The sequence below is a fragment of the Desulfovibrio sp. genome (assembly GCF_014803725.1).
Classification (GTDB): Bacteria; Desulfobacterota; Desulfovibrionia; order Desulfovibrionales; family Desulfovibrionaceae; genus Desulfovibrio.
In genome coordinates, this window is record NZ_JAAVBE010000029.1 from 1 (window position 1) to 57671 (window position 57671).

Below are 57671 nucleotides of genomic sequence, written 5' to 3' on the forward strand. Positions count from 1 at the left end.
CAGGCGCATGGCATCGGAAACATCCATGCCGCCATACTTTGCCCGCCACTTATAGAAGGTAGCGTCCGAAATACCGTGCTTACGGCATAAATCCACTACGCGTATACCGGCCTCTGCCTAACGCAAAATCCCGATGATCTGCTCTTCGCTGAATCGACTCCGTTTCATGGAAGTGCTCCTATGCCAGGAACACTAACTTTTCAATGGACCTGTTTTTGGGGGAGGGGTCAGCTTTGACGGCGATATCATCGAAGCCCAGCTTGCCACAAGGAGCAGAATACCGTTCGGGATGCCTATAACCATGCCTCCTATCTGGATAAACGCCGCAAAATGCTTCAGAGGTGAGCTGACTATCTTGACCCGCTCAAGGCCAGCCACAAATATCCATCTACATCCTAAAATTTGTTATTCTCATAAGTTAGTTAAGATATTTCTAGCGATTATAAATGTCTCGTATCTTTCCTCTAGGATTATGTGCCAATTGCTTTTCAATCACATCGGCAGAATAGCCTTGTTCATTGAGTAATGTTGAAGCCATCGGGCGGAACCCATGCGCACACATTTCTTCCTTGCCATATCCCATACGCCGGAGTGCCACGATGAAGGCGGCATCACTGAGCGCTTTGTCGGGGAACGCAGCCTCGGAAACATCAAACGTGCGTCTCCACTCATATCGTGTCATGCAGCGTATGCAGAATTTTCAACGATTGCGAAGAAAGTGGCACCAGATGGTCATGACGCATCTTCATGCGTTTGGCAGGAATGCGCCAAAGATTTTCCTCGAAGTCGATTTCCGCCCACTCCCCGAGGCGCACCTCACTGGGGCGCAAGAAGGTCAGCGCCAGCAGTTGCAGCCCCGCCTTGACAGTGAAGGTACCGGGGAAGTCATCGATGGCCCGCAGGAGACCGCCAATGGCTTTCGGTTCGGTAATGGCGGGGCGCGGTGTCACGACACGCGTTTTGAGCGCGTCTCGCAAATCGGCAGCCGTGTCGCGCTCGGGGCGCCCTGTGGCGATGGCATAGCGAAAAATTAGGGAACAGATGCCCCGGACCCGATGGGCTTGGTCTACCGCGCCGCAAATTTCAATTTTGCGAAGGACGGAAAGCAATTCTGGCGGCGTGATTTCCGCAATAGGGTGATTGCCCAGATAGGGGAAGATGTCTTTGGCGATCCGCTCCATCACGTCTTTGGCGTAATTTTTGGTCCAGACAGCGTTCTGATTGGCGTGCCACTCCCGTGCCACGGCCTCAAAGGGCGTCTGGAGGCTTTTCGCCCGCAGCTTTTTCTCGGCCCCAGGGTCAACGCCGCTGCTCAATTGTTTTTTGGCGGCAGCGCAGGCTTCGCGCGCCTCTTTCAGAGAAAGTAAGAGGTATGTGCCCAGCGTGAGGAGCTTTTCGCGGCCTTGGAAATGGTATTTGACACGCCAGCTTTTGGTGCCATGCGGGGAGATGAAAAGAAAAAGGCCGTTGCCATCAAAAAGTTTGTGGCTTGTCGAGGGGCCTAGCCGCACGGAGCGCGGTGTCGGTGAGGGGCATGGGGTATTCTCCTGGCAAGAGGTTTATATACCCCTCGGACTACCCCTTAAACTGGTGGGTGTCTATGGACTAATCGCTCTTGGCGGGACAGTCCGTTTTGCCTAATCCCTTGCCAAGCAAGGTTTTTTGGGCTGTCCCGAACCAAGATGGATAACACTGTGGCGGAGAGGGGGAGATTCGAACTCCCGGTGGTGTTACCCACACACGATTTCCAATCGTGCTCCTTAGACCAGCTCGGACACCTCTCCGTAACCCGTTCCCAGCAGCAGGAACGGATATATTTACCTCAGTTCAAGCAAGAACGCAAGCCTGGCGGCGGGCGTTAAAAAATATGACGGCCGAGGGGCTCAGACCTGGGCCGCAAGACCTTACAGCTTCACCACAATTGTTCGGGCTTTTTCCCTTCCGGGGGCGTATCGCCGTTTTCGCGCCATTTCAGATGCGCCACATAGGGCGTACAGGGGCAGCGATGCGCGAAGGGCGTGCCCTTGGTGCCTTTTCTGATGAACCAAGCCAGGCCGGCTACCAGCGTAATGACAAGGATGCTCCAAAACATGGTGCCTCCGTGTGTTTCCGAACGGCGAAACCGCCAGCGGGGGGCGCTGCCCGTTTATTCCCCGTCGTCCTCGCGTCTCCCAGGCCGCTCCTCGGGGCGCCGGCGCCCGTTCTTGCGCGCTTCGGAGCCCTTCTGGAATGCCCAGAGGCCGAAGAGGGCGAAAAGGGCGATGCCGATGGCGTTAATATAGTCCACGGCGTTCACCTCATCCGGGTTACGTTCGCGGCGCCACAAGCGTTTCTACAGCCTGAAGCCGCTCCAGCTCCACTTGCCGCAAAGGCCCGGTTCGCCCCCTAGGCGGCGCCGATCTGGTTGAAGCCGCTGTCCACATAGATGGTCGCGCCGGTGACGCCGCGCGACAGCTCCGACGCGAGGAAGACGGCGGTGCCACCCACATCCATGGTGCTGACATTGCGGCGCAGGGGCGAATTGGCCTCCACATGGGTGAAAATATCTTTCAGGCTGGACACGGCCGAGGCGGCCAGCGTCTTGATGGGGCCCGCGCTGATGGCGTTCACGCGCACGCCCCTGGGGCCGAGGTCATAGGCGAGATAGCGCACCGAGGCTTCCAGCGCGGCCTTGGCCACACCCATGACATTGTAGCCCGGGATGATGCGCGTGGAACCCAGGTAGGTCATGGAGATGACCGAGGCGTTTTCGGAAAAGAGCGGTTCAAAGGCCCGGCACAGCCCGGTGAGGGAATAGGCCGAAATGTCGAGGGCCAGCTTGAAGCCGTCCCGCGAGGTATCGATGAAGCGGCCAACCAGGTCCTCGCGGTTGGCGAAGGCGAGCGAATGCACGAGGATGTCGAGGCCGCCCCAGTGCTCCTTGACGAGCTCCGCCGCATGGGCGATCTGCGCATCGTCGGTCACGTCGCACTGGAAGGTGAATTCGCCGCCCAGTTCGGCGCTCAGGGGTTCCACGCGCTTCTTGATGGCGTCGCCCACATAGTTGAAGGCCAGGCGCGCGCCGTGGGCCTTGAGGCTGGAGGCGATGCCCCAGGCAATGCTTCTGTTGTTCGCGAGGCCCATGATCAGGGCTTTCTTTCCTTCGAGCAGCATAGTTCCTCCTTTGGCGCTTGGCAGAAGGCTCCGGCGGGGCGCCGGCGTCACTTCGTCAGTATGTCGTAGGCTTCCTGATAGCGTTTTGCGGTGGCGTCGATGACATCCTGCGGCAGGGTTGGCGGCGGCGGCTCCTTGTTCCACGGCTGGGCACTGAGCCAGTTGCGCAGGTACTGCTTGTCAAAACTGGGCTGCACCTTGCCCGGTGCGTAGCTGGCAGCGGGCCAGAAGCGCGAGGAGTCCGGCGTGAGCACCTCGTCGATGAGGTGCAGGGTGGCGTTGATGAAGCCGAACTCGAACTTCGTGTCCGCCACGATGATGCCGCGCTTCGCCGCGTGGGCGCTGCCCGCGTTATAGAGCTCGAGCGACAGGGACGAAACGTTCCTTGCGGTTTCGTCGCCGAGCAGCGCCGCCGCCTGGGCCAGGGTGATGTTTTCATCGTGCTGGCCCAGTTCCGCCTTGGTGGAGGGGCAGAAGAGGGCGGGCTCCAGCTTGTCCGCCTCGCGCAGCCCGGCCGGGAGCTTGTGCCCGCAGATCATGCCCGTGGCTTCATAATTTTTGAGGCCCGAGCCGGTGATATAGCCGCGGACGATGCATTCCACGGGCAGGGGCTCGGCCTTGCGCACGATGACGGCGCGCCCCTCAAGCTCGTCCTTCCACGGTGCGAGCGCCGCGGGGAAACGATCCACATCGCTTTCAAGGATGTGATTGGGCACGATGTCCTCAAATTTGCGCATCCAGTAGAGGGTGAGCTTGTTGAGGATGACGCCCTTGTAAGGGATGGGCTCGGCCATGATGACATCAAAGGCGGACATGCGGTCCGTGGTGACGATGAGCAGGGTGTCATCGTCGATCTCATAGATGTCACGCACCTTGCCGCGCGAACGCAGGGGATAGGCGGTGATGTCCGTTTTGGTGACAACTTTCATTGTGTCTTCCTTCTTGGCTTGGGGGCCGCAGCGCCTTATTTCAGCATGCCCGCCCCGCGCTTGCGCCGCGCTTCCACGGAGCGGGCATGCGCTTCCAGCCCCTCCAGGCGGGCGAGGCCGGTGATGGCCTCGGCATTTTTGTCAAGAAATGCCGGCGAGGCCGCGATGATGCTCGTTTTTTTGCAAAATGTCTGCACGGAGAGCGCGGAGGAAAAGCGCGCCGTCCCAAGGGTGGGCAGCACATGGTTCGGGCCCGCGTAGTAGTCGCCCACGGGTTCCGGGCTGTGCTGCCCGAGGAAGGCCGCGCCCGCGTGCCGGATGTGGGGGAGCACGGCCCACGGGTCGCGCGTGCAGATCTCCAGATGCTCCGGCGCCACCTGGTTGGCGATGGCCACGGCAGTGGAGAGGTCGGGCACAACGGCGATGCAGCCCCAGTCCGTGAGGGAGCGGGAGGCGATCTCGGCGCGGGGGAGCTCGGCGCACTGCCGTTCCAGCTCCTGCGGCAGGCGCTCGGCGAGGCGCGGAGAATCGGTCACGCAGATGGCGCAGGCGAGGGCGTCGTGCTCCGCCTGGGAGAGCATGTCGGCCGCCACCCAGGCGGCATTGGCGCTGTCGTCGGCGAGGATGAGCACTTCGCTCGGGCCGGCGATCATGTCGATGCCCACCATGCCCTGCAGGAGGCGCTTGGCCGTGGTGACATAGATATTGCCCGGGCCCGCGATAACGTCCACGCGGGGCATGCTGTCCGTGCCAAAAGCGAGCGCCGCGATGCTCCAGGCGCCGCCCACGCGGTAGACCTCCTCAATGTCCAGAAGATGCGCCGCGGCCAGGAGGTGCGGGTCTATGCTGCCGTCCGCGCGCGGGGGCGTGCAGATGGCAAGGCGCGCCACGCCGGCCACCTGTGCCGGGATGGCGTTCATGAGCAGGCTCGAGATGAGCGGGGTGTTGCCGCCCTGGCCGCCGGGCACATAGAGGCCGACGGCGTCCACCGGGAGCACGCGCTGCCCGAGGATGGTGCCGTCCGGGCGCGTCACGAACCATGAACGATCCAGCTGCGCCTCATGGAAGGTGCGGATATTGGCCGCGGCGCCGTAAATGTATTCCCGGCTCTCCACGGGCACGGAGGCTGCGGCCCGCGCGATCTCCTGCGGGCTCACCCGCACGGGCAGGGTAAACTCCGGGGCGTCGAACTTTCGCGTGTAGTCAACCAGGGCCGCGTCGCCGCGCTCGCGCACATTGGCGATGATCTCGCGCACGGCGCTCTCCACGCCGGCGTCGGGCGTGGTGCGGCCGGCGAGCCAGCCGGAGGCCTGGGCCCAGTCTTTTTCATTCTGGATGTGGAGCAGGCGGCATGTCATGGATGGTCTCCTCGCATCGTGCAAGTGGTGTACAGGAATGCCGGGCGAATGTCGAGCCGCGCGCCGACTTTGGGCGCCCGCATCTTGACACTGGCGCCGCGCAAACGTACCACAATGGCAACGCGCCGCGGGGCGGGGGCGCTTCCCCGGCCCGCGCACCCATCCATGAGGAGGAACCAAGATGCGTCATAAGATGCACCCTTATTATAGCGCACACTCCCCGCATGAGGCCCGCCGCCACGAGGAGGAGAGGGAACGCCATGTGGCCGCCATGGAAGACGGCCCCTTCGGCGCGACCGGGCAGGCCCAGGGCGACGATCTTGCCGACCAGGCCGACGCCGTGCGCGACGTGACGGAGCCCGCCCCCGAAAAGGAGGGCGCCCCGGCGCCTGAAGCCGCCCCCGCGGACGACGAGGCCCTGGCCCGCTGCAAGGCGGAGATGGAAGAACTGCGCCTGCGCACCGCCGCCGAGATGGAAAATTTCAAGAAGCGACTCACGCGTGAGCACCAGGAGCAGATGCGCTTCGCGGCGGAACGCGTCCTCGGCGACCTTTTGCCGAGCCTCGACAACCTTGACCTCGCCCTGCAATACGGCAGCCAGCACGAGGCCTGCAAGGACATGCTCCAGGGCGTTTCCATGACGCGCAAGCTCCTTTTGGACGCGCTGGAAAAGAACGGCCTCAAGGCGCTCGGGGAGGTGGGCGAGGAGTTCAACCCCGAGGTCCACGAAGCCGTCGGTTTCGAGCCCAACCAGGATCTCGCCCCGGGTTCGGTCACACGGGTCATGCAGCGCGGCTACAAGCTCAATGACCGGCTCCTCCGCGCGGCCAAGGTGATGATCAACCAGTAGCCCCGGCAGCGGTTCCGGCCGGCGATGGCCGCGTTCTAGTGGACATTCGCCGCAGGTTCCAGTAGGAACAGCTTTTTACGGCGCCCGGCGCGCATGGCTGGCCCCATACAAGGGCTGGTCATGCGCTGGCGGGCGCATTGGCCTTTTTGGCCGTGGCGTTCACTCTTTCTTTCGCAGGTTCCGCGCCATGCCCATCGACATCCCCCGCTTTGAGGTCGGAAGCGTTCCTTCCACTGTTCCCACCACTGTTCCCGAAGTGCGCCTCACGGCCGACACGAAGCTCGAGATACGCCCGGCGCGCGTGTCGGACGTGCATGGCATGTCGGCCCTCATCAACCAGTATGCGTCCTCCAACGTCATGCTGGCCCGTGGGCCGCAGTATCTCTATCAGCATATTCAGGACTACATGGTGGTGACGGCGCCCTCGGCGGAAAACGGCGCCGAGACGGTCGTCGCGTGCGGCGCCCTTCATGTGCTCTGGTCCGACCTCGCAGAGATCCGCTCCATAGCGGTGCACCAGTCCTGCCAGGACAGGGGCCTCGGGCGCAAGCTCGTGGCCGCCCTGGTGGAGCGTTGCCGCGACCTGGGCATCCCGCGGGTCTTCGTGTTCACGCTGGTGGCCTCGTTTTTCCGCAATTGCGGTTTCAGGGAATTTGAGCGCGAAAACCTGCCCCCCATCGTCTGGGTGGAGTGCAGCAAGTGCCCCAAGTTCTACCGCTGTGACGAAATCGGCATGATCCGCTCCCTCACGGACTGAGACCGCGCCCGGCAGAGCAGCCCCACTCCATCCCATCATCACACGCCCCAGGCGGCCGGAGCACTCATATGAACAGGCTTGCAGGCAGGGATTTTCTCAAAGAGATCGACTTCACTCCCGAAGACCTCGTCTATCTTCTCGACCTCGCGGCGCGCCTCAAAGCGGCCAAGAAGGCCGGGCGCGAGCCGCGCTTTCTCGAGGGGCGCAATATCGCGCTGCTCTTTGAGAAAGACTCCACGCGCACCCGCTGCGCCTTTGAGGTGGGCGCCCATGACCAGGGGGCGCACGTCACCTATCTCGGCCCCACGGGCTCGCAGATGGGCAAGAAGGAATCCCTGGCAGATACCGCGCGCGTGCTCTCCGGCTTTTTCGACGGTATCGAGTACCGCGGCTTCGAACAGGCGCGGGTGGAGGCGCTCGCCGAATACGCCTCCGTGCCGGTGTGGAACGGCCTGACCAACGAGTGGCACCCCACCCAGTTGCTCGCCGACATGCTCACCATGCGCGAAACCTGCCCGAAGCCGCTTGACCAGCAGCGCCTCGCCTATCTGGGCGACGCGCGCTACAACATGGGCAATTCGCTCATGGTGGGCTCGGCCATGCTGGGCGTGGATTTTTGCTCGGTGGCCCCGAGGGAGCTCTGGACCTCGGACGAGGTCTATGAGATGGCGCGCCACATCGGCGAGCGCACCGGCGCGCGCATCACGCGCACGGAAAGCGTGGAGGAGGGCGTGCGCGGCAGCGATTTTCTCTATACGGATGTCTGGGTCTCCATGGGCGAGCCCGACGAGGTCTGGAAGGAGCGCATCCGCCTGCTCACGCCCTACCGCGTCACAGAAAGGGTCATGCAGCTCACGGGCAATCCCGACTGCCGCTTCCTCCATTGCCTGCCGGCCTTCCATGACCGCAAGACCGAGATCGGCGAGCAGATATACCGCCGTTTCGGCATCGAGTGCATGGAGGTGGACGACGCGGTGTTCGAGTCCCCGCGCAGCGTGGTCTTTCAGGAGGCGGAAAACCGCCTCCACACCATCAAGGCGGTCATGGTGGCCACGCTGGCGTCAAGGCCGCTGGAATTTCCCGAGTAGGCGGGGCGCGCGAGCCCGCCCCCATCTGATCGGAGGCCGGATGCCGACCATTCGCAAAAACCTGCTGCAACTGCTCTTTTCCGGCGCCTATCTCCTGCGCTGGAACGACAAGCTGCGCCCCGTGGAATTGCAGGAAATCGACAAGCAGGCGCACAAGATGCTGCTCGCCTGCGCGCTCTGGCAGGAAAACTCTCGCGACATGCCGGCGCCAGAGCGCACGGCCCTCGGGCAGAAAATCATCGAGGGCGGTCTTTTCGACTATTTTTACCGCTGCATCATCACGGACATCAAGCCGCCGGTTTTCTACAAAATCAAGGAAAATCCCGAACATTACCGCCAGCTCACGGAATATGTGCTCGGTCGCCTTGAGCCCGTGCTGGCGCCGCTCGGCCCCTTCTGGGAGCGCATGCGCGCCTGGCATCTGGAGGGCGCGGGCGAGGACAGCCTTGACCGGCGCATCCTCACCGCGGCCCATCTCTACGCCTCGCAGTGGGAATTCCAGATCATCAGGCCGCTCAACGGCTTTGACGATGAAATGGATTCCATCGGCCAGTCCTTCGTGGAGCGGCTCAACACCCTGCGCGGCTTGCGCGGCATGGACTCGCTGCTCATCCCGGGCACGGCGCTCGCGCGTTTCGCCAATCTTTGCGGCCAGCTGCGCTTCCAGATCCGCTGGACGCAGGCCCCGCGCATCCCGGCCACCTCCGTGCTCGGGCACATGTTCATCGTGGCTTCCCTGGGCTACTTTTTCAGCCTCGGGGTGGGCGCCTGCCCGGCGCGCTCGGTCAACAACTTTTTCTGCGGCCTGTTCCATGACCTGCCCGAGCTTCTGACACGCGACATCATCTCGCCGGTGAAGCAGTCCATCTCCAGCCTGCCGCAACTCATCAAGGAATACGAGGAGGACGAGCTCGAGCGGCGCATCCTCGGGCCCTTGCGCAAGGAGGGCTTCGGGGAGCTCGTGGCGCGCATCGCCTATTATCTCGGGCTCGAAGTGGGCTCGGAATTCCAGGAGTGCCGGCGCGAGGCCGGCGCCGTCGTGGCCGTGGACGGCTTTGACGAGCTCCAGCGCCGCTACAACCGCGACGAGGACGACCCCAAGGACGGGCAGCTCCTCAAGATCTGCGACTGGCTCGCCGCCTTTCTTGAGGCGCACAGCTCCATCCGCAACGGTGTCTCCTCGCCGCATCTGGTGGCGGCCGAGGCGCGCCTCAAGGGCAAGCTCAACGAAAGCAGGCTCGAGCCCGTGCTCCAGCTCGAGGCGCTGCTCGCGGATTTTGACTGATGCGCGGTTTAGCTGCCCTCGCCTTAGCGTTCTCGCTCGCCCTGCTGGCTTTTTCGCCGTGCCGGGCAGCCGAGATGCAGCTTTCCAAGGGCATGACACACTACGCCCGCGACATGGAATTTTATTACCAGAAGCCCCGCCCCGAGGTATTGCCCGGGCTTTTGCGCACCCTGGCGACGCAGGGCGTGCTCGGCCACGGCGAAAAGCGCCTCGTGGTGGCGGCTTTCCTTGGGGAGCTCGCGGCAAAGCGCAAGGCCTCGCTGGAGGCGCTGGCGGACGGCGCGGAGTCCCTTCCGGGCGGAGCGGCGGCCGACGCCCGGCGCACCCTGGCCTGGGCCGCGCATCTCGGGGGGTTTTCAAACGAGCGCCAACTGCTCGACAGGCTGCTCACGCCGGCCGACTCCACCCTGCGGGCGCATATGGGCCGCAGCCCGGCGCCCCTTGCCGCGTGGCAGCCGGGAGAGCCCGCGGTGCCGCGCATGTTCTGGGGCGCCTATATGGCCTCGGGCGATGCGGTATGGCTCGATCGCCTCATTGACGCGACCCTCAGCTATGCCCGGCTCAACGCGGCCGGGCGGCAAGGGGAGGCGGGTTTTGCGGGCAGCGCCGCCGCCGCGGCCCTGCTCTATGACATGGCGCCACGGCATGCGGCCGTGCAGGAACGCGTGCGGACGCGCCTTGCCGGCACGAGCGGCCCTGAGGCCGACACCCTGCGCCTTATCCTGAGGGAAAACGGCCGCTGAGGCTCAGCGCTCGAAGCGCTTGGGGCAGACAAGGCAGGCCGCGTCAGGCGCATTGCGCACGAGAGCTTCCCGAAAGTCCGCAAATTCCTGCTTGTTCCAGATATCCCACGGCGCTTCGGCGCGCACATCGCCAAAGACCCTGCGGCGCCCATCGCCGCCGAGGGCCTGTCCCACTGCTGCTTCACCTGCGTTGTCCGGCACATTGAGATACACGCAGGGCGAGATCTTGCCGTCCGCGTCCACGTAGCAGCTCCGCGCCACATTTTCGCGGCAGCCGCCGGCGTCGGCCACGGCCTCGGCCCCGGGCAGGGCGAAGTGGATGATGCGGCCCCGCGAGTCAGCCTCGGCGGCGATGTGTTCCAGTATCTCGCGGGCCCGGGCGATCTTTTCCGTCTCCTCTGGGGTGAAGGCGAGTTCCTGTTGCCCGGGGAGCGCGAGATAATCCAGGGTGCTCACCACGGCCATGTCCACGTCCAGCTCGTCCATGAGCGCGGGCAGCCCGCGGGCGGCCTCCATCCTGTCGGAGAGCATCAGATAGGCGAAATGGATCTCCAGCGGCTCGCCGTCGGCAGGGCGTCCGGCCTCCCTGATGGCGGCGCGGAGTTGGCGCACGCTTTCGCACACGCGCGCAAAGGGCACGCCCGCGCGTGCGTCGTTGCTGGCCTCGTCCGTGCCGACCAGCGAAAAGGCCAGAAGATCCATGCCGCTTTGCGCGAGCTTGCGCGCGAGCTCCGCGTCCATCCTGAGGCCGCAGGAGGTGCTGGACACGGCGCAGCCGGCCCGGCGCGCCAGGGCCACATAGTCGAGGAAGCGCGGGTGCAGGAGGGGTTCACCCCAGCCCTGGAGGTGCGCCCGCTGGGCGCCGCGCAGGAAGGGCCAGAGCGCCGCGAAGACCTCGTCGGGCATGTGGCGGCTCTTCCAGGTGGCGCCGGCCGTGGTATGCGGGCAATAGACACAGCGCCCAGCGCAGCGCGAGGTCACTTCCACCTGGAGGCAGTCGAGCGGGCGCTGCACGCCCAAAAAAGCCTCGCGCAGGCGCTCGAGGAAACCGGGCGCCCGGAAGGCCGGGTCGGCCAGCGGGTCGGGCCGCGTCGCGCCGCTTGGGCTGGGAATTTCATGTTCTGCGTCGCGCATGACCCCTCCCCTCAGTGCCCGAAGAGCCTGCCAAGCCAGCCGTGTTTTTTTTCCGGCTGCGGGCTCCAGCTCGTTTCCACACAGGGCAAAAAGGGCGTGGCGCCCCACTTTTTCTTGAAAAAGCTCACGCCGGCGCCCATGCCGAGGCCGAGGTTGAGCAGGCTGTGGCCACGCGCGGCGCCTTCGGCGGCAAGGGCGGCGAGGAGGGCGTCGGCCGTGCCCGGGGGCGCGTCCGGCGAACGGAAGGCGAACATGTAAAAGGCCGTCGAGAAGGAGGAATAATCCCCGATGGCGCAGGCGAGGAGGCGCCCCGCCGCATCCCGCGCGGAAAAGAGGCGCGCGTCCGGCGCGGCGGCGAGATAGTCCCCGAGCTTGCGGAAAATGTAGCTGCTGCCCTCATCCACCTCCGCGCCCTTCCTCACGATGAAGGCTTCGGCAAGGGCGGCGTGCTCTGCCGTCCAGTCGCCGGCGCCGCCGCTTTGCTCAATGACTGTTTCCCGCGCGGCGCGGCGCAAAAGGTTGCGGATCTTTTGGCCGGCGCGCCCGGCCGGAACGGCGAGGGGCAGGGGAAGAGACCAGTACGCGTCTTTCGTGCTTTCCGCATGGGCGGGGGCTGCGCTCGGGCGGCGCGCGGCAATCACCGTCAGGCGCTCCAGCCCCGGGAGCGCCAGGGCCTCGGTCACGGCGGCGTCAACGGCGCTCCCGTCATCCGGTTTGCCGGCGGGATAGGCCACCAATACCGCCTGGCCGCCCCCGTGGTGGAGCGCACAGCCGCCGCAAAGGCGGCTCTCCAGCCCGGAAACGGCCCGCACATAGGGGAGCAACTGGTCGGGCGTGAGCGCGGCCGTCGTGATGTGTGCGAGATGTGAAGCCCCGGCTACCATGCCACATCCTCCCCGCCGCGCCGCATGCGCCGCAGCCTGAGCTTGAGGCGCGGCAAAAGGCCGAACGGTGCCTGGCGGACGCTGAAACCGTCTTCCGCCAGCATGTGCCGCAAATTGACCATGTGCGCCGAGCCCACGAAGACCGCGGCGCGGCCTTCCTCAAGATAGGGCCGCATGCGCTCCCTGAAGCGCTGGTCCCGGCGGCTGATGACATATTCCGTGCGCGTGGGGAATTCCGCGCTCGAACCCATCATGCCTTCGAGGTCGCCGGCGAGATAGGCGCGCATGTTCTTGCGCGAGAGCGCCTTCCAGCCGTCGCACGCGCGGAAGAAGCGCACCACACGCTCGGGCGGCAGCGAACCCAGCGAATCCAGCTGTTCCTCAAGGCTCTCCATGCCCACCACGTTCTTGCCCATGGCATGCGCCACGCGCCAGGCCTCCATGTCCACGGATTCGCGCCAGCCCTGCCGCTCCAGAAAGGCTGTCCAGAGGCTGAAAAAGGCGCACCAGGGGCGCGCATGGGCGAGCAGCCACCGCACGTCGACCTTGCGCTCGTGCACCAGCCCGAAACTTTTGGCGAGCGCCCCCTGCGGGCCGTGCACCACGCGCTCGAGGCGGCGCACGTCCGCCTCTTCCAGCAAATCAAGGATGGGCGTTGCCCCGGGGAGGGGCGTGCGGCCCGCGCGGTCCACGTCGGCCATGAAGCCTTCGTCCAGCGGCCCCTCGAAGAGCACATGGTCCACCTTGCGGAAGAGGCGGCGGAACGAGGGCTCGAAGGAATGGCAGAAAAAGTGCGCGGTGCCCGCCACCCAAGAGGTGCGGCCGTTCTTCTCCACCTCCCAGAGCATGGCGAAGGGGCGGCGGCTCGGCCTGTCCTCGATGATCCTGGGGCGCTCGGCCGGCGCGCGGAGGAAGGCGAGCGCCACATCCTGCAGCATGTTTCCTTCGGCCGGCGCAGCGGCGGCGCCAGCTTTTGCCGTGGTGCGCGGTGCCTCCGTCCATTCCGCCATGACATAGGGGAAGGAGGGCCGGGCGCCCCACTTGCGCTTGAAGCGCAGGATGCCCTCATTGACGCCGAGACCCAGGTGGATGAAACGCTTGCCCGCGGCCTGCGCGCGCTCGAGCATGGCGGCGAACAGGAGGTCGGAAGCGTGGGGCACGGGATGGGCGCGGGAGTGGGCGCCGAGCACATAGCTCACGAAGTTCTCAGGGGCATAGTCGAGCAGCAGGCAGGCCGCGAGCCGACCCTCGCCGTCCCGGGCGTCGAGGAGCCGCAGGCTGCCCCGGGCCTCGGCCAGGGCTTCAGGCGTGCGCCCATAGAGCGCGGCCACATGGGGCGCCATGGGAGCGGCCTCGCCGCGCTGGATGCGCCCGAGAAATTCGGCCCACAGGCGCCGGTGCTCGGGCGTGAACACCGTGCCTTCGGTCACGGTGAGCACTTCCGCCGCCTTTTTGAGCGGCCCGCGCAGCCGCGCAGGCGGCTTGGCCTTGGCGGAAAGGACGTAGTAGCGATCCTTGTCCGTCACGTGCCCGGCGAAATGAGGGGGCAGATCGGGCCCGATGGCCCAGCAGGCCGTGGCGCCGGTTTGCTCCAGAGCTTCTTCAAGTGCCCCTTTAAAGGTCTCGTGACTGTAGCGCCCCTCGAGAGGATAGGCCACGGCCATGAGCCAGTCTTCCGCGGCAAGGAAAAAATACGGTCCGATGCAGATGGGCAGCCCTTGCGAAAGGGCTGTCATGAGCGACAGCGAATGCTCGGGCACGCGGGCGAGGGCGCCCATGCGCGCAAGCATGTCCCCCATGGCGGGCTTTTGGTGCCCCTGCGGGTTCGCGGCCGGCCCGGACATCTCAGGCGGCGTCCATGCCGCGTTGGAGGTCCGCGCGGATGTCGTCCCAGGCTTCGAGGCCCACCGAGAGGCGCACGGTGCCCGGGGTGATGCCCGCAGCTGTCAGTTGCTCGTCCGAAAGCTGGCGGTGCGTGGAAGTGGCGGGATGCAGCACGGAAGTACGGATGTCGGCCACATGCGTCTCCAGTGAGATGAGCTCAAGCGCGTCGATGAAGCGCGCCCCGGCCTCACGGCCCCCCCTGAACGAGAAGGAGACAACGCCGCTGCACCCGTTGGGCAGGTACCTGGCGGCGAGCTTGGCATACGGGTCCCACGTCAGGCGGGGATAGCGCACCCACTCCACCTTGTCCTGGCCTTCCAGCCAGCGCGCGGCGGCCTCGGCGTTTTCCGAGTGCTTCTGCATGCGCAGGGGCAGGGTCTCAAGGCCGAGATTGGTATAAAAGGCCCCCTGGGCGCTCTGGCAGCAGCCGAGGTCGCGCATGAGCTGCACGCGCGCCTTGGTGATATAGGCCGCGCGTCCGAATGCCTCGGCATAGACGAGGCCGTGGTAGGAGGCGTCCGGCTCGGTAAATTCCGGGAAGTTGCCGTTTCGCCAGTCAAAATTGCCGCTGTCCACGATGACGCCGCCGAGCTGTACGGCGTGACCGTCCATGTACTTGGTGGTGGAGTGGATGACCACATCCGCGCCGAACTCGAAGGGGCGGCAGAGGATGGGCGTCGCAAAGGTATTGTCCACGAGCAGCGGCAGCCCGCGCTCGTGCGCGAGCCTCGCGAAGCGCTCGATGTCCAGCACGCTCAGGGCCGGGTTGGCGATGGTCTCGCCATAGACGAAGCGCGTGTTGGGCCTGAAGGCGGCGGCGAGCTCCTCATCCGTGGCGCCCTGATCCACGAAGGTAGTTTCGATGCCGAAGCGCCGGAAAATGGTGTTGAACAGGTTGAAGGTGCCGCCGTAAACATTGGTCGCGCTGACGATGTGGTCGCCCGCCCGCGCGAGATTGAGCGCCGCGAGCATGACCGCCGCCTGCCCGGACGAGGTGCACAGCGCGCCAACGCCGCCTTCGAGCGCGGCGATCTTCTGCTCCACGGCGTCAACGGTGGGGTTGCCGATGCGGGAATAGAAAAAGCCCGCTTGCTCAAGGTCGAAAAGCCGGGCCACCTCGGCCGTGGAATCGTAGACATAAGTCGTGCTCTGGACGATGGGCACCACGCGCGGCTCGCCGTTTTCCGGGCTGTAGCCCGCGTGGAGGCACTTGGTGGCTTCTTTCATGACTGTTCTCCTGGGTTCGGGGGAAGAGGCGGCGTTTGGGCGGGGAAGTACCCCCGGCTCGCGCAGTATTTGTGAAAAATAGCGCGATGTCTCCTCCCTGACAAGCGGCCATGATACGCGGAAATGCCGCGGATGCAACGCTGGACGGCACGGCCCGAACGGGATATAAATCAGGGCTTCCGAAACAGCACCGCCATAAGGCGGCAACGCGCAGGATACTTTCATGAGCATCATCCACCACACGGGCGGCGACCGGGCCCTTTCGCTTCAGGATACGGCAGAGCCCCGCCTCTTCCGGGAACTTTTCCCTTATACGAGCATCTGCCGCACCACCTTTGACGAGGTGCTGCTTTCGCCGCGCCCGGCCGCGCAGATGCGTATCACCGACACCACCTTTCGCGACGGCCAGCAGGCGCGTCCCCCCTATACGGTGCGCCAGGTGGCGCGGATGTTCGACTTTCTCCACCGCCTCGGCGGCAAGACCGGCCTCATCGCGGGCTCGGAGTTTTTTCTCTATTCCCCGCGCGACCGCAAGTGCGTGGAGGTGTGCCGCGCGCGCGGTTACCGCTTCCCCAGGGTCACAGCGTGGATACGCGCCAACCGTGAAGACCTCAAGCTCGCCCGCGACATGGAGTTTGACGAGACCGGCATGCTGACCAGCGTTTCGGACTACCACATCTTCCTCAAGCTCGGGAAGACGCGGCAGCAGGCCATGGACATGTATACCGACCTCGCCGCCCAGGCACTGGACTGGGGCATCATCCCCCGCTGCCACTTCGAGGACGTGACGCGCGCGGACATTTACGGCTTCTGCCTGCCGCTCGCGCAGCGGCTCATGGAGCTTTCGCGCCAGAGCGGCATGCCGGTGAAGATCCGCCTCTGCGACACCATGGGCTATGGCGTGCCGTGGCCCGGGGCGGCGCTGCCGCGCTCGGTGCAGCGCATCGTGCGTGCCTTCACCGATGAGGCCGGCGTGCCCGGGGAGTGGCTCGAGTGGCACGGCCACAACGACTTCCACATGGCGCTCGCCAATGGCGTGACCGCGTGGCTCTACGGCTGCGGCGCGGTCAACAGCACGCTCTTCGGCTTCGGCGAGCGCACGGGCAACACCCCGCTCGAGGCGCTGCTTGTGGAGTACATCTCCCTCACCGGTGATGACGCCGCGGCGGACACCACGGTGCTCAGCGAAGTGGCGGAATTTTTCGAGCGCGAGCTGGATTACCGCATCCCGCCCAATTATCCCTTTGTGGGGCGCGATTTCAACGCCACCAGCGCCGGCGTGCATGCGGACGGCCTCGCCAAGAACGAGGAGATCTACAATATTTTCGATACGAAGCGCCTGCTCGGGCGCCCGGTGCCCATCATCGTGACCGACAAGACGGGCCGCGCGGGCGTGGCCTATTGGATCAACACGAGCCTTGGCCTCTCGAAGGAGCAGCAGGTCTCCAAGAAGCACCCGGCCGTGGGCAAGATCTACGACGCCATCATGGCGCTCTATGCCGACAGCGGGCGCACCACGAGCCTTTCGCACGAGGAGATGGAATCGCTCGTCCAGCAGCACATGCCCGAGCTTTTTGCCAGCGAATTCGACCGCATGAAAAAGCTCGCCGGCGAGCTCGCGGCCAACCTGATCCTCAGGCTCGCGGCAAGCCCGGCGCTCTGCCGGCTGGACGCCGAGGCCTGCGCCGCGCTGGACGCCTTCGTGGCCGACTATCCCTTCATCCAGTTCTGCTGCCTCACCGACGCCGAGGGCCGCATGTGCTGCTCTGCCATTGCGGATTCGGAATACGCCGCCAACTATGCCTCGCTGCATCCGGGCTATGACTTTTCCGGGCGCGAGTGGTTTAGGTTGCCCATGCAGACGGGCGATTTGCATATCATGGACGTGTACCAGTCGCACTTCACGGCGAAGCTCGTCATCACCGTTTCCTGCGCGGTGACGGACGAGAATGACCGTATCGTGGGCGTGGTGAGCGGGGACATCCAGCTTGAGCAATTGCTCAAGCGGGCGCGCGCGCTCAGGCGCGAGGCGGACGAAGGCGAGGACGGCGAAGACGCCGCCGAATAATACCCAATGGGCCGCGGGCCCCGGAGAAGGACTTTCATGCGCAAGACCATCTACTGGATCGAGGGTGACGGCATCGGGCCGGAAATCTGGCGCGCGGCGCGGCCTGTCATTGACGCGGCGCTGGCCGCGGAATCGGACATGCGGCTCGACTGGCAGGAACTGCTCGCCGGAGAAAAGGCCCGCGAAGCGGAAGGCACGCCGCTCCCCGAGGCAACGCTCAATGCCCTGCGCGGGGCGGACATCGCCATGAAGGGCCCGCTGGGCACGCCGGTGGGCACCGGCATCCGCAGCCTCAACGTGGCCCTGCGCCAGGGGCTCGACCTTTATGCCTGCATCCGCCCGGTGAGGCATATCCCGGGGCTGGAAACGCCGGTCAAGCACCCGGAGCGCGTGGACATGGTCATCTTTCGGGAGAACACCGAAGATGTGTATGCCGGGGTGGAGTTCGCCGCGGGTACGCCCGAGGCGCGCAAGCTGGCGGAATTTTTGCGCGACGAGCTCGGCGTCACGCGCGTGGCCGAAGTGGCGGCCATCGGCATCAAGCCCATGACCGAGGCCGGCTCCAAGCGCCTCGTGCGCCGCGCCCTGCGTTATGCGCTGGAGACCGGGCGCCCGAGCCTGACCCTCGTCCACAAGGGAAATATCATGAAGTTTACGGAAGGGGCCTTCCGCCAGTGGGGCTATGACGTGGCGGCGGAGGAATTCGGCGATACGACCTGCACGGAAAAAGACCCGGTCCCCGGGCGCCTGGTGGTCAAGGACCGCATCGCCGACGCCATGTTCCAGGAGGCCCTGCTTCGGCCCGAGGCGTACAGCGTGCTCGCCACGCCCAACCTGAACGGCGACTACATATCGGACGCGCTGGCCGCGCAGGTGGGCGGCCTCGGCCTCGCGCCGGGCGTCAACATGTCCGACTCGCTGGCCTTTTTCGAGGCCACGCACGGTACGGCCCCGGCCATCGCCGGCAAGGACAGGGCCAATCCCGGGAGCATCATCCTGTGCGGGGCTCTCCTCATGGAGCATCTGGGCGTGCCCGCCGCGGCGGAGCGCATCCGCTCGGCCGTGGCCAAGGCCATCGCCGGCAAGGCCGTCACCGAGGATCTCGCGGCCCAGGTGCCGGGGAGCCGCGTGGTGGGCTGCAAGGAATTCGGCGAGATCATCGGCGAAAATCTTTAAGCGTCACTTGAAGTTTGTCACAAAGGAGAGGCTATGCTGCCGCTGGAAAACCTGCTCCTCTTTGTTCCGGCCATGGCGCTGCTTGTCATGCTGCCCGGGCCGGACTTCGCGCTCGTGAGCCGCGTGGCCCTGCTGGAGGGCGCGGGCCCGGCCAGGGCGGCGGCCTGCGGCGTGGCGCTCGGCATCACCGTACACACAGGCTTTGCCATTGCCGGCATTTCGGCCATCATCGCGGCGTCGGCCCCGCTGTTCCAGTTGCTCAAGTATGCCGGCGCGGCCTACCTCTTCTGGCTGGGCGTCCAGTCCTTCCGGCAAAAGGCGCAGCCCATTGAAGCCAGAGGGGAGCAAGAGGCAGAGGTGGCGCGAGGGCAGCAGGCCCCGTTGCGGCGCGCGTTCCGACAGGGTTTTTTGACCAATGCGCTCAATCCCAAGGCCATCCTCTACTTTCTCACTCTGTTGCCGCAATTCATTTCCCCGGTTGCGCCGGCAGAGCCGCAGCTGCTGGAGATGGGCGCCATTACCGCCCTTGAGTGCCTTGTCTGGTATCTCTTTCTCGCGCAGATCCTCGTCCGCGTGCGCCGGGTGTTCGCTGTTCCGCGCTTCCAGCGCTGGCTCCATCGCGTGACCGGCGCCATCTTTCTCGGTTTCGGCCTCAGGCTGGCCCTTGCAGGAAACGACTAGCCAACGATCTCCACCCCAAGAAAAGGAGTGCCCACCATGATCACCCTTTCCGCAGAAAAAACCGTCATCAACGAGGGGCAGCTCCAAAGCGCCGCAGAGGCCCAGGCCAAGGGCGTCGACTTGGCCAAGGCCGCCCGCAACACGCTGGCCGCGCGCATCCTCGACGCCCACCAGGCCAAGGATGCCCCCAAGGACGGTCAGGTGCACGTGCATTTTGACGCGCTGGCCTCGCACGACATCACCTATGTGGGCATCATCCAGACGGCCCGCGCCTCGGGCCTCACGGAATTTCCGCTGCCCTACGTGCTCACCAACTGTCACAACAGCCTCTGCGCGGTCGGTGGCACCATCAATGAGGACGACCACCTCTTCGGGCTGGCCGCAGCCAAGAAGTACGGCGGCATCTTCGTTCCTCCGCATCTCGCGGTTATCCATCAGTACATGCGCGAGATGATGACGAGCTGCGGCGGCATGATCCTGGGCTCGGACAGCCACACCCGCTATGGCGCGCTGGGCGTCATGGGCGTGGGCGAGGGCGGCCCCGAGCTCGTGAAGCAGCTCCTCGGCAAAACGTGGGATGTTGCCGAGCCCGAAGTGGTCGCCGTGTGGCTGGAGGGCGAACCCGCCCCGGGCGTGGGCCCGCAGGACGTGGCCTTGGCGCTCATCGGCGCCGTGTTCAAGGACGGCTTCGTCAAGAACAAGGTGCTCGAGTTCATGGGCCCGGGCGTTGGCGCCCTTTCCGTGGACTTCCGCTGCGGCGTGGACGTGATGACCACGGAAACGGCCTGTCTCTCCTCCATCTGGCCCACGGACGCCAAGGTGCGCGACTGGCTCACCCTGCACGGGCGCGCCAACGACTTCAAGGAACTGCGCCTTGAGGGGCCGGCCTGTTATGACGGCCTTGTGCGCATCGACCTTGCGGCGGTGGAGCCCATGATCGCCTTGCCCTTCCACCCGAGCAACGTGCACACCATCGCCGAAGTGACCGCCCATGCCGAGGAGCTTCTGGGCGACGTGGAAGAGGAGGCCGTGCGCCTCTTCGGGGACGCGGGCAAGGGCCTCAAGCTGCGCGACAAGATCCGCAACGGCGCCATCGTGGCCGACCAGGGCATCATCGCCGGCTGCGCGGGTGGCACTTTTGAAAATATCAGCCTCGCTTCGGCCATCCTCGGCACCTGGAAGGAGCCCAACCCGCACTTCACGTTCTCCGTCTACCCGGCGAGCGTGCCGCAGGCCGTGGCGCTGGTGAACAATGGCGCGACAGAAAGGCTGATGACGCTCGGCGCCAACGTCAAGACGGCCTTCTGCGGGCCCTGCTTCGGCGCGGGCGACACGCCGGCCCACGGCGGGCTCTCGCTGCGCCACACCACCCGCAACTTCCCCAACCGCGAAGGCTCCAAGCCGGGCGAAGGGCAGATCGCGGCGGTGGCCCTCATGGACGCGCGCTCCATCGCCGCCACGGCGGCCAATGCCGGGCGGCTCACGCCGGCCACCTCGCTCGACTGGAGCTCGCCAGACCTGAAGGTAGACCTCAAGTACCACTTTAACCCCGAGGTCTACCAGCGCCGCGTGTACAACGGTTTTGGCCATCCTGACCCGCAGATGGAGCTTGTCTTCGGCCCCAACATCGCCGACTGGCCGGAGCTTACGCCGCTGCCGGAACATCTTGTGCTCGAGGTGGCGAGCGTCATCACCGACCCTGTGACCACCACGGACGAGCTCATCCCCTCGGGGGAAACGTCCTCCCTGCGCTCCAATCCGCAAAAGCTCGCGGAGTTCACCCTTTCCCGCAAGGACCCGGGCTATGTGGGGCGCGCCAAGGCGGCGCAGGCGCTGGAGAAGAAGCGGCTCGCCAATCCCGACGACGCCGAAGTGCTCGCCAAGGTGCGCGGTCTCATTGACATCTGCACGGAGCAGCCCGCCGTGGCCTCCATGCTGGCGGACCCGCATCCGCTCAGGCAGGTGGGCATCGGCTCGCTCGTCTTCGCGTTCAAGCCCGGCGACGGCTCCGCGCGCGAGCAGGCGGCGTCCTCGCAGAAGGTGCTCGGCGGCTGGGCGAATCTGGCCGTGGAATACGCCACCAAGCGCTACCGCTCCAACCTCATCAACTGGGGCATCCTGCCCTTCCTGGTGGAAAAGGAGCTCGCGCGCGACCTCAAGCCCGGCGACTGGCTCATGGTGCCCGATGTGCGCGCCGCCATCGCTGCCGGCAGGTCGACCATCCTCGCGGCCCTGGTGCATACCGAGGTGGAGGCCGGCAAGAAGCCCTGGACCGAGCAGGTGGCGCTTTCCCTGCGCGGGCTGACGGAGAATGAGCGCCAGATCCTCCTCGATGGCAGCCTCATCAACCACTATGCCCGGTCAAAGGGCATCTAGGCGCCCATGAGTTGTGCGGCGCCGGGGGCAGTAGCTGCCACCCGGGGCCGTCGCCTTTCAGGAGCCGGCACATGAGTCTCATGTGGTGGGTCATCTCGGGTGCCGTCATGCTGGCGGGGCTCGTTTTCTGTTTCCGCATCATGCGGCGCGGCATGAGCACACTGGACGATGACCGGGGCAAGTTTCTCGCGCGTATCCGCGACGGGGAACACAAGCTCGAGGAAGAGCAGAAGCAGGTCGCGGCGGATGAGCACATGGCGCTCATGCGCGCCGCCGTGGAAGACCTGCTGCGCCTGGCGGACTCGCCCCCGGGCTACCGTATGGAAACGGCCGGCCGGACCATCCTTCTGCACACGCCGAAAGGGACATGGCGGCTGGAACTCGCCATGCGCGAGATAGGCCTGAAATCCCGGCAAAAAGTGCTCCATGGGCGCCCGCGCTGGCTTTTGAGCGGCCCGGGCCATGAGGAGCAGCATGCGGACGCGGCCGCCGTCATGCGCAGCCTGGACGCGCACCTGCGCAGGGAAGGGGAGCTTGCGCCGGAGCCGCCCCACCTCGCGCGCCGGCTGGAGCCGGGCACGCAAGCCCAGCGGCGCGCGCCGAGGCCCGGTCCCCTTGCGGGCGCGCCCGAGGGGCGGAAGCGCCGCACGGGTCTCGCCGCATCCGCTAAGGGCTTGCCCGCTCAGGCTTCAAAAAAGGCGCGGTAGGCCTCCACCGTGGCGTAAAGGTCCGCGGCGCTCGCAAGCTCAAAGGGGCTGTGCATGGAGAGGAGCGCGGGCCCAAGGTCGATGACGCGCATGCCGTAGGCCGCCAGGAAGAGCGCCACAGTGCCGCCGCCGCCCAGGTCCACCTTGCCGAGCTCCGCCGCCTGCCACGGGATGTTGCGGCCATTGAGGATGCCGCGCAGCTCGCCGAAAAATTCGGCGTCCGCCTCGCTCGCCCCATACTTGCCCCGTGAACCCGTGAACTTGGAAAAGCAGGGGCCGTGTCCGATGAGCGCGGCGTTCTGCTTTTCGTGCACCTCCTGAAAATCCGGGTCGAGGGCGGCCTGCACGTCGGCCGAGAGGGCGCGGCTGTTGAGCAGCACATGCGAGGCCGAAGTGCCGGGCGCCCAGGCCGCGGCGAGGTCCTCCACGCAATACTGAAAAAAGCGGGAGGCCGCGCCCGTGGCGCCGTCGGAGCCGATCTCCTCCTTGTCCCAGAACATCACCGCCATGGGCCTCGGGGCCCCGGCGTCCGCGGTGAGCAGGGCCTCGAGCGCCGCGAACACGCAGATCCTGTCATCCTGCCCATAGCCGCCGAGCAGCGCCCGGTCAAAGCCCACGAAGCGGGCCGCCCCCGCGGGCACGGCCTGAAGCTCGGCCGTGATGAGGTCTTCTTCGCTGATGACGTATTTTTTGTGCAGCAGCCTGAGGAGGGCGTCCTTGAGGCTGTCCTCCTTGTCGTCCTTTTTGGCCCGGCGGGAGGGCTTGGGGCCATCCGGCGCATGGCCCAGGATGATGTTCAACTTTTCGGCCTCAAAGGCCTCGCTGAGCTTCTGCCCAGCCTGTTTCTGCGCGAGGTGGGGCAGGAGGTCGGCGATGCAGAAGACCGGCTCGCCCGGCTTTTCGCCGATGCTCACGTCCACGCGCTCGCCGTTCTCCCGGATGACGACACCGTGGAGCGCCAGGGGCCTCGCGAGCCACTGGTATTTGCGGATGCCGCCATAATAGTGCGTCTTCGCCTGCACGACGCCGGGCTGCTCCACCAGCGGATGCTGCTTGAAATCGAGCCTCGGGCTGTCCGCATGGGCGGCGATGAGGGCGAGGCCGTCCTTGAGGGGCGCAGTTCCGCGCCGCGCCGCAAAGAGCGCCTTGCCCCGCAGGGGCCGCATGACCCGGGCCGCGCCGAAATCCTCTCCATAGCCCGCTTCGGCAAGGCGTTCCAGCACATAGGCGACGGTCTCGCGCTCGGTCTTGCAGCGGCTGATGAAGTCGAGATAGCGGCCGGCCAGCGCCTGCACGTCCTTGCGGGCGTCGGCATAGCGCTCCCAGGCATTGGGGGAGGTGTAAGCGAGTTCGTTTTTCATGGTTGAGGCTCCGGTTGAGAAGAAGGTGGATCGAGATAGCCGGGATAGCGGCCAAAAAATTCGGCCAGCAGGTAGAGCGAGCCGGTCATGAGCGTCACGCCGTCCTCAGGCGCCACGCGCCCTGCCGCAGTGAGTGCCCGCCCCAGCGCATCTGGGCCGTTGAGCGCCACGGCCGGCGCGGGCGAAAGGGCGGCAAAGAAGGCGGCGACTTCGGCAGGCTCAGCGGCGCGGGGATTCTCCAGCGCCGGGATGAAGACGCGCACTTCGGGAAAGCGGCGCCGGAGCATCCCGGCCGAGCTGCGCCAGTCCTTGTCGCCCAGGCAGGAAAAGATGATGGCCGCCGGCGGGGCTGACGTGAGGACCGGGGCGCCCCCCTCACCATCAAGGGCCCGCAACAGGGCCTGCATGCCGTGCGGGTTGTGCGCGCCATCCAGGAGGAGGGCCGGATGCTCCGCAGTGCGCGGGAGGAGCTGGAGCCGTCCGGGCAGGAAGGCGCGGGCAAGCCCTTGCGCCTGTGCTTCGGCATCGTCAGGCCGGCAGCCGAGGAGCGGGGCGAGGCGCCCCCAGGCCGTGAGCGCCAGCGCGGCATTGCCCGACTGGTGCGCGCCGGCGAGGCCGAGGCGAGGCTGCCAGTCTTCGGGGAGCGGCGTGGCGCGCATCAACGGGGCGTCCTTGGCGCTTGCGCAAGCCCGCAGGGCTTCTTCCGCCAGCGGGAACTGCTCTGCCATGCACACCGGGGCGGAGCTGCGCACGGCCGCCGCCTTGTCGCCGGCGATATGCGCAAGAGTGGGGCCGAGCACGGCCGCGTGATCCATGGCGATGGGCGTGAAGCAGAGCACATCGGCGGCAATGGCCGTGGTTGCATCGTTGCGGCCCCCGAGGCCGGCCTCCATGATGGCCACATCTACCCCCGCCTCCCGGAAAAGGAGGAGCGCAAGCACGGTGAGAAATTCAAAATAGGTAAGGTGGCCGCCTTTGCTGGCTTCGAGGACGGCACTCGCGGGCGCGGGCCACCGATTGCCGGGGACGGGGCGCCCGTCTACGCGGATGCGCTCTTCCGGGGAGACGAAATGCGGCGACGTGTAGAGCCCGGTGCGGCAGCCGTGCGCGGCACAGAGGCTGGCCAAAAAGGCGGACGTGGAGCCCTTGCCGTTGGTGCCGAGCACCTGCACGACCGCAAAGGGCGGCCGCTCCAGCCCGAGGGCCGCCAGCACGCGCCGCATGCGTTCGAGGCCGAGCTCCATATGGAACATGCCCAGGGCGTCCAGATGCTGGCGGACGCTCTGGTAACTACGAAAGGGCATCATTTGCTCCGCCAGCGGCCCCGCCCTCCAGTTCCGCCAGGTGGGCGCGGGCAAAGTCCAGCGCGGGGTCGAGTTCCAGCGCGGCCGTGAGTTCGCGCTGCGCGTCTTCCCACCTGCCCAGGAACTTGTAACAAATGCCCAGATTGGCGCGGTCCATGGCCGAGCCCTTGTCCAGCTTGAGCACGGCCTTGAAGGCGTCGGCCGCTTCGGCATAGCGCCCGGTCTTGTAGAGCGCCACGCCGAGCAGGTTGCCGTATTCCTTCATCTCCGGGCAGAGGCTCACCGCCTGCCCGAGCCGGGGCACCGCTTCGGCCCAGCGGCCGCGCAGGGTCTCCGCATGGCCGGCATAGAAGGCGGCAAGCCCGGCAGCCTCGGCATCGGGTTGCAAGGGCAGGGAGGCGAGGAAAAGGTCGCGCGCCTGTTCCGGCTCTTCCCGGCGTAGGGCGAGCATGCCCTGAAAGAAGGGAAGGTAGTGCGCCCCCGGGCAGAGCCCGGCGAGGGCCGCCAGCCCTCGTGCCGCTGTTTCCGCATCGCAGGTCTCTGCGAGCTTGCGGCCCACGAAAAGGCCGAGGCTCTGGTTCCTGTCCCGTTCGCGGAACTCGAGGCCGGGAACGATGGTATAATGCGCCGGGATTTCGAGGGCCGGATGCGTGGTTTCCACCGCATAGACCTCAAGGGGCTTCAGGCCGTCGATGGCGGCGAGCAGTTCGTCGCGGATGTCCGGCGCCTCAACGCCGGGCAGGCTCTCCAGCGGGACAGTCGGCCCCGCGAGCAGCCATCCAGTCTGCGCAAGCTGCGTGAACTTGGGGAGGCCCGAAGCTTCGTAACAGGCGCCCGTGCAAAAGTCGCCCCCCAATTGCGCCACTTCGGTCACGGCGCGAATGGCGGCCTTGGCCGGCGAGGAGGCGGTGCCCGCCGTGAAGACGATCTCCGAGCGCTCGGGAAAGGTGCCAGGATCCCAGGCGATGGCGCCTACGGTGGGCAGCGGCATGCCGAGCGACAGGTCCTTGAGCACGAGCCGGATGCCCTCGCGGGCGAAGGCGTCCAGCAGGCCGCGCAGGGTCGGGTCTTCACAGCTGGCGGGATCGATGGTCGGGAGGGTGGGGCGCTCGCGGTCGGCAATGCAGCACACATGTCGTTCCACCAGTTCGGAGAGCCCCTGAAGCAGGGATTCCTCCACGCTGTTGCCGGCGGAGGAACCGTTGAACTCCCCGAGCATGCGGAACCAGTCCAGCGGCAGCCAGACCGTGCGGCCGCTGGCAAGGTGCGTGGCAGGATGGAACTCCCACGCCGCGAGATCCATGATGCGCCTGGCGCGCTCAAGGGGTATGGCGTCACTCACGGAGCGCAAAATGGCCTCCAGCGGCAGCAGGTCGGCCCCGAAGCGTGCCTCGGCCTCGCTCCAGGTGCCGGTGAAGGTCTCGCGCGGCCGCTCCCAGAAGCTGAAAAAGGCGAAGCGCTCCATCACTTCCATGAGTGCCGAGGCCAGCGCCTGCTCTTCCGAAGAGCCTTTGCCCATCTGCTTGCGCGTGGGCATCACCGCGCGCGCGTCGCTGCCGCAAATGCCGAGGTAGACGGGGATGCCGAGCCGCCCCACGTCCACGCGGCGGGCGCCGGCCACCACGTCAAGGCCGGCGGCGTCGAGGCGGCTTTTCACGCGCGCCACCGTGACGGCCGGGCTCACGGCCTTGTCGAGGTCGCGCGTGTAGCCCTTGGGGCAGGCGGCGAGAACGATGGGGGGCGTCTTCACGGCCGCTCCAGGATGCAGACAGAGTAGATGCGGCGCTGTTCCGCGCCCTCTTCGTCGCGTGTTTTCACGCCGATCTTGCCCTCCTGCACGTTGAAAGACTTGGCCGCCAGCTTGGCGAAACGCGGCTTGGCGCGGGCGAGGTCCGTGCAGAACAGGGCCTTTCCGCCGGGCGCCAGATGGCGCTCAAGAAATTTCAGGAGCGGCCGGTGCAGGTCATCGAGATAGAGCAGCTCGGAAGCGGCGATGATGTCGAAGCCACCGGGAAAGCGCGCATCCTGCCCGGGCGTGGTGACATCCAGATGGCGCACCTCGATGCGGTCTTCAAGATGGTTTTTCAGCACATTGGCCCGGGCAAAGGTGAGGGCGTCGGCCACGTTGTCGCTGGCGACGATATGCGCAAAGCCGTAGCGCGCGGCCACCATGCTGCAAATGGCGCAGCCCGCGCCGATCTCCAGCAGGCGCTTGCCCTGTGGCTCCTGGGTGCGGAGGAAGCGGCCGAGCACGAAGGAGCCGGGCCAGACCTTGGCCCAGAGCGGCAGATCGCGCATGGGGTCATGGATGGCGCCGCGTCGCAGCAGGGCGTCCAGATGCCGGGGCATGTCGCGCACGGTGAGCACGTCCAGCGTGCCGTCGTCCACCTGAAGCGGCTCAAAGTCGGCGTCAAAGGTTTTGCGAATATTGGCGAGCAGGCCGTCGAGCTCGTTTTGCGTGGCTGGAGCGGTGGAGGGCGCCGCCTCTCGGGCACCGGCGGTATCGGGAGCGCTGGGCATGGGCTTTCCTTGGCGTTTGGGGGCCGCGTAGGGCCATCGGGGCAGGAGCCTACAGCGGACAGGGCCGTAAATCAATGCCTTGCCAATGGCGCCGCAAGGACGCATGCTTCAGTCAGCAACCAGGAGGCACACATGCCTGAGACGGATACGCCGGCCCTGTTCCGGCTCGAAATCGTGGCGGAAGATGAGGATTTCGACCGCGTGAGCGGCCTGCTCGCGCTTGACGCGGCCTTCGGCTGGGAGGAGGAAAGCCTTGCCGGCGGCGAAACGCGCTTCACCGTCCATTGTGAATCGGAAGAGTACCTCCGCCGCCTGCTGGACCAGGTGCTGCTCATGGCCCCGCAGGCCGGGACGAATCTCGCCCGTGTGGAAAAGCAGGACTGGCTCGCGGCGTGGCGGCAGTTTTTCACGCCTGTCCTATGCGGTTCGCGCTTTGTGGTGCTCCCGCCGTGGCTTGCCGGCACGGGGGATTTTCCGGGCCGCATCCCCATCCTCATCGAGCCCAAGAGCGCCTTCGGCACCGGCCACCACGCCACCACGGCCCTTTGTCTGGCCGTGCTCTCCGAATTGCTGGATGCCGGGCGCGTGGAGGCCGGCCAGACTTTTCTTGACCTGGGCACGGGCTCGGGCATCCTTGGCATCGGCTGCGCCAAGAGCGGCCTTGGCGGCGTGGGCCTCGACATCGACCCGCTGGCGGTGGACAACGCGCGCGAAAACCGGGCGTTCAACGATATCGCCCCGGCGGTCTTTGAGATAGATGCCGGCAGCGTGGACGCGGTGGCCGGCCGCCAGTTCGACCTTGTGCTCGCCAATATCCTCGCCCGGCCGCTCAGGGAAATGGCGCCGGCCATCGCCGCTGCGCGGGCTACCGGGGGCTGTCTCGTGCTCTCCGGGCTTTTGGAAAGTCAGGCCGATGCGGTGGAAGCGGCCTATCGTGAGCAGGGGCTGCCCCAGGCGCGGCGCAGCCTCGACGGTGAATGGTGCGCGCTCGTGTGGGCGTGAGTTGACATGCCCGGCCCCCTGGTGCAGCTTTTACAGAGGCGGCGGCAAGGTGCTGTCGGCAAAACTTCAAGAAGAACTTTAGGTTCCATATAGGAGATGAGCTATGGATACCGTGACTTTTCAGGGCACCCCCCTGCACCTCATGGGCGAGCTGCCCAAGGTCGGCGCGCCCGCGCCGGACTTCACCCTGACGGCCAATGACCTCACGCCGCGCACGCTCAAGGATTTTGCCGGCAAGATCCTCGTGCTCGCCTGCGTGCCCTCGCTGGATACTCCTGTCTGCGACCTTGAGATGCGGCACTTCAACAGCGAGGCCGCCAAACTCTCCGACAAGGTGCGCATCGTGGCCGTGAGCCGGGACCTGCCCTTCGCCCAGGCACGCTGGTGCGGCGCGGCCAATGCCAAGGCCGTGGAGACGCTTTCGGATTACAAGGAGGGCGGCTTCGGGCTCGCCTATGGCGTACTTATCGAGGAATTGCGCCTGCTCGCGCGCGCCGTCTTTGTGGTGGCGGCGGACGGCACGCTCACCTATAGCCAGGTGGTGCCGGAAATGACCCATGAGCCGGACTATGCCGCCGTGCTCGACGCCGTGAAGGCGCTTGCCTAGTCCTTTCCGTTCTTTATCGCAAAAAGGGCGCGCCAGAATTTTCCGGCGCGTCCTTTCTCTTTTGAAATCCCCAAAATTCCGTGGCCCTACACGTCGAAGAGCATTTCCAGGTCTTCGCGCGTGAGGGACTTCCACGTGTCCTGGCCGGGGATGATGGCCTCGGCCACGCCGCGCTTGGCCTCCTGCAGCTTGAGGATCTTTTCCTCCACCGTGTTCTGGCAGATGAGCTTGTAGGAAAAGACCTGCCTGGTCTGGCCGATGCGGTGGGTGCGGTCCGTGGCCTGGCTTTCCACCGCCGGGTTCCACCACGGGTCATAGTGGATGACGTAATCCGCCGAGGTGAGGTTGAGGCCGGTGCCGCCCGCCTTGAGCGAGATGAGGAAGATGGGGATGTCCGGGCTGTTGTTGAACCTGTCCACCTGCTCGAAGCGGTCCTTGCTGGCGCCATCGAGATAGCAGAAGGGCATCTGCGAAAATTCCAGCCATTGCCGGATGATGTGGAGCATCTGCACGAACTGGGAAAAGACAAGCACCTTGTGGCCGCCCTCCACGATTTCCGTCACCATGTCCTTGAAGGCGTCGAACTTGCCCGAGGGCAGGTTGTTGGAAAAGCCCGGCAGGTCCATCTTGAGCAGGCGCGGGTGACAGCAGATCTGCCGGAGCTTGAGCAGGGCGTCGAGAATGGACATCTGGCTCTTGGCGAGGCCCTTCTCGTCCACGTCGGCGAGCACCTGGGCACGCAGCTTGCGCGCAAGCGCGGAATAAAGCTCGGCCTGGGCCTCTTCCAGCGCGCAGCAGGTGACGCTCTCCACCTTGGGGGGGAGGTCCTTGGCGACTTCGGCCTTGGTGCGCCGGAGGATGAAGGGCCGGACGCGCGTGCGCAGGTAATCGAGGGTCTCAGCGTCGCCGTCCTTGATGGGCTTGACGATGCCCCGCTGGAAGGCGTGCTGCGAGCCGAGAAAACCGGGCATCAGGAACTCGAAGAGCGACCAGAGCTCAAAGAGGTTGTTCTCGATGGGCGTGCCCGAGAGGCAGAGGCGCATGCGGGCGTTGATGCGGCGCACGGCGCGGGCGGTGATGGTGTTGGGGTTCTTGATGTTCTGGGCCTCGTCGAGGATGACCGTGTTGAACTCGTGCTTCTCGATCTCCTCAAGGTCGCGGCGCAGGAGGGCATAGGTGGTGATGATGAGGTCGGAGCTCTCGATATGCTTGAACATGCCCTCGCGGCGCGTGCCGTAGATGATGAGCCGCCGGAGCTTGGGCACGAATTTTTCCGCCTCGCGCTCCCAGTTGGGAAGCACCGAGGTGGGCACCACGATGAGGTTGGGGCCCTTGGGGTGGCTCTCCACCATATATTGGATGAAAGCCAAGGTCTGCACGGTCTTGCCAAGGCCCATCTCGTCCGCGAGGATGCCGCCGAAGCCGTATTCCGACAGAAAGTTCAGGTAGGAGAGGCCCTGCGTCTGGTAGCCGCGCAGGGAGGCGTTGAGCCCCTTGGGCGGTGCGATGGGCCGAACCTCGCGGAAGGAGCGGATCTTTTTCCTGAGCTTGTTCCAGAACGAATCCGTGGTGGCGCCAGGCAGGTCTTCGAGCAGGCTGTCGAGCACCGGGGCCTCGAACTGCTTGAACTTCTGCTGCGGCGGCTTGCTCGGGTCGAGCCCCAGGGCCGTGAGCTTGTGCGAAAGCTTTTCAAGCCACGCTTCGGGCAGGCTCGTATACGAGCCGTCCTTCAACTGCACATAGCGCTTGCCGCGCGCCCAGGCCTTCCAGATCTTTTCCAGTGGCAGGGACTGGCCCTCGTAATCCACGGTGATGTCGAGCGAGAACCACTTTTCCTTCTCGTTGCTCGTGACCTGCGCCGTAATGGTGGACTTGGCCGTGCGCATCTTGTAGCGCGAGAGCGCCTTCTCGCCGTAAACGCGATAATTTTCCACAAGGCGCGGATAACTGTCGAGCAGGAAGGCGATGGCCTCCTCCGGTTCGAGGAACCAGAGCTTGTTGGAGCGCGCCTGAAAGTCCATGCCCGAAAGCTCGTTCATGAGCTGGGCTTCCTCGTCCTGATGCCGGCGCACGAGGTAGGTCTGGCCCTCGTAGGTGTAGCTGCCGGTCTGGAAGTCGGGGTTGGGGCCGGGCAGGGTGAACTCGCCGTGGCGCGTCTCGTAGATATTGTCGATCTCCAGCGTGAGCAGACTGCCTTCCTCATCGAGGAAGAGCTTGGGATTGTAGGTCGCCGGCTGGAAGACAGGCTCCATGAGCATGAGGAATTCCTGCGGCTCGTAGAGTTCCGACGAGGGGAGGCGCGTCCACACACGGTCGAGAAATTCCGAGATCTCCTCGTGCGGCACCACGGGCCGGTCATGGATGAGGTTATGCACGAGGGAAGGGTAAAGCCCCGTCTGCACGGGATAAAAATTGTGCTGGTAGCACACCCAGAGGGGCATTTGCCCGTGGAAGGTGATGGGGCAGTCGTCGCCGGCCTCGTTTTCGTCCTTGCCGGGGCGGATGGGGAGCGGCGCGCGGCCCTCGCGCTTGAGCAGCACCTCGAAATGGAAGCCCGCGTCGTCGAGCCGGGGCTTGAGCTTGAGCGCAAAGGGCGCGCTCTCGATGCGGCAGGGCTTGTCCGTGTCTTTCCAGAGGAGGTAGTATTCCTTGCGCACGGCCCAGAAAAACCAGGAGGTGAGCCCGTCCGGGATCTCCACCCTATGCCCGTAATAATCGAGATGCTGGCCTATCTGCCTGGCCACATGCGGGAGCTGCGGGGAAAATTCGCTCCAGTCCGGGTTCTGGATGATCTGCTGGAGCGTCACTTCCGAATGGACGCTGGACAGGCCCGACTTGTTCTGCCGCCCGCGAAAGAAGGACACGAGCAGCCGCCCGGGCTCCGGCTCGAAGCGGAAGATGAGATAATGCCGTCCGGGCTCGGGCTCCATCTCGGTGGAGAAGAAATTGCGGAAGCTCTGCTTCCAGTCGGCCAGCGGCGCGGGCAGGTCTTCGGCCTCGCCCTGCTCCTTGCAGAGCTCTTCCACAAGGCGCAGGCCGAGGGCGGCCACATGCCGGCACACGCCGGAAAAGGCGTCCGAGCAGTTGCACTGCTGGCGCGCGCTCCTGTCGGTGATGGTGAAACTCAGGGAAGGGGTATAGACCTGCAGGTCTTCGCCCTGGATGACACCCTGCACGTCCCAGGTCTCGCCCTCCTGGATATTAATTTTTTGCACCCCGCCCTCGGAGAGGATATAGTACGCCGCATCGCGGATATATTCCGGGACACTGTCATGCAGGAAGGTCTGGCACATTTCCCTGACGACATTCTGCTCTGAACGGCTCATCTTCTCCTCGCGGACGCGGCGCTCCCCCTTGCGGAACGGTGGCCGTTCCGCCGCTCGGGAATGCGCGGGCATCTGAAGTTCACGAATTGGGAGTCTTTAGCACACCTTCCGCGGCACATGCAACTATCACCTTGCGAATCATGAAAAAATTTTCCCTGCTCCTCCTCACAGTCCTTCTGGCGGCGTTTTTGCGGCCCATCGTGTGCGAATTTTCACAGGCGCAGGCCGCCTCCGGGGCCTCCGATGAGCTCCCCGTGGAGGCTGGCGACATCACCCCGCAGGACAGCGGCGAGAAGCCCGTGGACGGCGGCCGCATCTTTTTCGGCACCATCGGCGAGGCCTCCAACCTCATCTCCTACCTCACCACGGATTCCGCCTCGCACGAAGTGGCGGAACTGCTCTTCGTGGCGCCGCTGCGCTACAACAAGGATCTCGAGCCCGAGCCGTGGGCCGCGGAGCGCTGGAGCATGGAGGACGGCGGCAAGCGCATGCGCTTCACCCTGCGCAAGGGCATCCTGTGGGAGGACGGCACCGAGCTCACGGCCGAGGATGTGGCCTTCACCGTGCGCGTGGTGACGGACCCGGCCACGGCCAGCCCCTATGCCGAGGATTTTTCACGCATCAAGGAACTGCGCGTGCTCGACCGCTACACCTTTGAGGCCGTGTATGACGAGTTTTTCGCGCGCGCAGTGGCCTCGTGGATGAGCCCCATCCTGCCGAAGCACATCCTCGAGGGGCAGAACATCCGCGCGACCCCCTTTGCGCGCAAGCCCGTGGGCGCCGGCCCCTACCGGCTGAAGGAGTGGGACGCCGGCAGCAGCATCACGCTCGCCGCATCGCCCACCTATTTCGACGGGCGCCCGCATATCGACGAGGCCGTGTACCGCATCATCCCGGACGACGCCACCATGTTCATGGAGACCCGCGCCGGACGCCTCGACGTGATGAACCTGAGCCCGCTCCAGTACCTGCGCCAGACCTCGGGGCCCGCGTGGGAGCAGGAATTCCATAAATACCGTTATCTTGCCTCGGTATATGTCTTTCTCGGCTTCAACCTGGAGCATCCTTTTTTCAAGGATGTGCGCGTGCGCCGGGCGCTCTCGCTCGCCATCGACCGCCATGCCCTCGTCAAAGGCGTCCTGCTGGGGCAGGGGGTGGCCGCGTTCGGCCCGTACAAGCCGGGCTCCTGGGCGGCGCACCCTACGCTCAAGCCCGTGGCCCAAGATGTGGCCGAGGCGAAGCGCCTGCTCGCCGAGGCGGGCTTCACGCCCGACAAGGACGGCATGCTCAGGCGCGACGGAAGGGCCTTTGCCTTCAGCATCCTCACCAACCAGGGCAATGAGCAGCGCATCCTCACCGCGACCCTCATCCAGAGCCAGTTGCGCGCCATCGGGGTGGAGGCGCGCATCCGCACGGTGGAGTGGGCGGCCTTCATCCGCGAATTTGTCAACAAGGGGCGCTTCGATGCCGTCATCCTCGGCTGGACCATCCCGCAGGACCCGGATATTTTCCAGATCTGGCATTCCTCGCAGGCGCATGACGGCGGCCTGAACTTCATCCATTACATGAACCCGCAGGTTGACGCCCTGCTGGAAAAGGCGCGCACCACGCCCGACCGGGCAAAGCGCGCGGCCCTCTATGCCCGCGTGCAGGAGATCCTTGCGGACGAGCAGCCCTATTGCTTCCTGTTCGTGCCTTATGCGCTGCCGGTGGTGCAGCGGCGCTTCATGGGCATCGAGCCGGCGCTCGCCGGCATCATGTACAATTTTGAAAAATGGTGGGTGCCCAGGGCGCTTCAGCGGCATGCGCTGGCGCCCTAGAGAGGGGAGATGGGGAAGCCCGGTCAGTGGCTGGCCGCGGTTTTGGAGCCACGCTTCCGCTTTTCAAGCGCTTCCTTAATAAATTTGCCCGTCACGCTCTCTTCGTTGGCGGCGATGCTTTCCGGCGGCCCGGCCGCCACCACGGTGCCCCCCGCCTTGCCCCCGCCCGGGCCCATGTCGATGATGTAGTCGGCGTTGAGCATCATGTCGCGGTCATGCTCGATGACGACAACGGTCGCCCCCTGGGCGAGCAGCGCCCGGAAGACCCCCAGCAGACCGCGCACATCCAGCGGATGCAGCCCGATGGTGGGCTCGTCGAAGATGAAGAGCGCGTCCCCCTGGGCGCGGCCCATCTCGCTCGCCAGCTTGAGGCGTTGGGCCTCGCCGCCGGAGAGTTCCGGCGTGCCCTCGCCGAGAGTGAGATAGCCGATGCCGAGCCGCTGGAGGGTGCGCAGGCGCTCGGCCACCGCCTTCCAGGAGCCGCAGACCCCGATGGCGGCGTCCACATCCATGGCCATGAGTTCCGGCAGGGACACGCTTGCGCCTGAGGGAAACGCGTGCCTCGCAAGGTCTGCCTCGCGCGCGTAACGCGAGCCGCGGCACTCCGGGCAGGGAATGTCCACATCCGGCAGGAATTGCACATCCAGGCTGATGACGCCCGTGCCGTCACAGGTGGGGCAGCGCAAAGAGCCGGTATTGTAAGAAAAATCACCGGCTTTCCAGCCGTGCTCGCGCGCCGCGGGCGTGCGCGCAAAGATTTTGCGCAGGGCGTCGTGAACGTCGGCATAGGTGGCGATGGTCGAGCGCACATTGACGCCGATGGGCGTGGCGTCGATGAGGCGCACGCGCGTGATGCCGCCGGCGTCCAGCGCCCGTACATGGGCGGGCAGGGGCTTGCCCGCGCACACAGCCTCCAGCGCCGGCGCGAGGCTTTCGAGCACAAGGGTCGTCTTGCCCGAGCCGGAAACCCCCGTCACCACGGTGAGCCGGCCCTTGGGGATGTCAACCTCCAGCGGGTGCACGGTGTGGATACTGCCGATGGCGAGGTGGATGGCGCCCTCGGCGAAGAGCGGGGCGTCTGTGCGCGGCCCGGGCTCCGCCACAGGCTCCCCCGCGAGGAAGGGGCCGATGCGCGAGGCCGGGTCGCGCTCGATTTCAGGCACAGTGCCTTGCGCGATGATCCGGCCGCCGGCCGCGCCCGCGCCGGGCCCGAGCTCGATCACCCAGTCCGCGCGCTCGAGCAGCTGGACATCGTGGTCAACGAGGATCACGGAATTGCCGTCGGCCACGAGGTCGCGCATGATGCCGGCCACGCCGGCGAGATTGGCGGGGTGCAGCCCGATGGAGGGCTCGTCGAGCACATAGAGCACGCCCGTGGTGCGGTTGCGCACCGCGCGGGCGAGCTGCATGCGCTGGCGCTCTCCCGTTGAGAGGCTTGATGCGCTGCGCTCCAGCGCAAGGTAGCCGAGGCCGAGCTCAAGCAGCCGTTTCGCCGCGCCCTCAAAGGCATCCGCGATGTCGCGGGCCATGGGCCGCATGGGCTCGGGGAGTCCCGCCGCGATACCGTCCACCCACGGGGCGAGCTCGTCCAGCGGCAGCCGGCAGACGGCATCGAGCCCGAGCCCGCCAAGAAGCGGCGCCCGCGCCGCGTCGGAAAGGCGCGAGCCGCCGCAATCCGGGCATTCCTCCTGCTTGAGGAAGCGCTCCACGCGTTTCATGCCCTTTTCGTCCTTGACCTTGGCGAGCGCGTTTTCCACCGTGTACACGGCATTGTAATAGGTGAAGTCCAGCTCCCCGGCCTGGTTGCTGTTTTTCGGCTTGTAGAAGATATGCTTCTTGACCGCCGGCCCATGGAACACGATGTCCCGCTCCTCGGGCGTCAGCTCGCGGAAGGGCACGTCCGTGCGCACGCCCATGGCGCGGCAGACATCCGTCATCAGCGACCACATGAGGCTGTTCCACGGCGCAACGGCGCCTTCGTCGATGGTAAGCGACTCGTCGGGCACAAGGCTCGCCATATCCACGGTGTGCACGGTGCCGGTGCCGCCGCAGGTGCGACAGGCGCCCAGGCTGTTGAAGGAAAGCTCCTCCGCAGAGGGCGCGAAAAAACGGGCCCCGCACTCCGGGCAGACCAGTTGGCGCTCCGCGGCCACGTCCAGCGTGGGTTCGAGATAATGGCCGTTGGGGCAGCGGTGGTTCGCGAGCCGCGAGAACATGAGCCGCAGGCTGTTGAGGAGTTCCGTTCCCGTGCCGAAGGTGCTGCGCAGCCCGGGCACGCCCGGGCGCTGGTGCAGGGCGAGGGCCGCGGGCACGTAGAGTATTTCTTCCACCTGGGCGCGGGGCGCCTGTGTCATGCGCCGGCGCGTATAGGTGGAGAGCGCCTCCAGATAGCGGCGCGATCCCTCCGCATAGAGCACGCCCAGCGCCAGCGAGGACTTGCCCGAGCCGGAAACGCCCGCGATGCCGACGACGCGGTTGAGCGGCACATCCACACTGATGTTTTTGAGATTATGGACGCGCGCCCCGCGGACCTTGATGCAGGCCGGAACCTGCGCTGCTTCGCCATTCATGTGTTCTTCCTTTTAACGTGAACAGTCACTCCAGATTCTTGAATCCCTCGATACCTTTTGCGATGAGGCAATCAGCATAGGCGATCATGGCCTCGATGGGGATGACCTTGCCGGAAAGTATCCATTGCCGATAGAGCCCGGCCCCTGAATTATAGATAAAACACAGCAGGATGTCCTGCCTTTCCCGTGAAAGCGAGGTGAACCAGCTCGAAGTGCACCATGTGCCGCGCACAAGGCGCATCATGAGCTGGGTGCCGATGCGCTGGTAGCTGTCGCTGCACACGAGATTGTCATAGTATTTTCCTTGGCTCGTGGAAAATTCGTAGAATTTCCGGGTTATCTCCCTGATATGCGCCGGGGCGGAATAGTCCGCGATGGAGAGCAGATAGTCCCGGGTGATTTCTTCAAGTATTTCTTCAAAAAGACTGTCGAGAGATGAATAATAGACATAAAAGGTCTTGCGCCCGATTTGCGCCTGCGCGCAGAGCGCCGAGACCGTCAGTTCGTCATAACTGCTTTCCGAGACCAGCTTGAGGAAGGCCGCCCTGATGCGCGCCAGTGTTTTCGTGACCCTGAGATCCCTCGGCTTCCCGTCCACGCCAAGCCGCCTTTTCGTAACAGTTTTCGCCATGATGGCGCATAAGAAACAGTTTGCGCCCTCGTGTTGTTGCCGCCGAAACAGCCTGTGGGTTAAGAAGCATATGTTTCCGAATTTTGTCAAATCCTGGAGGGAAAATGCCAACTATCTTCATCACCGGGGCTTCGTCAGGCATTGGCAGGGCGGCGGCACGGCTTTTTGCGGAAAAGGGCTGGGAGGTCATCGCCACCATGCGGCGGCCGGAAAAGGAGGGGGAGCTTGCTGCCCTCGCCAACGTGCACCTGTTGCCGCTTGATGTGACGGACTCGGCCCAAATTGCGCGCACCTGCCAAAAGGCACTGGCGGAACATGACGTGGACGTGCTTTTGAACAACGCGGGCTACGGCATCATGGCCCCGCTGGAAAAGCCCACGGAAGCCGAAATCCGCAGGCTGTTTGATACGGATGTCATCGGCTCCATGCTCGTGACGCAGCAATTCATCCCGCATTTCAAGAAGCGGAAGGCAGGCACCATCATGGTGACGACTTCCCTTGCGGCCATCATCGCCTTCCCGCGCGATGCCGTCTATGGCGCGGCCAAGCGGGCGCAGCAGGGCATGGTTGAATCCCTGTACTACGAAATGCGGCCCTTTGGCGTGGCGGTGAAGGCCATGGTGCCGGGCGGCACGAAAACCAATTTTCAGACGCCGCTCAACGACACCACGGGCTATGAAAAGGCGGCCGCCAACCAGCGCAAGTTCCTGCTGGACGGCAATGCCGAATTCCCGGGCCCAGAAGAAGCGGCCGGGGTCATCTACCGCGCTGCCACCGACGGCAAGGACATCATCAATTACCCCACAGACAGCGTGTGCGCCAGGCTCTATGCCAAATATGAAGAAATGGGGCTTGAGAAGTTCAAGGAGTATTTTTACCGCCTGGTTTTTGAAAACCAGGCCTGACGGCGGCTTGGCGGAGCAAGCGCCGCCGCGGGCATCTCTGAGGAGCGGCCGGCGGGGCTCAAAAGCAGGTGCGGAAAAGGAGGGGGAGCAATGTATGCACTCGCCATTTGCGGAAGCCCGCATAAACACGGAAACACGGCTCTTTTATTGGGGGCCGCTCTTGAACCGCTCATCCGGCAGGGATGGGAGACGGAACTCTACACGCTTGCAGGCAGACAGGTCCGCGGCTGCATCGCTTGCGGCCAGTGCATAAAAAGGCGGGATGGGCAATGCGCCATAAAAACCGATTGCCTGAATGAAGAGATATTACCGCGCCTTTTCCGGGCAGATGCCATCCTCATCGGCAGTCCCACCTACTTTGCCGGCATCGCATCCGAGATGAAGGCAGTTATCGACCGGGGCGGCTTCGTTGCGCTTGCCAATGGCGGCCTGCTCGCTGGAAAAATTGGCGCGGCCGTTGTGGCGGCGCGTCGCGGTGGCCCGGTCCCTGTTTTCGACACCATCAATCACTTCTTTCTGACGAGCCAGATGGTCGTGCCGGGCTCGCTCTATTGGAATTTCGGCTTTGGCACCCTGGACGGAGAAGTGGAAAAAGATGCAGAGGGCATGGCAAATATGCGGGACCTGGGTGCCAAGATCGCTTGGCTCGGGGAGGCGCTTGCGCCAGCCATGGGTCGCTTCCCCAAGGTGGGCCCGGTCCTTGAGGACGTGAAGTAACGCTCAATCCATAGCAGAAGAAGAGAACATGGCCGAATCAACACTTCTTGTCGCTTATTTCTCCCACGCGGGACCAAACTATGTTGATGGAAAAATCGTTGAGCTTCCTGTGGGGAATACCGAGGTAGCGGCAAAAAAACTGTCTGAAATCACCGGCGCGCCTCTTGTGCGTATCGAACAGGCTGAAAGCTATCCCGAGGATTATCATAAGCTCACCGAAGTTGCCAAAAAGGAGCTCAAGGCCGGTGTAAGACCCGCATTGAAGAGCGGCATCCCCGACATGACAGGCGTGGATACGCTTTTCCTGGGCTATCCCAACTGGTGGGGCACCATGCCCATGCCTGTCTGGACCTTTCTTCACGCCCTCCCCACAGCGGGCAAAGCCATAGCGCCGTTTTGCACCAATGAAGGCAGCGGCATGGGCCGCAGCGAGAAGGATCTGCGCGCCCTGTGCCCATCTGCGAACATTCTGCCCGGCCTGCCCATCATCGGCCACAAGGTGCATGAGGCTGAGGCGCTTTTACGCAAGTGGGCGCGGGACATCCTCGCGTGACGCAATATCTGCAAATGACGGCAAATACCGCGGTGGCATGAGAGCTGGCGCGAGATCCCCTCAACATCCACAGGAGAACATCATGAACAACTTCGTCTTCCAGAACCATACCCGCATTTATTTCGGCAAGGGCGTCGTGGAGGAATATCTTGCCAAACTGCTCCAACCCTACGGCAAGAACGTCCTCCTCGCCTATGGTGGCGGATCCATCAAGCGCACGGGTGTCTATGACACGGTGACGGCACAGGTAAGGGCCGCGGGCAAGACCGTTTTCGACTTTCCCGGCATCATGGCCAATCCCACCAAGGCAAAAGTTGACGAAGGCGTCCGGCTCGTCAAGGAAAAGAACATCGACTTCATTCTCGCCGTGGGCGGGGGCTCGGCCATCGACTGCGCCAAGGCCATTGCCATCGGCAGCCGCTATGCCGGCGACTGGTGGAACGATTTTTGGCTGAACCAGGGCAGGGTTGACTTCGAGCAGCTCCCCCTCGGCGTGGTGCTGACCATTTCCGGCACCGGCTCCGAATTTGACGGCGGCGGCGTCATCACCAATACGGAAACCAATATCAAGACCGGCCGCATCTACCCGGAGCTTTCGCCCAATTTCTCCCTGCTTGACCCGGACTACACGCTGACCGTGCCGGAACGCCAGGTGCGCGCGACAGCATTCGATACCATGTCGCACCTGATGGAATTTTATTTCTGCAAGCCGGATACGGACAATGTTTCCGACGACCTGCTCGAGGCCCTGCTGCGGGCGCAGATCCGCAATTTCCGCTCCTTCATGAAGGACTTGAAAGACTATGACGCCCGTTCCAATATCGAGTGGATAAGCTCGCTCGCGCTCTGCGGCATCATGGGCCTTGGCAAGCAGCCGGATTTTGACTGCCACAACCTGGAACACCAGATCGGCGCCTTCACCGATTGCGTCCACGGCGAGGGGCTCGCGGTCATCACGCCGCCCTATTACCGCTGGCTCCTGCCCCATGCGGTGGGGCGTTTCGTGCGCTTTGCCGTCAATGTGTGGGGGCTGGCGCCCCAGGGCGATGACAAGGCGCTGGCCGCCGCCGGAGTGGAGGCCCTTGCCGATTTCATCCGCTCCGTCGGCCTTCCCACGACCATGCAGCAGCTTGGCGTGAAGGACATGGCCGAGCTCACGAAGATAGCCCGCTCGGTGCAGACGGGCCCGGGCACTTATTGCAAATGCACCCCTGCCGATGTGGAGGCTATCTTCAAGGCCTGTTGGGAGTAGGGCGGGGGTCAAAATCCCGGCCACGCTTGCGCGACACGCCAAACAGGCATAAGTGTGGGTAAAACCGCAGGAGCGCCTATGGAAACACGGGAACTGGGAAATTCGGGCCTTAGGGTCGGCATCGTGGGCCTTGGCTGCGAAGGGCTGCTGGACAAGGCGCCGGACTATTATGCGAAGGCGCTCGACCTTATGGAGGGCGCCGGCGCCAACTGCATCGACCTCTATTCGCCAAGCCCCGTCCTGCGCACCAATCTCGGGCGCGCCCTGCGCGGGCGCCGCGAAAAGTTCGTCCTGCAGGGGCATTTGTGCACTGTCTGGGAAGACGGGCAGTACAAATGCACGCGCGACCTGCAAAAGGTGCGGGCGTCGTTTGAAGACCAGCTTAAAAGGCTCGGCACGGGCTGGCTCGACATCGGCATGATCCACTATGTGGATTCGCTGGCCAACTGGAAAAAGGTGGAGGAGGGGGGCATCCTCGATTATGCGCTCGGGTTCAAAAAGCAGGGCGTCATCCGCGCCCTGGGCCTTTCCAGTCATAATCCCAAGGTGGCGCTCAAGGCCGTGGAGGAGGGCGCCATCGAGGTGCTCATGTTTTCCGTCAATCCCTGTTATGACCTCCAGCCGGCGGACGAAGACGTGGAGCAGCTGTGGAACCGGGAAAAGTACAGACAGCCCCTCACCAACATGGACGCCGACCGCGCCCGGCTGTACGAGACCTGCATGGAACGCGGCGTGGGCATCACCGTCATGAAGGCCTTTGGCGGCGGCGACCTTTTGCATGCCGGGCGCTCGCTCGCCGGCGTGGCGCTCACCGCCCACCAGGCAATCGCCTATGCGCTGGACAGGCCTGCCGTGGCCTGCGTGCTCGCCGGCGCGCACAGCCTTGCGGAACTTGAGGAATGCCTCAGCTACGGCGCGCCCGGGAGCGGGGGGAGTGACTATGCCGAAGTCCTCGCCCGCTTCCCGCGCATTAGCTGGAAAGGGCACTGCATGTATTGCGGGCATTGCGCCCCGTGCACGGAACATATCGACATCGCCATGGTCATCAAGCTGCTCAACCTGGCCGTGGCGCAAAACGCGGTGCCCGAAACGGTGCGCGAGCATTACCGCGCATTGCCGGTCAGGGCCGATGCGTGCAGCCAATGCGGCGTTTGCGAAACGCGCTGCCCCTTTGAGGTAAAGATCCGCGAGCAGATGGCCCGCGCACGGGAAGTCTTTTCCTGAGCGGAACCGCGTCGTCTGAGGTTTTCCTCTTCGCGCGAGTGACAGCCACACAGAACCATGATGCTTCAACCTTAAAAAGGTGGAGGACAGGCAGATGAAACTCCTTTCCCGCAGGACCTTTGTTCAGGGTGCGGCCCTTTCCCTGGGCGCCGTCGCACTTGCGCCGGGCCTCAGCCTTGGGGCGCCGAAACAGGATGCCGCGACTTTGCCGCAAAAGACTCCGGTCATCGGCTCCAAAAAAGTCACGCCGGGGCAGGCTTCGGGCTCGGTCGCCAAGGTGTATTTTTCGCCCGTCATTGATGAAGCGAGCCTCATCAAGCTGTACAATCTCGTTAACGAGGGCATTTACGGCAAGGTCGCCATCAAGGTGCATACGGGCGAGCCCAACGGCCCCAACATCCTGCCGCGCGAGCTCGTGGCCGCCCTGCAAAAGACCATCCCGGACAGCGCCATCGTGGAGACCAACACTCTCTATGAGGGCGGCCGCTATACCACCGAAGGCCACAGGAAAACGCTTGAGGTCAATGGCTGGACCTTTTGCCCCGTGGACATTCTGGACGAAAAGGGCGATGTCAGCCTGCCCGTGCGCGACGGTTTCCACCTGAAAGAAGTGGCCATGGGCAAGGGCATTACCGACTATGACTCCATGCTCGTGCTCACGCATTTCAAGGGCCATTCGAGCGGCGGCTTTGGCGGCTCCATGAAGAATATCGCCATCGGCTGCGCCTCCGGGCAGGTGGGCAAGCGCCAGGTGCACGGCACCAACATGGAGGGCAAGCCCGAGTTCAGCACATCCGCCAAGAAAGACCTCTTCATGGAGCTCATGGCCGATTCCGCCAAGGCCGTGACCGACCATTTCGGCAAGCACATCACCTATATAAATGTCCTGCGCAATATCAGCGTCGATTGCGATTGCGCCGGCACGCGCGCCCACGCGCCCACCATGAAAGATATTGGTATCCTGGCCTCCAATGACCTGCTCACCATCGACCAGGCCGCCTGCGACCTGATTTTTGCCGCGCCGGACAGCAAGGACGTTGTCGAAAGGATCGAGAGCCGCCACGGCTTGCGGCAGCTTTCGGCCATGCGCGAAAAAAAGATGGGCAATCCGCAATATGAATTGATCACTATTAAGTGAGCCGGGCGCAGGTTTGCCGTTCCATGAGGGGCGGCGTTCGCTGGGGCCTTCCCTGGCAGGCGCGCCCCTTTCCTTGCTTGCTGCCCCTGCAAAATTTGATTAAAAAACGCTCTGGGATTCCGGCCGGCTTCGCCCTCATGGACGAGGCATCGGACGCCTCCGGGGCTTGCGCGCCGGGCGCCTTTCCCGGAACGAGCTCAACTTCAGTACCCCGCGGAGAACTGCCATGGATTGGTTGGTGCACATCTTCAGGGCCAACCCCGTCATCCCCATTTTCCTGACGCTCAGCATCGGCTTCTGGCTCGGGCAACTCAAATACAAGTCGTTCACCCTGGGGCCGGTGGCGGCCACCCTGCTCGTGGGCGTAGTCATCGGGCAAATGCAGATCCAGATCCCGGAAATCGTGCGTTCCATTTTCTTCATGCTGTTCCTGTTTTCCATCGGCTACAGCGTGGGGCCGCAGTTTTTCATGGCTTTCAAGGGGCATGGGCTCAAGCAGGTGGCCTTTGCGCTGCTGGCGGCTGTCATCTGCGCCACAACGGTCATCGTGGCCGCGCGCATCATGGGCTATGACATGGGCGTGGCGGCCGGCCTCTTCGCCGGCTCGCAAACGGCCTCCGGCTCCCTCGGGCTCACCGCCGAGACCATCCGCGGCCTCATGATGGATGAGAGCCAGAAGGAATTTCTCCTGTCCATGATTCCGGCAAGCTATGCCGTTACCTATGTATTCGGCACCATCGGCTCGGCGTGGTTCCTCTCCAATATCGGGCCCATACTCCTTGGCGGCATGGCGAAAGTGCAGAAAGAAATCGCGGAGATCGAAGCCGCCATGGAGGATGGCGAATTTCAGGCCGAGCCCGGATACATGTTGGCAGAACGGGCGGTGTCATTTCGCGCCTACCGCGCGGAGAACGCCTTTTTTGACCGGCCGCGCACCGTAGCCGAAATCGAGCGGGAATTTGCCGGCCGGGGCTTGCGCCTCTTCGTCGAACGGCTGCGCATCAAGGGGGAGATAAGGGACCCGAAGCCCGACCTTCGTGTGCGCAAAGGGGATACCGTGGTCCTGAGCGGGCGGCGCGAGGTCATCGTTGACGACGGCCAGACCATCGGCCCCGAAGTGGCGGATCATGAGCTGCTGAGCTTTGGCGTGGAGAACCTGCCCGTCACCATCGCGCAGGGCAAGGTGGCGAAGATGACCTTCGGCGAGCTCAGGCAGCAGCCCTTCATGAAGGGCGTGGTGGTACGCAGCCTGACCCGCAACGGCGTTTCCCTGCCGGGGCGTTCAAAGACCATGCTCCAGCGCGGGGACGTGCTGACCCTCGTGGGCCTGCCCGTGGATGTGGCCGAGGCCGTGCAGGAAATAGGCTACTCCGACCGCCATACTCAGGCCACGGACATGATCTTCCTTGGCTTCGGCGTGGCGCTCGGCTGTTTTGTGGGCGCCCTGAGCATAAAGATCGGCGGCGTGCCCGTCTCCATCAGCACCAGCGGCGGCGTGCTGCTCTCGGGGCTCTTCCTGGGCTGGCTTCGCAACCGGCGCCCGTCTTTCGGCAGGATTCCTTCGCCGGTCATCTGGCTGTTTGACAAGCTCGGGCTCAACATGTTCATCGCCGTCATCGGGCTGACATCCGGGGCGACCTTCATCCACGCGCTCAAGGAATTCGGCGTGGGGCTCTTCATCACGGGCATCGTCTGCACCCTGCTGGCCCTGACCATCAATATCTTCATCGCCCGCAAGGTCTTCCGCTTCACCGCGCCGGAGACACTGGGCTGCGTGGCCGGCGCCCGTTGCGGTGTGGCCTCCATCGGCGCCATCCAGGACGCCCTTGACAGCAACCTGCCGGCCATCGGCTACAGCGTCACCTATGCGGTGGCGAACCTCGTGCTCGTCTTTTCGAGCCTGCTTGTTCTGGCATTTGCATGAGAAAAGCGCGTTCCCCCTGGGGGAGCGCGCCTTCTGACCTCTGAGGAAAGCGCCCCGCTGTGCGGGGCGCTTCTTCATATCATATGCGCTTCAGGCCTCGGCCCTGGTCTTGGCCGCCTTGATGAATTCCCGGAAGAGGGGATGCGCCTGCATGGGGCGCGACTTGAACTCGGGATGGAACTGACAGCCCAGGAACCACGGGTGGTCGGGCAGCTCCACGATCTCCACCAGGGAGTCGTCCGGGGCGGTGCCGCTGAAGATCATGCCCTTTTCGCCGAGCGTCTCCTTAAAGTCATTGTTGAACTCATAGCGGTGGCGGTGGCGCTCGTCGGCCATGTCCGTGCCATAGGCGTCATGCGCCCTGCTGCCGGGCAGCAGCTTGCACGGGTAGGAGCCGAGGCGCATGGTGCCGCCCTTGTCGCTCTCGTCATCCCGGCGTTCCACATTGTGCGTGCGGAAATCGAACCATTCCTTCATCAGGTAGATGACTTTTTGCGGCGAAAGGGGGTTGAACTCTTCCGAATTGGCTTCAGGGAGGCCGGCCACATTGCGCGCAAACTCGATGACCGCGCACTGCATGCCGAGGCAGATGCCGAAAAACGGCACCTTGTTCTCGCGCGCGTACTGGATAGCCGCGATCTTGCCCTCCACGCCGCGATAGCCGAAGCCGCCGGGCACCAGGATGCCGTCACAGCCCGCAAAGACCTCGGCGGCGTTTTCCGGGGTGACGTTTTCGCTGTTCACGTAGCGCAGCTCAACGGCCACCCGGTTGGCGACGCCGCCGTGCATCAGCGCCTCGTGCAGGCTCTTGTAGGCTTCCTTCAGGTCCACATACTTGCCCACGATGGCGATGGTCACCTTGCCGCGGGGATTGGCGCTGTCATGGATCAGGCGCTCCCACGCTTCGAGGTGGGCGTTGCGCGCGGGCAGGCGCAGCATGATGGCGACCTTCTGGTCAAAGCCCTCTTCATAGAACTTGAGTGGCACCTCGTAAATATTGTCCACATCCACCGAGGAAAACACGGCGTCCTCGTCCACATTGCAGAACAGGGCGATCTTTTTGCGCATTTCCTGTGGGATGCTCTGCTCGCAGCGGCAAAGGATGATATCTGGCTGGATGCCGATGGACAAAAGCTCCTTGACGCTGTGCTGGGTGGGCTTGGTCTTGTGCTCGCCCGCGCAGCGCAGGTAGGGCACGAGGGTGAGGTGGATGTTGAGGCAGTTGTCGCGGCCGAGCTCAGAGCGCAACTGGCGGATGGCCTCGAGGAAGGGCAGGCCCTCGATATCGCCCACCGTGCCGCCGATCTCGATGATGGCCACGTCCGGCGCGTCCGGGCCCTCCGCGAGCGAAAGCACCGTACGCTTGATCTCGTCCGTGATGTGCGGGATGACCTGCACCGTGGCGCCGAGATAGTCGCCCCGCCGCTCCTTGGCGATGACATGGTTATAGATGGCGCCCGAGGTGGTGTTGTTCTTCCGCGACATGGGCACATTGAGATAGCGCTCGTAGTGGCCGAGGTCGAGGTCGGTCTCCGCGCCGTCGTCGGTGACAAAGACCTCGCCGTGCTGAAAGGGGTTCATGGTGCCCGGGTCCACATTGATGTACGGGTCCAGCTTCTGGATGGTGACATCCAGCCCGCGCGCCTTGAGCAGGGCGCCCAGCGAGGCCGCCGCCAGCCCCTTGCCCAGCGAGGAAAGCACGCCGCCCGTCACGAAGATGAACTTGGTTTTCATGGCACCCCCTTGGCACTGCCGCGCGCTGCGGCACATCGCTCAACCGGGGAAGAATAAACCATGTCGCGCGCCTTGGCTAGTCATTTTGCCGGTGCGCCGGCTGGCGGAGGTTTGCGATTCCGAAGCCCGCCGGACGAAGAGGAGGGCAACTTCGGTATGGGTAACGTGCAAGACACAACTTGCACCCCATTGTTGCCCCCGTTTTTCGTGGCTTCCAACGGATTTCAGCAACCCCCAGAGGAGAATAAAAACAGAAAAGCCCGCTCTGCTCAAGGCATTGCGGGCTTTCATGGACCGTGTTGAGAACTTTCCTGGTGGAGGCGGGGGCCACCAATCATGGTTGTCAAGCTATTGAAATAATTACTACCTTATCCCGCCAGTTGAGGACATGGTGCCGAAGAAGGTACCGGTTGTCAAGCGGGCTAGCTTGCCGAGAGATTCACGCTTTCAATGAAAATTTTCCAACAACTGCTTTAATTTCATTGCGAAATTCCCTGAGAATCATCACAGAGTGAATGTCTCACCTTGCCACTTTCCAAGGGTGCGACATTAAATGAGAGAGCCTTTTGGGTAGTGGGCCATGAAGGGAGTCGAACCGATGTAGGTGTGACCTTCGGGAATTTCCACAAACACGAAACATTTTATGTTATTCCAACGCATACTGCCCAAGCAAATAATATTTACTTGGGCAGTATGCAAAACAAGTGGTATAGGGGGATAAATCAGGAGATAAAATATCACGCCGCATATGCTGTCGTAGATTTTAGCCTATGAAACGTGTCAAATCTCCCCATTGCCAAGCAAATTGCCACAATCAATGACCATGGTGTGTCCTGTGATATGAGCAGCTTCGTCAGAAGCCAAAAACCGGGCGGCAGCGCCAATATCCTCAGGGAGTGCAGGACAGCCCATCGGTATGGCTGCAAGCACGGCTTTTTCCTCGTCAGGATGCTCCCGGTAATATTGGGTGTTAAGAGGAGTGCGCACCCAGCCTGGGGCGATACCATTAACAGTAATGCCCATGGTTGCATACTCTCGGGCAAGATATTTGGTCAACTGAAGAACGCCAGCCTTGGAAATACCATAAATTGATCGAACCGCTTGCACCATGAATGCAGTAATTGAACAGGTATTAATGATGCGTCCCCACTTTTGAGGCTGCATAATTTTTGCCGCATTTATTGTGTTGAAATAGCAGCTTTTTAGATTGATATTTATTATAAAATCCCAGTCGTCTTCTGAATAATCAAATGAAAATTTACGTCTATTTACGCCTGCATTATTCATGAGAATATCAAAATGCCCTTCTTCATCCTTGATTTTTTGGAAAGTATCATTCATCGCACCTATATTTTGGACATCACAAATTTGATACGATACATTTAATCCCTTGTTTGTTAGTTCATTAACGGCAATTTTTGTTGTTTCTTCTGAAATATCAACAATAAAGACTTTGGCACCTCCCTTAGCCAATGCTTCACTAATTCCTAGACCAATTCCTTGGCTCCCACCAGTCACCAATGCCACTTTGCCGGTCAAGTCATACATAGCTAATGCTCCTTATTTAAAATGATTACAGAATAGGAAGCAAGTAATATACCATTAATTATTAGAAAATTTTTCATATAATAATACATACTTATGTCAATGATTCCAGAGTGTCCAGACTCTTCCGTCTATGAATGGTTCGGAGGTATTCGGACATTTAATAGTTTTCAAAGGAGGAAAAATCTAGGTGTGGTTCAAAAAAAAACCAAACATCTTTAACAAAAAGATAAATACGAGAAATGGATGTAAGGACACAAAGCTGGATGAGTGACCATTAAGCTGTTCCTATGGTGCAAAAATGAACCAAATATCGACGATTATGAAGACTCTGGTACGAATTTGGACCAATTGAGCTCCAAATTGATATCATAAAGAGTTTTCTTACGCTCAGAATATCGAAAAATTCCTGCTGAGGGCTAATCTTCTTCCAATATTCGTTTGGTATGCAAGTTGCTCCCTAGAATTATGGGAATAATTGAAAAACAAGTGGGGAGGGTATCGGAATGAAGTCAGCAACCATCGTGACATATCTGAACTATACAATCATCTTTTGCTGCTTCCTATTTTCTAAATATATACCTCCGCCAGCCGGCCTACCTCCAATCAGTATGGAGGTTCTTGGGATATTCGTTGGTACGCTTTGGGGGTGGATAACCTTCGGTATGGGGTGGCCTTCCATACTTGGTCTTCTGGCATTCGGCATGTCAGATTATTGCTCTATGAATTCTGCGCTCAGCACCGCTTTTGGGACGCAACTTATCATCATGATCTTAGCGCTGCTGCTGTTGGCCTCATTTGTGGAACAGGCAAATCTGACAGATTTCGTACTTGACTTGCTTATGAGCAGAAAATCTTGCAAAGGGAGACCATTCGTCATCTTTTATTATTTTATAATGGCAGGATATATTGCAGCTATTCTTTCTTTTGGCAATGCTGTATTTATCATTTTTCTTGGATTTTTTAAGGCAATGATGAATAAGACAGGCATAAAGCCGCATACAAAAACAGTGACATGTTTTTTTATTGGGCTAATGCTTGCAATGCTTATGTCAGAACTTTCACTCCCATTCAAATCTACTGGACTTTATAGTATTGGAGCGTATGAAGCTGTTACTGGACAGCAGGTAAATTTGATGAAATATGTCATTTTTATGCTACCAATATGTGTATCTATTTTGACACTCTATGTACTCCTTTGCAAATATATTTTCAAACCAGACCTAAGCATGCTCTCTAATTTTTCACATGAGATCAGGGAAACATCAAGGCTGAATAAACGCCAGAAGTATTCGTTTGTTGGTATTCTTATCGGGATGTTTTGCTTGTTACTCCCCTCCATTATTCCCGCATCTTGGCACATAAAAGAGACATTTAATGAATTGGGTGGTGGTGGCTTGGCGTTGATGGTTATCGGGATTTTAATGGCCGTTCAGGTGGATGGAAAACCCTTGATGGATATCAGGAAAATAGGACAATTCTTCCCTTGGGCCATATTTTTCTGTCTTGCTTTTCTGTTTCCAGTTGCTGGTGCGATTTCATCCGACACACTTGGGCTCAAGCAGATGATTTTAGCGGATGGAGAGGCATTTTTCCGTTCAATCTCAACGATTATGGCTGTGGTATGCCTTATTGCTTTGCCTGCATTTTTTACAAATTTTATGAATAATGCGGTCATTGGCATAACTGCACTGACAATTTATGGATCTATCTCGGGAAGTATAGAGATTAATCCTAATATTGTCTTTGGAATGATCGTATTCGCCGCAAATCTTGGTATGTTTTTCCCTGCCGCCAATCCTATTGCCACAATGGCGTTTGCTGAAAGAGAGATTGTCGGTTTTAGACAACTGTTAGTGTATTCATTTATCACATGGGCCATTATGTGTATTTGGTCTGGAATTATTTGCTACATGTATGGAAGCATAGTATATTGAAGACTAGATTGACAGGGGCGATTTCCCAATCGCCCCTGTCTCATCAATTTTCCTAGGGCACCCTTCTTGACTTATCCAATTTTCTCAACAGAGTGGCATGGCTAACTCCAAGACTTTTCGCCGCTTTCCTTATGCTGCCTAACTGAGAGATCCTTTCTTGAATAATTCCCTTTTCGTAATCACCTACTAAACTGGCGAGAGAACTACAAAAATTATCATTTATATTAATATCTTTTGAAATATTAAGGTCTTCTCTATCAATAATAACTCCCGGTGCCAATGCTATACTGCGTTCGATGGTATTTCTTAATTCTCGTATATTCCCAGGCCAATCGTATTGCTCAAGATGCCTTGCTGCTTCCCTTGAGAGTCTTTTATTGAGATTTTCTTTATGATTAAAGTAATCTATAAAAGAATTTGCAAGTGGAAGGATGTCTTTTTTTCTTTCTCGCAAAGGAGGAATAGTAGCGGAAATTACATTGAGCCTATAATAAAGATCAGAACGAAACTTTCCCGCGTGTACCTCGTCCATAAGTTTCTTGTTAGTAGCTGCCACCACTCTGAAATCCAGCTTGATTGATTTGCGGCCTCCGAGTCGTCTACATTCTCTATTTTCGAGTACACGTAAGAGTTTTACCTGGAAGTTGAGGGGAAGCTCTCCAAGTTCATCAAGAAAAATTGTGCCTGAATTGGCCAGTTCAAAATATCCTGGCTTAGTTTGTGCGGCTGATGTAAATGCCCCTTTTTCATATCCAAAAAATTCAGATTCAAACAGCTCGGCGGGGATAGATCCACAATTCACAGGAATGAAAGGCCCATCACAACGCTTGCTCACCGCGTGAATACCACGTGCAAGTACCTCCTTTCCAACCCCAGTTTCACCGAGCAGTAGCACGTTGCTTTCTCTTAATGCTGCTTTTTTCAACATATGAAGAAGATCCTTCATAGCCGAATCAATTGCGATAATGCTAGATGGAAAACCTGCAATTCCTTCATTGCTGAATTCAATACCTTTTCTTAATGTCTCTCGATAATTTTCAAGCAACTTTTGCTGAAGTTGATCACACTTTGTATGTTGAATAAAAACATACATTTCCCTTGTTTGAAAATCAAAATACGGAAATGCGTTGAGCATGACGGCTTGTGTTTTATCATACAATCCAAAATTATGGATTGGACGTTTATAATGAATAGCATCAAGACCTACTGTACCTGTTGAAAGGAGCGATTCGTCGGTTAAAAACTTACTTCGAATTGGATTTTTTAAAACATGTGTATGGAGCAGAGCCTTTGTATCCATCTTATAAAAATATTCAATATGCTTATTCGCATAAATAAAATTTCCTTCAGAGTCTATAACACATGTAGCCTCATCGGAAAGATCGCATAATTTCCTGATATGCTCGGGGACGGTCAAGTTTGTTTTATTATTGATGGGCATGATGACTCCTACTCCGTTAATTTGGCATATTCCTTGCTCAAGCCCGTATATCCCATTTTCACTTTATCCCAAAGGAGCGCAGTTATGATCATTGATTGCCGTGTTCGTCCGCCCATGAAGTCCTATGTTAACATGAACCTTTACCGGGAGTGCGTGACCCAGTCGTGGGCGGATAATTTCTGTATGAAGATTCCGCCGTCCGTAGTCAAGCGTGACCCGAAACTTATGTTTGAAGAAATGGATGAGGCCGGCATTGATATGGCCGTCACCACTGGGCGCCAGTCCAGAATTCACGGCTCCATCCCGAACAGTGAAATTGTGGAAATCGTAAAGCAATATCCGCGCATGATTGGCATCGCTGGACTTGATGCCAACTGGCCCACTTCCCGAGCGGTTGATGAAATTGATGAATTTGTCATCAATGGACCTTTAAAGGGTGTTGGCCTGGAGCCCGGTGCAGCTGAATTTCCCATGCACACCGATGATCCTCGCCTTTATCCTGTGTACCAGTATTGCTCTGATCATGACCTTCCTGTGTTCATTATGGCAGGTGGTGGCCAGGGCCCTGACCTCACCTACAGCATGCCCGACCATATCGGTCGGGTTTGCAGGGACTTTCCAAAGCTGACTGTGGTGAATACCCACGGGGGATACCCTTGGGTGCCGCAAATTTTGTTCCAGGCAATGATGTGCCCCAATATGTATATTGCGCCTGATATGTATACATATAACATGCCAGGCGCGGAGCAATATGCCGTTGCCTCCCACGGAATATTGCGAGAACGCTTTATTTTTGGAACCGGATATCCCTTTATCCCATTCAAACCGGCTGTGGAACTCTTCAAAAAAATGGGCTTTGCTGAGGAATATATGGATAACTTCCTCTACAAAAATATTGCACGAGTCCTCAAGCTGGATGTCTAATCACGGATCAAATGGCCCGCAATATTGCGGGCCATTTTGTTTTAATTGTCGCTACCGAGGAACCATTTATTTATAGTGAGGAGATGTATGGGAGCTGAGAATAAATACCAGATTGGGGTACTTGAGCCGGCATTTTTGGGTACCCTCGAATTGCGGAACCGCCTGGTGGTGCCCCCCATGGTCACCTATCTCGCCGGCACTGACGGTCGGGTGACCGATGAACTTATCGCCTACGCCAGGGCAAGGGCCGCGGGCGGCTTCGGCCTCTATGTCGTGGAGGCCACCTATGTGGATTCGGCGGGCAAGGGCTTTACCCGCGGCGTGGGCATTGACGCGGACGACAAGATTCCGGGGCTGCGCCGCCTCACGGACGCCGTTCATGCGGCGGGGGGCAAGATCTCCATCCAGTTGCACCACGCCGGGCGCGAAACCACGTCCGCCATCACAGGCATGCCCATCGTGGCCCCGTCGGACTGCCCGGTCTGCTATTCCGACGAAGCCGTGCATGAGCTTTCCGTTGCGGAAATCGAGGAAATTGTCCGCCGATTTGGGGCAGCGGCACGCCGGGCAAAGGAAGCCGGGTTTGACGCGGTCATGATCCACGGCGCGCACGGCTACCTGCTGACGCAATTCCTTTCGCCTTATACCAACAAACGGACGGATGCCTATGGCGGTTCGCTGGAAAACCGGCTGCGCATCTCCCGCGAGGTCATCGAGGCCGTGCGCGAGGGGGTGGGCCGCGCCTTTCCCGTCACCTACCGCATGACGACAGAAGAAGGTGTGCCCGGCGGCCTCACGCTTCAGGAAAGCGCCCGTGCGGCCAAAGCGCTGTGCGCGATGCCCATTGACTGCCTGCATGTGGTGGCGGGCAACTACGCCACCAACCAGCTCATCCTCCCCCCGGCCAGCTACGGCGATGTGACCAACAGGCCCCGTCTCCAGGTCATCCGCGAGGCGGTGGGACCGGATGCCACACTGGCTGTTTCCGGGCGAATCACGAACGTGTTTCAGGCAGAAGCCCTCTACCGTGAAGGGCTCGCCGATTTCATCGGCATGGGGCGCGCATCGCTGGCCGACCCGGAACTTCCCAAAAGGGCCGCGCGGGGCGATCACCGGCGTATCCGCAGCTGCATCGGCTGCAATGACGGGTGCATCGGACGCACCAGCAGGGAAATTTCTGTCAGGTGTGCCCTCAATCCCCTCACCGGACGCGAGCGCGAAGCGGAGGTAGCCCCGGCTGCAACGCGCAAAAAAGTCATGGTCATCGGCGGCGGCCCTGCGGGCATGGAAAGCGCGTGGCTTGCGGCCCGACGGGGGCATAAAGTCGTCCTCTGCGAAAAAGAGGACCGGCTCGGGGGCCAGTTCCTCCTTGCCGCCTATCCGCCGAAAAAGAACGACATCCTCACCTATCTTGAGCACATGGCAGGACGCCTGGACGAGGCCGGCGTGGAGACGCGGCTTGGCTGCACCGCCGACATGCGCCTGGTGGAAGCGGAAAAGCCGGACGTGATCCTGCTGGCCACCGGGGGCANNCCGCTCCGCATCCCCTTCCCCGGCCTGGACAGCNTNCCNCACACCACNGCCCAGGCGGTATTGCGCGANGACCTGGCCAGCCTCGGGCAGCGCGTCGCCATCATCGGCGGGGGCATGGTGGGNTGCGAGACGGCGGAGTTCATNGCCGACACNGGCAGAACGGTTGATGTCATCGAAATGCAGCCCACCGTNCTCGGGGAGCTGTTCTTTACGGTNCGNGACGCCCTCCTGGCGCGCCTCGAGGCANAGGGGGTGCGCATCCACACGGACAGNAAGGTCCTGCGNATCGAGGANGGCTGCGTCATCGCCGCGGACTCAAGCGGGGNGGAAAAGAAAATCGGGCCTGTGGATACGGTCGTCCTGGCCCTGGGCGTCAAGCCCGACGCCGCGTTGGAACAGGAACTGNCAGCNGCAAAGATTCCCTTTCTCAAGCTGGGGGACTGCGAAAAGCAGGGGAATTGCCAGGACGCCACGTCCATGGCTCTTGAAGTCTTGAACATCTAGGGAGGACACCATGAAGAGGAGTTATCTTGCGGGGGGCGTTCTGGCGCTTGCACTGTTATTGCCGGGCNTACAGCCGGGGGCNGGTGCCATTGATTTCAAGGCGCGGGGCTTGTGGCAGCTTGGCGTGGGCGTCAACGTCAACAGCCTCGCGGAAAAGCAGGGGAACACGCATCTCAACAATCCCATCAGCAACGACAAGCTCAAGGCACGGCAGCGCGTACGCCTGTGGCTGGATGCCGTTGCCTCCGAAAANCTTTCCGGTGCGCTGAATTTTGAAATCGGGCATATCCGCTGGGGCCANGCCTCCACGGGNGGTGCCCTGGGGGCGGACGGGAACATCATCAAACTCCGCCAGGCGTACATCGACTGGCAGATGCCCGACACCAACATNAAGACGCGCATGGGCATCCAGAATCTCACGTTGCCGCAGGCTGCCGGTGAGAGCAATATCCTGGCCGACAAAAGCGTTGCCGGTATCGTCACCTCATGGCAGGCCAATGAGAATTTCGGTCTCACCGGCATGTGGCTCCGTCCCTATAACGACAACTACACGGGCAAGGATGCCAACTATCTGGANAATCTTGACCTGTTCGTGCTCAGTGTCCCCATCCAGGCCGGCCCNCTCAAAATGACCCCCTGGGTCATGTTCGGCATGCAGGGGCGGAACACCTTCAANGTTCCCAACGACCATGGGGGCTACAACTACGTCTTCACNGGCTATGACGGCGGCAACCTNGTGGGTTCGCTGGGTTCCGTGCCTTTCGGCAATGTCAACCAGCCTCACTCCACCAGCAAGACCTATGGCGACCTNTTCTGGGGGGCCTTGCCGCTGACGCTGGACNTCGACCCCTGGCGCTTCGAGTTTGAATTTGACTACGGCTATGCCGCGCCCATGGGCCGCTACACCGTGGAGGAGATCCTCCACGGCGTTCATTANGGNACGCAGCGGGCCAGCTCCGAGCGCNAGGGCTGGCTCGTCAAGGCTCTGGCCGAATACAAGCTGGACTGGGGCGTGCCCGGCATCTTTGGNTGGTACAGCTCCGGCGACGACGGCAACCTNAAAAACGGTTCCGAGCGCCTGCCNTACCTCTATGCNCAGACCAACTTCACGAGCATGCTGGGCGACGCCACCTGCCTCTACGGCGGCATCGGCGGCAATGACCGTTCCATGTCGTTCGACGGCACCTGGGGGCTTGGCCTGCGGATCAAGGACCTCTCCTTCATTGAGGGNGTCCAGCACCTTATCCGGGCCACATGGATCCAGGGCACNAATGATCCGTCCATGGTCAAGTATGCCGCCTATCTGTCGCGCGGNGTCTCNGACCCGTGCATCGCGTGGCAGGGCGTGCCCGAAACATTGGACTATTACCTCACGCGCAACGACAACCTGCTTGAGNTCAACGTGCACACGGTGGTCAATATCTACGAAAACCTCAAGATGGGCCTTGAGTTCGGNTATGTGGTCAATATGCTGGACAAGGACACCTGGAAGCGTCCNGCGGATACCACCTTCTCCAAAACGGACATGTGGGTGGCTGACATCACTTTTAACTATTCGTTTTAACACATCNGNGAGGAGAAGCACCCATGAGNACGCTTGAAAGCCGTGTCCAGAAACTGGAAGACATGGAGGCCATCAAGGCCCTCAAGTACACCTATGCCACCATTCTTGACGAAGGCTATGACCNGGAGCGCGTGGCAGCGCTGTTTACCCCCGNCGGCCTATGGTCCATCANCGGNGTGGGNGGGACGGCGCGAGGCACAGAGGCCATAAAGCAGCANAGCAGGAATCTGGGNCAGGACATCATCTGGGGGCAACACAACATGTTTGCGCCCATCATCGAGNTTGGCAGCGACGGGCAAAGCGCNGTNGGCACCTTTTATCTCGTTTGCTTTTTGACGATGAAAGCCAATACCCNCGAAGGAAAAGAGGCATACATCCTGATAGGGAAATATAAGGACCGGTTCGTCAAGGTGAACGGAAAGTGGCTCTTCAGTGAACTGGTGGGGCACATCGATCAGTCCTCCCCATGGTCTGAGGGCTGGGTGAAATGCCCATTTACCAAGGAAAGTTGGTAAGCTACGAATACTCTTTCTGCGGAAAGCCAGCATTGGATGCTCCTTCTCCCTGAGGATAGGAGTGTTCAAGCTGGCTTTTCGTAGCTTTAGCAGTGGTAGATGAGACTTACTCTGACACTCCGCTCCGTCTTGGTGGTTCTCCCTGTTCGATGAGTTTATCTGTCCCTCCTTTTCATCCCAGCTACTTTTCTCACCAAGCTAGATTTGGATAGCCGTTCTGCAGCAGCACATCTTGTCGATGATTGGTTTGTGGGGACATTATCCCCGAGCAATATCCTTTTTGTAGTTTACTAGATTATTAGAATGGTGAAGGATATTCAAGTTTTTACCCAATTCCATTAGATTTACAACATAGCCGATAGACCACTTCTGAACGATTTTCCTTTTTTCAAAGTATTTGAAGTTTTCGCCAGCCTCCCGATCCAGGTTTCAGCAAATGGCGTCGCATCTTTTTGCGGGCTCCTTGCCAAGATTTTGTTCCCCTATTTCTCTCATCGACTATCTGGGCAAGGGGACACACTTGACCCGATAAGCCCATAATTTCAGCTTCACGACCGTTAGACCTTGCCCCATGAGATTGACGATTTCTTAAGACCGTTTCCACCTTTTTCCAGCCGCCAACATCTTCTCCTGGCCAGGACACTTGGCCCTTAATCTTGTCGAAGGCATGGGCGTTTGTCTGCGGCCATCGTCCAGCAAAACATAATACCGTGCATTTGTTTTTTTCGCTGGTCATGGGCTCTTTTCTCTGAGTATGCTTGCGCAAAATTCTGGAGGAGGTGCCGTTTTATGCTGATCGGGAAATTTCGTTTTGTGAAGG

Annotated in this window: 48 protein-coding genes, 1 tRNA gene and 1 pseudogene (1 of these 50 running past the window's edge); 26 read left to right on the forward strand and 24 right to left on the reverse strand. The window is 61.9% G+C overall.

Going from position 1 to position 57671, the window contains the following annotated elements:
• From HDR50_RS10725 to hisD, 9 genes and pseudogenes are all read right to left on the reverse strand, one after another.
• Nucleotides 1–168 (reverse strand): annotated as a pseudogene (locus HDR50_RS10725) (transposase); the annotation flags it as partial.
• Between the two features lie 265 nt (nt 169–433).
• Complete coding sequence (locus tag HDR50_RS10730) at nt 434–682, reverse strand: hypothetical protein (protein WP_291358137.1); 249 nt, start codon at nt 680–682, stop codon at nt 434–436.
• On the reverse strand, nt 669–1511 hold the full coding sequence (locus tag HDR50_RS10735) for an integrase arm-type DNA-binding domain-containing protein (protein WP_291358138.1): 843 nt from the start codon (nt 1509–1511) through the stop codon (nt 669–671). Before HDR50_RS10735 ends, HDR50_RS10730 begins: the two co-directional genes overlap by 14 nt.
• A 184-nt stretch (nt 1512–1695) precedes the next feature.
• A tRNA-Ser gene (locus HDR50_RS10740) sits at nt 1696–1784 on the reverse strand.
• A 128-nt stretch (nt 1785–1912) separates the two neighbouring features.
• Nucleotides 1913–2092: a hypothetical protein gene (locus HDR50_RS10745; RefSeq protein ID WP_291358139.1), complete on the reverse strand. Its 180-nt coding sequence runs from the start codon at nt 2090–2092 to the stop codon at nt 1913–1915.
• Between the two features lie 54 nt (nt 2093–2146).
• Nucleotides 2147–2287 carry a hypothetical protein gene (locus HDR50_RS10750; protein WP_291358140.1) on the reverse strand — a complete coding sequence of 47 codons (141 nt, stop codon included), beginning with the start codon at nt 2285–2287 and terminating at the stop codon, nt 2147–2149.
• A 98-nt stretch (nt 2288–2385) separates the two neighbouring features.
• The gene (locus tag HDR50_RS10755) at nt 2386–3153 is read right to left on the reverse strand and encodes an enoyl-ACP reductase (protein WP_291358141.1); all 768 of its coding nucleotides are present in this window, start codon (nt 3151–3153) and stop codon (nt 2386–2388) included.
• A 47-nt stretch (nt 3154–3200) separates the two neighbouring features.
• Nucleotides 3201–4082, reverse strand: a complete 882-nt coding sequence (locus HDR50_RS10760) for a phosphoribosylaminoimidazolesuccinocarboxamide synthase (RefSeq protein ID WP_291358142.1) — start codon at nt 4080–4082, stop codon at nt 3201–3203.
• A gap of 35 nt (nt 4083–4117) precedes the next feature.
• A complete protein-coding gene (gene hisD / locus HDR50_RS10765) occupies nt 4118–5440 on the reverse strand; it encodes a histidinol dehydrogenase (protein WP_291358143.1) in 1323 nt (440 codons plus the stop codon).
• 181 nt (nt 5441–5621) lie between these two features.
• Here hisD and grpE point away from each other — a divergent pair, with 181 nt between their 5' ends.
• The 5 genes from grpE (at nt 5622) to HDR50_RS10790 (ending at nt 10163) form a co-directional block, all read left to right on the forward strand.
• Entirely contained in the window at nt 5622–6290 is a 669-nt protein-coding gene (gene grpE / locus HDR50_RS10770; protein WP_365817577.1) for a nucleotide exchange factor GrpE, read from the forward strand.
• A gap of 187 nt (nt 6291–6477) precedes the next feature.
• A complete protein-coding gene (locus tag HDR50_RS10775; RefSeq protein ID WP_291358144.1) occupies nt 6478–7047 on the forward strand; it encodes an N-acetyltransferase in 570 nt (189 codons plus the stop codon).
• A 68-nt stretch (nt 7048–7115) separates the two neighbouring features.
• Nucleotides 7116–8135, forward strand: a complete 1020-nt coding sequence (gene argF, locus HDR50_RS10780) for an ornithine carbamoyltransferase (RefSeq protein ID WP_291358145.1) — start codon at nt 7116–7118, stop codon at nt 8133–8135.
• Nucleotides 8136–8175: 40 nt separating this feature from the next.
• A complete protein-coding gene (locus HDR50_RS10785) occupies nt 8176–9420 on the forward strand; it encodes an HD domain-containing protein (protein ID WP_291358146.1) in 1245 nt (414 codons plus the stop codon).
• On the forward strand, nt 9420–10163 hold the full coding sequence (locus HDR50_RS10790; RefSeq protein WP_291358156.1) for a translation initiation factor 2: 744 nt from the start codon (nt 9420–9422) through the stop codon (nt 10161–10163). The genes HDR50_RS10785 and HDR50_RS10790 overlap by 1 nt, the downstream gene beginning before the upstream one ends.
• Nucleotides 10164–10166: 3 nt before the next feature.
• Here the strand turns inward: HDR50_RS10790 and HDR50_RS10795 are convergent, their stop codons facing one another.
• Genes HDR50_RS10795 through HDR50_RS10810 form a run of 4 tightly spaced genes read right to left on the reverse strand, consistent with a single transcriptional unit; the run spans nt 10167 to nt 15292 of the window.
• Nucleotides 10167–11297: a radical SAM protein gene (locus HDR50_RS10795; RefSeq protein WP_291358157.1), complete on the reverse strand. Its 1131-nt coding sequence runs from the start codon at nt 11295–11297 to the stop codon at nt 10167–10169.
• 11 nt (nt 11298–11308) lie between these two features.
• The gene (locus HDR50_RS10800; protein WP_291358158.1) at nt 11309–12181 is read right to left on the reverse strand and encodes a phosphatidylglycerol lysyltransferase domain-containing protein; all 873 of its coding nucleotides are present in this window, start codon (nt 12179–12181) and stop codon (nt 11309–11311) included.
• Nucleotides 12175–13980, reverse strand: a complete 1806-nt coding sequence (locus HDR50_RS10805; RefSeq protein ID WP_291358159.1) for a TraB/GumN family protein — start codon at nt 13978–13980, stop codon at nt 12175–12177. Before HDR50_RS10805 ends, HDR50_RS10800 begins: the two co-directional genes overlap by 7 nt.
• A 46-nt stretch (nt 13981–14026) precedes the next feature.
• Complete coding sequence (locus tag HDR50_RS10810; protein ID WP_291358160.1) at nt 14027–15292, reverse strand: O-acetylhomoserine aminocarboxypropyltransferase/cysteine synthase family protein; 1266 nt, start codon at nt 15290–15292, stop codon at nt 14027–14029.
• Between the two features lie 223 nt (nt 15293–15515).
• On the opposite strand from HDR50_RS10810, the gene HDR50_RS10815 reads away from it, so the two are divergent.
• From HDR50_RS10815 to HDR50_RS10835, 5 genes are all read left to right on the forward strand, one after another.
• Entirely contained in the window at nt 15516–17360 is a 1845-nt protein-coding gene (locus HDR50_RS10815; RefSeq protein ID WP_291358161.1) for a histone-lysine N-methyltransferase, read from the forward strand.
• A gap of 36 nt (nt 17361–17396) precedes the next feature.
• On the forward strand, nt 17397–18536 hold the full coding sequence (gene icd / locus HDR50_RS10820; RefSeq protein ID WP_291358162.1) for an NADP-dependent isocitrate dehydrogenase: 1140 nt from the start codon (nt 17397–17399) through the stop codon (nt 18534–18536).
• A gap of 33 nt (nt 18537–18569) precedes the next feature.
• Nucleotides 18570–19217 (forward strand): LysE family transporter, encoded by a 648-nt coding sequence (locus HDR50_RS10825; RefSeq protein ID WP_291358163.1) that lies wholly within the window; start codon nt 18570–18572, stop codon nt 19215–19217.
• Between the two features lie 36 nt (nt 19218–19253).
• The gene (locus tag HDR50_RS10830) at nt 19254–21593 is read left to right on the forward strand and encodes a hydratase (RefSeq protein ID WP_291358164.1); all 2340 of its coding nucleotides are present in this window, start codon (nt 19254–19256) and stop codon (nt 21591–21593) included.
• A 71-nt stretch (nt 21594–21664) separates the two neighbouring features.
• Nucleotides 21665–22300: a translation initiation factor IF-2 gene (locus HDR50_RS10835; RefSeq protein ID WP_291358165.1), complete on the forward strand. Its 636-nt coding sequence runs from the start codon at nt 21665–21667 to the stop codon at nt 22298–22300.
• On the opposite strand, the gene HDR50_RS10840 is transcribed toward HDR50_RS10835, so the two are convergent.
• Genes HDR50_RS10840 through HDR50_RS10855 form a run of 4 tightly spaced genes read right to left on the reverse strand, consistent with a single transcriptional unit; the run spans nt 22276 to nt 27485 of the window.
• Nucleotides 22276–23661 (reverse strand): aminopeptidase, encoded by a 1386-nt coding sequence (locus tag HDR50_RS10840; protein WP_291358166.1) that lies wholly within the window; start codon nt 23659–23661, stop codon nt 22276–22278. The genes HDR50_RS10835 and HDR50_RS10840 overlap by 25 nt on opposite strands.
• Nucleotides 23658–24965 (reverse strand): cyanophycin synthetase, encoded by a 1308-nt coding sequence (locus HDR50_RS10845; protein WP_291358168.1) that lies wholly within the window; start codon nt 24963–24965, stop codon nt 23658–23660. Before HDR50_RS10845 ends, HDR50_RS10840 begins: the two co-directional genes overlap by 4 nt.
• On the reverse strand, nt 24952–26715 hold the full coding sequence (locus HDR50_RS10850; protein WP_291358169.1) for a YcaO-like family protein: 1764 nt from the start codon (nt 26713–26715) through the stop codon (nt 24952–24954). Before HDR50_RS10850 ends, HDR50_RS10845 begins: the two co-directional genes overlap by 14 nt.
• A complete protein-coding gene (locus HDR50_RS10855) occupies nt 26712–27485 on the reverse strand; it encodes a methyltransferase domain-containing protein (protein ID WP_291358170.1) in 774 nt (257 codons plus the stop codon). The genes HDR50_RS10850 and HDR50_RS10855 overlap by 4 nt, the downstream gene beginning before the upstream one ends.
• Nucleotides 27486–27617: 132 nt before the next feature.
• Here HDR50_RS10855 and HDR50_RS10860 point away from each other — a divergent pair, with 132 nt between their 5' ends.
• Nucleotides 27618–28487: a 50S ribosomal protein L11 methyltransferase gene (locus HDR50_RS10860; protein ID WP_291358171.1), complete on the forward strand. Its 870-nt coding sequence runs from the start codon at nt 27618–27620 to the stop codon at nt 28485–28487.
• A 103-nt stretch (nt 28488–28590) separates the two neighbouring features.
• The gene (tpx, locus tag HDR50_RS10865; RefSeq protein WP_291358172.1) at nt 28591–29094 is read left to right on the forward strand and encodes a thiol peroxidase; all 504 of its coding nucleotides are present in this window, start codon (nt 28591–28593) and stop codon (nt 29092–29094) included.
• Between the two features lie 86 nt (nt 29095–29180).
• On the opposite strand, the gene HDR50_RS10870 is transcribed toward tpx, so the two are convergent.
• Entirely contained in the window at nt 29181–32420 is a 3240-nt protein-coding gene (locus tag HDR50_RS10870) for a DEAD/DEAH box helicase (RefSeq protein ID WP_291358173.1), read from the reverse strand.
• Nucleotides 32421–32560: 140 nt separating this feature from the next.
• Between HDR50_RS10870 and HDR50_RS10875 the strand changes: the two genes are divergently transcribed.
• Nucleotides 32561–34240 carry a peptide-binding protein gene (locus HDR50_RS10875; protein WP_291358175.1) on the forward strand — a complete coding sequence of 560 codons (1680 nt, stop codon included), beginning with the start codon at nt 32561–32563 and terminating at the stop codon, nt 34238–34240.
• 23 nt (nt 34241–34263) lie between these two features.
• On the opposite strand, the gene HDR50_RS10880 is transcribed toward HDR50_RS10875, so the two are convergent.
• Together HDR50_RS10880 and HDR50_RS10885 are read right to left on the reverse strand one after the other, a co-directional pair.
• The gene (locus tag HDR50_RS10880; RefSeq protein WP_291358177.1) at nt 34264–36810 is read right to left on the reverse strand and encodes a hypothetical protein; all 2547 of its coding nucleotides are present in this window, start codon (nt 36808–36810) and stop codon (nt 34264–34266) included.
• Nucleotides 36811–36835: 25 nt separating this feature from the next.
• On the reverse strand, nt 36836–37441 hold the full coding sequence (locus tag HDR50_RS10885) for a helix-turn-helix domain-containing protein (RefSeq protein ID WP_291358178.1): 606 nt from the start codon (nt 37439–37441) through the stop codon (nt 36836–36838).
• A gap of 104 nt (nt 37442–37545) precedes the next feature.
• Here HDR50_RS10885 and HDR50_RS10890 point away from each other — a divergent pair, with 104 nt between their 5' ends.
• The 7 genes from HDR50_RS10890 (at nt 37546) to aspT (ending at nt 45154) form a co-directional block, all read left to right on the forward strand.
• Entirely contained in the window at nt 37546–38346 is an 801-nt protein-coding gene (locus tag HDR50_RS10890) for an SDR family NAD(P)-dependent oxidoreductase (protein ID WP_291358179.1), read from the forward strand.
• 90 nt (nt 38347–38436) lie between these two features.
• Nucleotides 38437–39063: a flavodoxin family protein gene (locus HDR50_RS10895; protein ID WP_291358181.1), complete on the forward strand. Its 627-nt coding sequence runs from the start codon at nt 38437–38439 to the stop codon at nt 39061–39063.
• A 28-nt stretch (nt 39064–39091) separates the two neighbouring features.
• Complete coding sequence (locus HDR50_RS10900) at nt 39092–39616, forward strand: flavodoxin (protein WP_291358183.1); 525 nt, start codon at nt 39092–39094, stop codon at nt 39614–39616.
• An 82-nt stretch (nt 39617–39698) separates the two neighbouring features.
• Complete coding sequence (locus tag HDR50_RS10905) at nt 39699–40868, forward strand: iron-containing alcohol dehydrogenase (RefSeq protein ID WP_291358185.1); 1170 nt, start codon at nt 39699–39701, stop codon at nt 40866–40868.
• Between the two features lie 78 nt (nt 40869–40946).
• Nucleotides 40947–42092, forward strand: a complete 1146-nt coding sequence (locus HDR50_RS10910; RefSeq protein WP_291358187.1) for an aldo/keto reductase — start codon at nt 40947–40949, stop codon at nt 42090–42092.
• Between the two features lie 94 nt (nt 42093–42186).
• Complete coding sequence (locus tag HDR50_RS10915; RefSeq protein WP_291358189.1) at nt 42187–43230, forward strand: DUF362 domain-containing protein; 1044 nt, start codon at nt 42187–42189, stop codon at nt 43228–43230.
• Nucleotides 43231–43456: 226 nt separating this feature from the next.
• Nucleotides 43457–45154 (forward strand): aspartate-alanine antiporter, encoded by a 1698-nt coding sequence (gene aspT, locus HDR50_RS10920; protein ID WP_291358191.1) that lies wholly within the window; start codon nt 43457–43459, stop codon nt 45152–45154.
• A 90-nt stretch (nt 45155–45244) separates the two neighbouring features.
• Here aspT and HDR50_RS10925 read toward each other — a convergent pair whose 3' ends face one another.
• Together HDR50_RS10925 and HDR50_RS10930 are read right to left on the reverse strand one after the other, a co-directional pair.
• Nucleotides 45245–46888 carry a CTP synthase gene (locus HDR50_RS10925; protein ID WP_291358192.1) on the reverse strand — a complete coding sequence of 548 codons (1644 nt, stop codon included), beginning with the start codon at nt 46886–46888 and terminating at the stop codon, nt 45245–45247.
• A gap of 780 nt (nt 46889–47668) precedes the next feature.
• A complete protein-coding gene (locus HDR50_RS10930; RefSeq protein ID WP_291358193.1) occupies nt 47669–48436 on the reverse strand; it encodes a glucose 1-dehydrogenase in 768 nt (255 codons plus the stop codon).
• A gap of 503 nt (nt 48437–48939) precedes the next feature.
• Here HDR50_RS10930 and HDR50_RS10935 point away from each other — a divergent pair.
• Nucleotides 48940–50370 carry a hypothetical protein gene (locus HDR50_RS10935; RefSeq protein WP_291358194.1) on the forward strand — a complete coding sequence of 477 codons (1431 nt, stop codon included), beginning with the start codon at nt 48940–48942 and terminating at the stop codon, nt 50368–50370.
• 52 nt (nt 50371–50422) lie between these two features.
• Here the strand turns inward: HDR50_RS10935 and HDR50_RS10940 are convergent, their stop codons facing one another.
• The gene (locus tag HDR50_RS10940; RefSeq protein ID WP_291358195.1) at nt 50423–51811 is read right to left on the reverse strand and encodes a sigma 54-interacting transcriptional regulator; all 1389 of its coding nucleotides are present in this window, start codon (nt 51809–51811) and stop codon (nt 50423–50425) included.
• An 84-nt stretch (nt 51812–51895) separates the two neighbouring features.
• Between HDR50_RS10940 and HDR50_RS10945 the strand changes: the two genes are divergently transcribed.
• The 4 genes from HDR50_RS10945 to HDR50_RS10960 all read left to right on the forward strand — a co-directional run bounded on the left by HDR50_RS10945 (nt 51896) and on the right by HDR50_RS10960 (nt 56851).
• The gene (locus HDR50_RS10945; RefSeq protein ID WP_291358196.1) at nt 51896–52735 is read left to right on the forward strand and encodes an amidohydrolase family protein; all 840 of its coding nucleotides are present in this window, start codon (nt 51896–51898) and stop codon (nt 52733–52735) included.
• An 87-nt stretch (nt 52736–52822) separates the two neighbouring features.
• Entirely contained in the window at nt 52823–54772 is a 1950-nt protein-coding gene (locus HDR50_RS10950) for an FAD-dependent oxidoreductase (RefSeq protein WP_291358197.1), read from the forward strand.
• A 10-nt stretch (nt 54773–54782) separates the two neighbouring features.
• Nucleotides 54783–56336, forward strand: a complete 1554-nt coding sequence (locus HDR50_RS10955) for an outer membrane homotrimeric porin (RefSeq protein ID WP_291358198.1) — start codon at nt 54783–54785, stop codon at nt 56334–56336.
• 23 nt (nt 56337–56359) lie between these two features.
• Entirely contained in the window at nt 56360–56851 is a 492-nt protein-coding gene (locus HDR50_RS10960; protein ID WP_291358199.1) for a nuclear transport factor 2 family protein, read from the forward strand.
• A 388-nt stretch (nt 56852–57239) separates the two neighbouring features.
• Here the strand turns inward: HDR50_RS10960 and HDR50_RS10965 are convergent, their stop codons facing one another.
• Complete coding sequence (locus tag HDR50_RS10965) at nt 57240–57587, reverse strand: hypothetical protein (protein ID WP_291358200.1); 348 nt, start codon at nt 57585–57587, stop codon at nt 57240–57242.
• Between the two features lie 22 nt (nt 57588–57609).
• Between HDR50_RS10965 and HDR50_RS10970 the strand changes: the two genes are divergently transcribed.
• Nucleotides 57610–57671, forward strand: partial view of a hypothetical protein gene (locus tag HDR50_RS10970; RefSeq protein WP_291358201.1) — the start only. It continues 448 nt past the right edge of the window; the window shows 62 of its 510 coding nt (coding positions 1–62); its start codon is at nt 57610–57612; its stop codon lies beyond the right edge, outside the window.

What these genes read in the sequence shown, in the direction of transcription:
- HDR50_RS10790 (WP_291358156.1), top strand. Translation starts at nt 9,420, where the DNA reads ATGCGCGGTTTAGCTGCCCTCGCCTTAGCGTTCTCGCTCGCCCTGCTG.
- HDR50_RS10905 (WP_291358185.1), top strand. Translation starts at nt 39,699, where the DNA reads ATGAACAACTTCGTCTTCCAGAACCATACCCGCATTTATTTCGGCAAG.
- HDR50_RS10805 (WP_291358159.1), bottom strand. Translation starts at nt 13,980, where the DNA reads ATGGGGGACATGCTTGCGCGCATGGGCGCCCTCGCCCGCGTGCCCGAG.
- HDR50_RS10845 (WP_291358168.1), bottom strand. Translation starts at nt 24,965, where the DNA reads ATGCCCTTTCGTAGTTACCAGAGCGTCCGCCAGCATCTGGACGCCCTG.
- HDR50_RS10860 (WP_291358171.1), top strand. Translation starts at nt 27,618, where the DNA reads ATGCCTGAGACGGATACGCCGGCCCTGTTCCGGCTCGAAATCGTGGCG.
- HDR50_RS10875 (WP_291358175.1), top strand. Translation starts at nt 32,561, where the DNA reads ATGAAAAAATTTTCCCTGCTCCTCCTCACAGTCCTTCTGGCGGCGTTT.
- HDR50_RS10825 (WP_291358163.1), top strand. Translation starts at nt 18,570, where the DNA reads ATGCTGCCGCTGGAAAACCTGCTCCTCTTTGTTCCGGCCATGGCGCTG.
- HDR50_RS10940 (WP_291358195.1), bottom strand. Translation starts at nt 51,811, where the DNA reads ATGCCCATCAATAATAAAACAAACTTGACCGTCCCCGAGCATATCAGG.
- HDR50_RS10880 (WP_291358177.1), bottom strand. Translation starts at nt 36,810, where the DNA reads ATGAATGGCGAAGCAGCGCAGGTTCCGGCCTGCATCAAGGTCCGCGGG.
- HDR50_RS10965 (WP_291358200.1), bottom strand. Translation starts at nt 57,587, where the DNA reads ATGACCAGCGAAAAAAACAAATGCACGGTATTATGTTTTGCTGGACGA.
- HDR50_RS10755 (WP_291358141.1), bottom strand. Translation starts at nt 3,153, where the DNA reads ATGCTGCTCGAAGGAAAGAAAGCCCTGATCATGGGCCTCGCGAACAAC.
- HDR50_RS10730 (WP_291358137.1), bottom strand. Translation starts at nt 682, where the DNA reads ATGACACGATATGAGTGGAGACGCACGTTTGATGTTTCCGAGGCTGCG.
- HDR50_RS10800 (WP_291358158.1), bottom strand. Translation starts at nt 12,181, where the DNA reads ATGGTAGCCGGGGCTTCACATCTCGCACACATCACGACGGCCGCGCTC.
- HDR50_RS10795 (WP_291358157.1), bottom strand. Translation starts at nt 11,297, where the DNA reads ATGCGCGACGCAGAACATGAAATTCCCAGCCCAAGCGGCGCGACGCGG.
- HDR50_RS10935 (WP_291358194.1), top strand. Translation starts at nt 48,940, where the DNA reads ATGAAGTCAGCAACCATCGTGACATATCTGAACTATACAATCATCTTT.
- HDR50_RS10855 (WP_291358170.1), bottom strand. Translation starts at nt 27,485, where the DNA reads ATGCCCAGCGCTCCCGATACCGCCGGTGCCCGAGAGGCGGCGCCCTCC.
- hisD (WP_291358143.1), bottom strand. Translation starts at nt 5,440, where the DNA reads ATGACATGCCGCCTGCTCCACATCCAGAATGAAAAAGACTGGGCCCAG.
- HDR50_RS10915 (WP_291358189.1), top strand. Translation starts at nt 42,187, where the DNA reads ATGAAACTCCTTTCCCGCAGGACCTTTGTTCAGGGTGCGGCCCTTTCC.
- tpx (WP_291358172.1), top strand. Translation starts at nt 28,591, where the DNA reads ATGGATACCGTGACTTTTCAGGGCACCCCCCTGCACCTCATGGGCGAG.
- HDR50_RS10885 (WP_291358178.1), bottom strand. Translation starts at nt 37,441, where the DNA reads ATGGCGAAAACTGTTACGAAAAGGCGGCTTGGCGTGGACGGGAAGCCG.
- HDR50_RS10835 (WP_291358165.1), top strand. Translation starts at nt 21,665, where the DNA reads ATGAGTCTCATGTGGTGGGTCATCTCGGGTGCCGTCATGCTGGCGGGG.
- HDR50_RS10900 (WP_291358183.1), top strand. Translation starts at nt 39,092, where the DNA reads ATGGCCGAATCAACACTTCTTGTCGCTTATTTCTCCCACGCGGGACCA.
- grpE (WP_365817577.1), top strand. Translation starts at nt 5,622, where the DNA reads ATGCGTCATAAGATGCACCCTTATTATAGCGCACACTCCCCGCATGAG.
- HDR50_RS10895 (WP_291358181.1), top strand. Translation starts at nt 38,437, where the DNA reads ATGTATGCACTCGCCATTTGCGGAAGCCCGCATAAACACGGAAACACG.
- HDR50_RS10815 (WP_291358161.1), top strand. Translation starts at nt 15,516, where the DNA reads ATGAGCATCATCCACCACACGGGCGGCGACCGGGCCCTTTCGCTTCAG.
- HDR50_RS10760 (WP_291358142.1), bottom strand. Translation starts at nt 4,082, where the DNA reads ATGAAAGTTGTCACCAAAACGGACATCACCGCCTATCCCCTGCGTTCG.
- aspT (WP_291358191.1), top strand. Translation starts at nt 43,457, where the DNA reads ATGGATTGGTTGGTGCACATCTTCAGGGCCAACCCCGTCATCCCCATT.
- HDR50_RS10745 (WP_291358139.1), bottom strand. Translation starts at nt 2,092, where the DNA reads ATGTTTTGGAGCATCCTTGTCATTACGCTGGTAGCCGGCCTGGCTTGG.
- HDR50_RS10870 (WP_291358173.1), bottom strand. Translation starts at nt 32,420, where the DNA reads ATGAGCCGTTCAGAGCAGAATGTCGTCAGGGAAATGTGCCAGACCTTC.
- HDR50_RS10890 (WP_291358179.1), top strand. Translation starts at nt 37,546, where the DNA reads ATGCCAACTATCTTCATCACCGGGGCTTCGTCAGGCATTGGCAGGGCG.
- HDR50_RS10775 (WP_291358144.1), top strand. Translation starts at nt 6,478, where the DNA reads ATGCCCATCGACATCCCCCGCTTTGAGGTCGGAAGCGTTCCTTCCACT.
- HDR50_RS10910 (WP_291358187.1), top strand. Translation starts at nt 40,947, where the DNA reads ATGGAAACACGGGAACTGGGAAATTCGGGCCTTAGGGTCGGCATCGTG.
- HDR50_RS10840 (WP_291358166.1), bottom strand. Translation starts at nt 23,661, where the DNA reads ATGAAAAACGAACTCGCTTACACCTCCCCCAATGCCTGGGAGCGCTAT.
- HDR50_RS10945 (WP_291358196.1), top strand. Translation starts at nt 51,896, where the DNA reads ATGATCATTGATTGCCGTGTTCGTCCGCCCATGAAGTCCTATGTTAAC.
- argF (WP_291358145.1), top strand. Translation starts at nt 7,116, where the DNA reads ATGAACAGGCTTGCAGGCAGGGATTTTCTCAAAGAGATCGACTTCACT.
- HDR50_RS10810 (WP_291358160.1), bottom strand. Translation starts at nt 15,292, where the DNA reads ATGAAAGAAGCCACCAAGTGCCTCCACGCGGGCTACAGCCCGGAAAAC.
- HDR50_RS10785 (WP_291358146.1), top strand. Translation starts at nt 8,176, where the DNA reads ATGCCGACCATTCGCAAAAACCTGCTGCAACTGCTCTTTTCCGGCGCC.
- HDR50_RS10925 (WP_291358192.1), bottom strand. Translation starts at nt 46,888, where the DNA reads ATGAAAACCAAGTTCATCTTCGTGACGGGCGGCGTGCTTTCCTCGCTG.
- HDR50_RS10830 (WP_291358164.1), top strand. Translation starts at nt 19,254, where the DNA reads ATGATCACCCTTTCCGCAGAAAAAACCGTCATCAACGAGGGGCAGCTC.
- icd (WP_291358162.1), top strand. Translation starts at nt 17,397, where the DNA reads ATGCGCAAGACCATCTACTGGATCGAGGGTGACGGCATCGGGCCGGAA.
- HDR50_RS10930 (WP_291358193.1), bottom strand. Translation starts at nt 48,436, where the DNA reads ATGTATGACTTGACCGGCAAAGTGGCATTGGTGACTGGTGGGAGCCAA.